The sequence below is a fragment of the Phytohabitans flavus genome, from assembly GCF_011764545.1.
Lineage (GTDB): Bacteria > Actinomycetota > Actinomycetes > Mycobacteriales > Micromonosporaceae > Phytohabitans > Phytohabitans flavus.
Genome location: NZ_AP022870.1, coordinates 170,289 through 227,557 on the forward strand (window position 1 = coordinate 170,289; position 57,269 = coordinate 227,557).

The 57,269-nt window shown below is 71.2% G+C and carries 50 protein-coding genes and 5 pseudogenes (2 of these 55 cut by a window edge); 34 read left to right on the plus strand and 21 right to left on the minus strand.

Annotation, left to right across the window (positions count from 1 at the left end; all coding sequences use genetic code 11):
* From Pflav_RS00765 to Pflav_RS00785, 6 genes and pseudogenes are all read left to right on the plus strand, one after another.
* On the plus strand, positions 1–353 hold the 3' end of the coding sequence (locus tag Pflav_RS00765) for an MCE family protein (RefSeq protein ID WP_173032900.1). It extends 622 nt beyond the left edge of the window; only the last 353 of its 975 coding nucleotides appear in the window; its start codon lies off the left edge, out of view; the stop codon is at positions 351–353.
* Positions 353–1,162 (plus strand): annotated as a pseudogene (locus Pflav_RS44540) (MCE family protein); the annotation flags it as partial. The gene Pflav_RS00765 and the pseudogene Pflav_RS44540, both read left to right, overlap by 1 nt.
* Positions 1,163–1,523: 361 nt before the next feature.
* Positions 1,524–2,921 carry an MCE family protein gene (locus Pflav_RS43030; RefSeq protein WP_197937795.1) on the plus strand — a complete coding sequence of 466 codons (1,398 nt, stop codon included), beginning with the start codon at positions 1,524–1,526 and terminating at the stop codon, positions 2,919–2,921.
* Positions 2,922–2,923: 2 nt separating this feature from the next.
* Positions 2,924–4,129: an MCE family protein gene (locus Pflav_RS00775; protein WP_197937797.1), complete on the plus strand. Its 1,206-nt coding sequence runs from the start codon at positions 2,924–2,926 to the stop codon at positions 4,127–4,129.
* Between the two features lie 25 nt (positions 4,130–4,154).
* Entirely contained in the window at positions 4,155–4,802 is a 648-nt protein-coding gene (locus Pflav_RS00780; RefSeq protein ID WP_173032906.1) for a hypothetical protein, read from the plus strand.
* A gap of 10 nt (positions 4,803–4,812) precedes the next feature.
* On the plus strand, positions 4,813–5,286 hold the full coding sequence (locus Pflav_RS00785; protein WP_173032908.1) for a hypothetical protein: 474 nt from the start codon (positions 4,813–4,815) through the stop codon (positions 5,284–5,286).
* On the opposite strand, the gene Pflav_RS00790 is transcribed toward Pflav_RS00785, so the two are convergent.
* The 4 genes from Pflav_RS00790 to Pflav_RS00805 all read right to left on the minus strand — a co-directional run bounded on the left by Pflav_RS00790 (position 5,283) and on the right by Pflav_RS00805 (position 12,701).
* Positions 5,283–10,340, minus strand: coding sequence for a caspase, EACC1-associated type (locus tag Pflav_RS00790; RefSeq protein ID WP_173032910.1), 5,058 nt, complete (start codon positions 10,338–10,340; stop codon positions 5,283–5,285). The genes Pflav_RS00785 and Pflav_RS00790 overlap by 4 nt on opposite strands.
* A complete protein-coding gene (locus Pflav_RS00795) occupies positions 10,340–10,729 on the minus strand; it encodes an effector-associated constant component EACC1 (RefSeq protein WP_173032912.1) in 390 nt (129 codons plus the stop codon). The genes Pflav_RS00790 and Pflav_RS00795 overlap by 1 nt, the downstream gene beginning before the upstream one ends.
* 92 nt (positions 10,730–10,821) lie before the next feature.
* Positions 10,822–12,066: an erythromycin esterase family protein gene (locus Pflav_RS00800; RefSeq protein ID WP_173032914.1), complete on the minus strand. Its 1,245-nt coding sequence runs from the start codon at positions 12,064–12,066 to the stop codon at positions 10,822–10,824.
* On the minus strand, positions 12,066–12,701 hold the full coding sequence (locus Pflav_RS00805) for a TetR/AcrR family transcriptional regulator (protein ID WP_232070887.1): 636 nt from the start codon (positions 12,699–12,701) through the stop codon (positions 12,066–12,068). The genes Pflav_RS00800 and Pflav_RS00805 overlap by 1 nt, the downstream gene beginning before the upstream one ends.
* 56 nt (positions 12,702–12,757) lie before the next feature.
* Between Pflav_RS00805 and Pflav_RS00810 the strand changes: the two genes are divergently transcribed.
* From Pflav_RS00810 to Pflav_RS00820, 3 genes are read left to right on the plus strand one after another with little or no spacing between them, the layout of a single operon-like run.
* Positions 12,758–14,170: an MFS transporter gene (locus Pflav_RS00810; protein ID WP_173032916.1), complete on the plus strand. Its 1,413-nt coding sequence runs from the start codon at positions 12,758–12,760 to the stop codon at positions 14,168–14,170.
* Positions 14,171–14,178: 8 nt separating this feature from the next.
* On the plus strand, positions 14,179–14,757 hold the full coding sequence (locus Pflav_RS00815) for a permease-like cell division protein FtsX (protein ID WP_173032918.1): 579 nt from the start codon (positions 14,179–14,181) through the stop codon (positions 14,755–14,757).
* Complete coding sequence (locus tag Pflav_RS00820; protein WP_173032920.1) at positions 14,754–15,281, plus strand: SigE family RNA polymerase sigma factor; 528 nt, start codon at positions 14,754–14,756, stop codon at positions 15,279–15,281. The genes Pflav_RS00815 and Pflav_RS00820 overlap by 4 nt, the downstream gene beginning before the upstream one ends.
* Before the next feature lie 8 nt (positions 15,282–15,289).
* Here Pflav_RS00820 and Pflav_RS00825 read toward each other — a convergent pair whose 3' ends face one another.
* From Pflav_RS00825 to Pflav_RS00850, 6 genes are all read right to left on the minus strand, one after another.
* On the minus strand, positions 15,290–15,940 hold the full coding sequence (locus tag Pflav_RS00825; protein WP_232070888.1) for an NADPH-dependent F420 reductase: 651 nt from the start codon (positions 15,938–15,940) through the stop codon (positions 15,290–15,292).
* An 82-nt stretch (positions 15,941–16,022) separates the two neighbouring features.
* Entirely contained in the window at positions 16,023–18,098 is a 2,076-nt protein-coding gene (locus tag Pflav_RS00830; RefSeq protein ID WP_173032922.1) for a cellulose binding domain-containing protein, read from the minus strand.
* Positions 18,099–18,243: 145 nt separating this feature from the next.
* On the minus strand, positions 18,244–19,413 hold the full coding sequence (locus Pflav_RS00835) for a zinc-dependent alcohol dehydrogenase (RefSeq protein ID WP_173032924.1): 1,170 nt from the start codon (positions 19,411–19,413) through the stop codon (positions 18,244–18,246).
* A complete protein-coding gene (locus Pflav_RS00840; protein WP_232070889.1) occupies positions 19,410–19,883 on the minus strand; it encodes a hypothetical protein in 474 nt (157 codons plus the stop codon). Before Pflav_RS00840 ends, Pflav_RS00835 begins: the two co-directional genes overlap by 4 nt.
* Positions 19,880–20,428 carry a hypothetical protein gene (locus Pflav_RS00845; RefSeq protein ID WP_173032926.1) on the minus strand — a complete coding sequence of 183 codons (549 nt, stop codon included), beginning with the start codon at positions 20,426–20,428 and terminating at the stop codon, positions 19,880–19,882. The genes Pflav_RS00840 and Pflav_RS00845 overlap by 4 nt, the downstream gene beginning before the upstream one ends.
* Positions 20,425–20,991, minus strand: a complete 567-nt coding sequence (locus tag Pflav_RS00850) for a hypothetical protein (RefSeq protein WP_173032928.1) — start codon at positions 20,989–20,991, stop codon at positions 20,425–20,427. The genes Pflav_RS00845 and Pflav_RS00850 overlap by 4 nt, the downstream gene beginning before the upstream one ends.
* Positions 20,992–21,136: 145 nt before the next feature.
* Here Pflav_RS00850 and dnaK point away from each other — a divergent pair.
* The 3 genes and pseudogenes from dnaK (at position 21,137) to Pflav_RS00865 (ending at position 24,683) form a co-directional block, all read left to right on the plus strand.
* A pseudogene (dnaK, locus tag Pflav_RS00855) lies at positions 21,137–23,037 on the plus strand (molecular chaperone DnaK).
* Between the two features lie 8 nt (positions 23,038–23,045).
* Positions 23,046–23,555, plus strand: coding sequence for a nucleotide exchange factor GrpE (locus tag Pflav_RS00860; RefSeq protein ID WP_197937801.1), 510 nt, complete (start codon positions 23,046–23,048; stop codon positions 23,553–23,555).
* A 6-nt stretch (positions 23,556–23,561) separates the two neighbouring features.
* Positions 23,562–24,683: a hypothetical protein gene (locus Pflav_RS00865; protein WP_173032930.1), complete on the plus strand. Its 1,122-nt coding sequence runs from the start codon at positions 23,562–23,564 to the stop codon at positions 24,681–24,683.
* Here the strand turns inward: Pflav_RS00865 and Pflav_RS00870 are convergent.
* Positions 24,669–25,325, minus strand: a complete 657-nt coding sequence (locus tag Pflav_RS00870) for a TetR/AcrR family transcriptional regulator (RefSeq protein ID WP_173032932.1) — start codon at positions 25,323–25,325, stop codon at positions 24,669–24,671. The genes Pflav_RS00865 and Pflav_RS00870 overlap by 15 nt on opposite strands.
* 133 nt (positions 25,326–25,458) lie before the next feature.
* On the opposite strand from Pflav_RS00870, the gene Pflav_RS43035 reads away from it, so the two are divergent.
* Complete coding sequence (locus Pflav_RS43035) at positions 25,459–26,127, plus strand: glycosyltransferase family protein (protein WP_197937803.1); 669 nt, start codon at positions 25,459–25,461, stop codon at positions 26,125–26,127.
* Positions 26,031–26,639 carry a glycosyltransferase gene (locus Pflav_RS43040; RefSeq protein WP_197937805.1) on the plus strand — a complete coding sequence of 203 codons (609 nt, stop codon included), beginning with the start codon at positions 26,031–26,033 and terminating at the stop codon, positions 26,637–26,639. Before Pflav_RS43035 ends, Pflav_RS43040 begins: the two co-directional genes overlap by 97 nt.
* On the opposite strand, the gene Pflav_RS00880 is transcribed toward Pflav_RS43040, so the two are convergent.
* On the minus strand, positions 26,617–27,069 hold the full coding sequence (locus tag Pflav_RS00880) for an ATP-binding protein (RefSeq protein ID WP_173032936.1): 453 nt from the start codon (positions 27,067–27,069) through the stop codon (positions 26,617–26,619). The genes Pflav_RS43040 and Pflav_RS00880 overlap by 23 nt on opposite strands.
* On the opposite strand from Pflav_RS00880, the pseudogene Pflav_RS48300 reads away from it, so the two are divergent.
* Together Pflav_RS48300 and Pflav_RS00890 are read left to right on the plus strand one after the other, a co-directional pair.
* A pseudogene (locus Pflav_RS48300) lies at positions 27,068–27,562 on the plus strand (copper resistance protein CopC); the annotation flags it as partial. The gene Pflav_RS00880 and the pseudogene Pflav_RS48300 sit on opposite strands and share 2 nt — an antisense overlap.
* A gap of 71 nt (positions 27,563–27,633) precedes the next feature.
* On the plus strand, positions 27,634–27,882 hold the full coding sequence (locus Pflav_RS00890; protein WP_173032938.1) for a hypothetical protein: 249 nt from the start codon (positions 27,634–27,636) through the stop codon (positions 27,880–27,882).
* A 55-nt stretch (positions 27,883–27,937) separates the two neighbouring features.
* Here Pflav_RS00890 and Pflav_RS00895 read toward each other — a convergent pair whose 3' ends face one another.
* Complete coding sequence (locus Pflav_RS00895; protein WP_197937806.1) at positions 27,938–28,351, minus strand: nuclear transport factor 2 family protein; 414 nt, start codon at positions 28,349–28,351, stop codon at positions 27,938–27,940.
* A gap of 122 nt (positions 28,352–28,473) precedes the next feature.
* Here Pflav_RS00895 and Pflav_RS00900 point away from each other — a divergent pair, with 122 nt between their 5' ends.
* Entirely contained in the window at positions 28,474–29,409 is a 936-nt protein-coding gene (locus Pflav_RS00900) for an acetamidase/formamidase family protein (RefSeq protein ID WP_173032942.1), read from the plus strand.
* Here the strand turns inward: Pflav_RS00900 and Pflav_RS00905 are convergent.
* The 4 genes from Pflav_RS00905 to Pflav_RS00915 form a co-directional block, all read right to left on the minus strand.
* Complete coding sequence (locus Pflav_RS00905; RefSeq protein ID WP_173032944.1) at positions 29,406–30,824, minus strand: dihydrolipoyl dehydrogenase family protein; 1,419 nt, start codon at positions 30,822–30,824, stop codon at positions 29,406–29,408. The two genes, Pflav_RS00900 and Pflav_RS00905, sit on opposite strands and share 4 nt — an antisense overlap.
* A gap of 125 nt (positions 30,825–30,949) precedes the next feature.
* Positions 30,950–31,762, minus strand: a complete 813-nt coding sequence (locus tag Pflav_RS44550) for a pectate lyase family protein (RefSeq protein WP_232070891.1) — start codon at positions 31,760–31,762, stop codon at positions 30,950–30,952.
* The gene (locus tag Pflav_RS44555) at positions 31,759–32,526 is read right to left on the minus strand and encodes a 3-keto-alpha-glucoside-1,2-lyase-like domain-containing protein (protein ID WP_232070892.1); all 768 of its coding nucleotides are present in this window, start codon (positions 32,524–32,526) and stop codon (positions 31,759–31,761) included. Before Pflav_RS44555 ends, Pflav_RS44550 begins: the two co-directional genes overlap by 4 nt.
* An 89-nt stretch (positions 32,527–32,615) precedes the next feature.
* Positions 32,616–33,269: a formylglycine-generating enzyme family protein gene (locus Pflav_RS00915; protein ID WP_173032949.1), complete on the minus strand. Its 654-nt coding sequence runs from the start codon at positions 33,267–33,269 to the stop codon at positions 32,616–32,618.
* A gap of 14 nt (positions 33,270–33,283) precedes the next feature.
* On the opposite strand from Pflav_RS00915, the gene Pflav_RS00920 reads away from it, so the two are divergent.
* A complete protein-coding gene (locus Pflav_RS00920; protein ID WP_173032950.1) occupies positions 33,284–33,703 on the plus strand; it encodes a VOC family protein in 420 nt (139 codons plus the stop codon).
* On the opposite strand, the gene Pflav_RS00925 is transcribed toward Pflav_RS00920, so the two are convergent.
* Positions 33,687–34,895, minus strand: a complete 1,209-nt coding sequence (locus tag Pflav_RS00925; RefSeq protein ID WP_173032951.1) for an MFS transporter — start codon at positions 34,893–34,895, stop codon at positions 33,687–33,689. The two genes, Pflav_RS00920 and Pflav_RS00925, sit on opposite strands and share 17 nt — an antisense overlap.
* A gap of 140 nt (positions 34,896–35,035) precedes the next feature.
* On the opposite strand from Pflav_RS00925, the gene Pflav_RS00930 reads away from it, so the two are divergent.
* The 11 genes and pseudogenes from Pflav_RS00930 to Pflav_RS00975 form a co-directional block, all read left to right on the plus strand.
* A complete protein-coding gene (locus Pflav_RS00930; protein WP_173032952.1) occupies positions 35,036–43,621 on the plus strand; it encodes a NosD domain-containing protein in 8,586 nt (2,861 codons plus the stop codon).
* A gap of 210 nt (positions 43,622–43,831) precedes the next feature.
* Positions 43,832–45,298 (plus strand): sensor histidine kinase, encoded by a 1,467-nt coding sequence (locus Pflav_RS00935; protein ID WP_173032954.1) that lies wholly within the window; start codon positions 43,832–43,834, stop codon positions 45,296–45,298.
* A complete protein-coding gene (locus Pflav_RS00940) occupies positions 45,276–45,935 on the plus strand; it encodes a response regulator transcription factor (RefSeq protein WP_173032956.1) in 660 nt (219 codons plus the stop codon). The genes Pflav_RS00935 and Pflav_RS00940 overlap by 23 nt, the downstream gene beginning before the upstream one ends.
* Positions 45,936–45,990: 55 nt before the next feature.
* Positions 45,991–46,410: a hypothetical protein gene (locus Pflav_RS44560; protein ID WP_173032958.1), complete on the plus strand. Its 420-nt coding sequence runs from the start codon at positions 45,991–45,993 to the stop codon at positions 46,408–46,410.
* 592 nt (positions 46,411–47,002) lie between these two features.
* Positions 47,003–47,617, plus strand: a pseudogene (locus Pflav_RS48305) (sensor histidine kinase); the annotation flags it as partial.
* Between the two features lie 107 nt (positions 47,618–47,724).
* On the plus strand, positions 47,725–47,817 hold the full coding sequence (locus Pflav_RS48310; protein WP_415624367.1) for a hypothetical protein: 93 nt from the start codon (positions 47,725–47,727) through the stop codon (positions 47,815–47,817).
* Positions 47,814–48,476, plus strand: coding sequence for a response regulator transcription factor (locus Pflav_RS44575; protein ID WP_173032960.1), 663 nt, complete (start codon positions 47,814–47,816; stop codon positions 48,474–48,476). Before Pflav_RS48310 ends, Pflav_RS44575 begins: the two co-directional genes overlap by 4 nt.
* A gap of 38 nt (positions 48,477–48,514) precedes the next feature.
* Positions 48,515–49,771, plus strand: a complete 1,257-nt coding sequence (locus Pflav_RS44580; protein ID WP_173032962.1) for a phosphotransferase family protein — start codon at positions 48,515–48,517, stop codon at positions 49,769–49,771.
* A 3-nt stretch (positions 49,772–49,774) separates the two neighbouring features.
* A complete protein-coding gene (locus Pflav_RS00965) occupies positions 49,775–50,263 on the plus strand; it encodes a hypothetical protein (protein WP_173032964.1) in 489 nt (162 codons plus the stop codon).
* Between the two features lie 77 nt (positions 50,264–50,340).
* On the plus strand, positions 50,341–50,682 hold the full coding sequence (locus Pflav_RS00970; protein ID WP_173032966.1) for an ArsR/SmtB family transcription factor: 342 nt from the start codon (positions 50,341–50,343) through the stop codon (positions 50,680–50,682).
* 89 nt (positions 50,683–50,771) lie between these two features.
* Positions 50,772–51,113, plus strand: a pseudogene (locus Pflav_RS00975) (SRPBCC domain-containing protein); the annotation flags it as partial.
* A 294-nt stretch (positions 51,114–51,407) separates the two neighbouring features.
* Here the strand turns inward: Pflav_RS00975 and Pflav_RS00980 are convergent.
* Positions 51,408–51,797 carry a VOC family protein gene (locus Pflav_RS00980; RefSeq protein WP_173032968.1) on the minus strand — a complete coding sequence of 130 codons (390 nt, stop codon included), beginning with the start codon at positions 51,795–51,797 and terminating at the stop codon, positions 51,408–51,410.
* Positions 51,779–52,063, minus strand: a complete 285-nt coding sequence (locus tag Pflav_RS00985) for an ArsR/SmtB family transcription factor (RefSeq protein WP_173032970.1) — start codon at positions 52,061–52,063, stop codon at positions 51,779–51,781. The genes Pflav_RS00980 and Pflav_RS00985 overlap by 19 nt, the downstream gene beginning before the upstream one ends.
* A 121-nt stretch (positions 52,064–52,184) precedes the next feature.
* On the opposite strand from Pflav_RS00985, the gene Pflav_RS00990 reads away from it, so the two are divergent.
* From Pflav_RS00990 to Pflav_RS01000, 3 genes are read left to right on the plus strand one after another with little or no spacing between them, the layout of a single operon-like run.
* The gene (locus Pflav_RS00990) at positions 52,185–52,520 is read left to right on the plus strand and encodes a PadR family transcriptional regulator (protein WP_173032972.1); all 336 of its coding nucleotides are present in this window, start codon (positions 52,185–52,187) and stop codon (positions 52,518–52,520) included.
* Positions 52,517–53,470 carry a permease prefix domain 1-containing protein gene (locus Pflav_RS00995; RefSeq protein ID WP_173032974.1) on the plus strand — a complete coding sequence of 318 codons (954 nt, stop codon included), beginning with the start codon at positions 52,517–52,519 and terminating at the stop codon, positions 53,468–53,470. Before Pflav_RS00990 ends, Pflav_RS00995 begins: the two co-directional genes overlap by 4 nt.
* Before the next feature lie 33 nt (positions 53,471–53,503).
* Positions 53,504–54,478 carry an NAD(P)-dependent alcohol dehydrogenase gene (locus tag Pflav_RS01000; protein WP_173032976.1) on the plus strand — a complete coding sequence of 325 codons (975 nt, stop codon included), beginning with the start codon at positions 53,504–53,506 and terminating at the stop codon, positions 54,476–54,478.
* Here Pflav_RS01000 and Pflav_RS01005 read toward each other — a convergent pair.
* Positions 54,459–56,126: a phospholipid carrier-dependent glycosyltransferase gene (locus tag Pflav_RS01005; protein WP_232070894.1), complete on the minus strand. Its 1,668-nt coding sequence runs from the start codon at positions 56,124–56,126 to the stop codon at positions 54,459–54,461. The genes Pflav_RS01000 and Pflav_RS01005 overlap by 20 nt on opposite strands.
* A gap of 108 nt (positions 56,127–56,234) precedes the next feature.
* Between Pflav_RS01005 and Pflav_RS01010 the strand changes: the two genes are divergently transcribed.
* Together Pflav_RS01010 and Pflav_RS01015 are read left to right on the plus strand one after the other, a co-directional pair.
* Positions 56,235–56,735 carry a SigE family RNA polymerase sigma factor gene (locus Pflav_RS01010; RefSeq protein ID WP_232070895.1) on the plus strand — a complete coding sequence of 167 codons (501 nt, stop codon included), beginning with the start codon at positions 56,235–56,237 and terminating at the stop codon, positions 56,733–56,735.
* Positions 56,725–57,269 carry the 5' portion of a hypothetical protein gene (locus Pflav_RS01015; RefSeq protein ID WP_173032978.1) on the plus strand. It continues 136 nt past the right edge of the window, so 545 of the gene's 681 nt are visible here — the first part of the coding sequence; it begins with the start codon at positions 56,725–56,727; its stop codon lies off the right edge, out of view. The genes Pflav_RS01010 and Pflav_RS01015 overlap by 11 nt, the downstream gene beginning before the upstream one ends.

Genomic DNA, 57,269 nt, shown 5'->3' on the forward strand with positions numbered 1-57,269 from the left:
TCGCCGAGCGGGACGAGGAGTTCCGCAAGCTCGTCGCCGACGGGGACGCGCTGCTGCGCGAGGTCAGCCGCCGCCGGGACGCCATCCACGAGCTGCTGGTGGGTACCAACCAGCTCGCCAAGGAGCTGTCCGGCCTGGTCGCCGACAACCGCGAGCAGCTCAAGCCGGCGCTCGACCAGCTGCGCGGCGTGGCGGGGATCCTCCAGCGCAACCGGGACAACCTGACGAAGACCATCGAAGGGATGGCGCCGTTCGTCGAGGCGTTCGCCAACGTGGTGGGCAACGGCCGCTGGTTCGACTCGTACGTCCGCGGGCTGCTCCAGCCGTATCAACCGACAGTTGGGGGCGGCTGATGCGGTGGCGAACAGGCATCGCGCTCGCGGTGTCCACAGTGGCCGTGGTCGCGGCCTGCGCGGTCGTACGGGGCGAGCCGGAGCGGCGGGTGGTGGCGCACTTCGCCCGCGTGGTCGGCGTGTACCCCGGCTCGGACGTACGCGTGCTCGGTGTCCGCATCGGACGCGTGGTCGCCGTGGAGCCGCAGGGGCGCACCGTGCGGGTGGAGATGCGCTACGACCGGGACTGGCTGGTGCCGGCGTCGGCCCAGGCGGTCATCGTCCCGCCCAGCGTGGTCAGTGACCGGTACGTCCAGCTCACCCCCGCGTACAACGGTGGCCCGGCCCTCGCCGACGGCGCCGAGCTGCCGGTCGAACGCACCGCCGCGCCGATGGAGATCGACGACATCTACCGGGCGCTGGACGACTTCAACCGGGCCCTCGGGCCGCAGGGGGCGAACGCGGACGGCGCCCTCACCGACCTGCTCGCCACCGGCCGGGCCAACCTGGAGGGCAACGGCGCCGCGCTGGGCGGGACGCTCGACGGGCTTTCCCGCGCGCTCGACACGCTCTCCGACGGCCGGCAGGACCTTTTCGGCACGGTCGGCAACCTCCAGGAGTTCACCACCGCGCTGGCCCGCAGCGACCAGCAGGTGCGCTCGTTCAACGTACAGCTCGCAGGCGTGGCCCAGCAGCTCGCCGGCGAGCGCGACGAGCTGGCCGCCGCCCTGCGCAACCTGGCCACCGCACTCGCCGAGGTGACCACGTTCGTCAAGCAGAACCGCGCCGCCCTGGCGTCCAACGTGGACGCTCTCGCCGACGTCACCGGCATCCTGGTGCGGCAGCAGCAGTCGCTGATCGACATCCTCGACGTGGCGCCGCTCGCACTGTCCAACCTGAACCTCGCGTACAACCCGCGTTCCGGCACATTGGACACTCGGGACAACGTGCTGGGCCCGTACGACTCGGCGAGCTTCGTCTGCTCGCTGATGGTCGACCTGCTGCCGGCCGCGAAGGTGTCGCGGAAGTGCTTCTTGCTCGCGCAGACCCTCCAGTCGAAAAAGCTGCCCATGACCGACCAGCTCCGCAAGCTCCTGAAGCTCCCGCCCGTTCCCAAAGCACCGTTGCCTCCCGCGCCGGTGGACGAGCCCCAGCCATCCACAATGGACCGCACGCTCGGGGGATCCTGCGATGAGAAGGCTGACCCCCGCGGCGCTCGCGCTGGTCCTGCTGGCCGGCGGATGCGGCCTGCCCAGCCTCGCCGACGTGCCGCTGCCCGGCGGCGCGCCGTCCGGCCCGAGCTACCGCGTCACCGCCGAGTTCGCCGATGTGCTCGACCTTGTCAAGCAGGCCGCCGTGAAGGTCGACGACGTCACCGTCGGCAGCGTCGAGGACGTCTCGCTCGACGGCTGGACCGCGAAGGTGCGGCTGCGCATCGACCGCGACGTGCGGCTCCCCGCGAACGCCACGGCCGCCGTGCGACAGACGAGCCTGCTGGGGGAGAAGTTCGTCGCGGTGTCCGCGCCGGTCACCGAGGCGGCGCGCGGCACGCTCGCGGACGGCGCCACGATCCCGCTGGTACGTACCAAGCGTGGCGCCGAGGTGGAGGAGGTGCTCGCCGCGCTCGGCCTGCTACTCAACGGCGGCGGCCTGGCCCAGCTCAAGACGATCAACGAGGAGCTGGGCACCGCGCTCGACGGGCGTGAGGCCGAGGCGAAGGACGCGCTGCGGCAGCTCGACGCGTTCGTCGGCGGGCTGGACGGGCAGAAAGCCGACCTGGTGCGCGCCATCGAGGCGCTGGACCGGCTCACCGGCCGCCTCAACCAGCAGAAGGCGGTCATCGGCGACGCGCTCGACGCGCTGGGGCCGGGCATCACCGTGCTCGCCGAGCAGCGCGAGCAGCTCACCGCCGCCCTGAACGCACTTGGCGAGCTGGGCAAGGTCGGCGCGCGGGTGGTCAAGGCGAGCAAGGACGACACCGTCGCCAGCCTCCGCGCGCTCCAGCCGATCCTCGACCAGCTCGCCGAGGCCGGCGACGCGCTGCCGAAGTCGCTGGACTTCATGCTCTCGTACCCGTTCCCGCCGAACGTGACCGGCGCGATCGTCGGCGACTTCGTCAACCTTTCGATCACCGCCGACCTGGACGCCGCGACGATCCTGTCCAATTTGGTCGCCGCCGCGCCGGCGACCGGGACCGCGACCGCGGCTGCCCCGCGCGGCCCGTCCGCACCGCGGACGCCCGCACCCCGCAAGGGCGAAACTCCCCGACCCGGCGCCAAGCCGTCCCTGCCCGGCCAGTTGCCGCCGCTCTGCCTGCCGCTTTCTGGGATCCTGCCGCCGGAGTGGGTGCCGCCCAAGGAATGCGAGCTGCCCGAGGGCTGCAAGCTGCTCAAGCCCGGCTCGCAGGTACCGCTCGGCGCCCTCGTCGTCCCGGCGGACGGGCTGCTGCCGCAGGGCACCGTCTTCCCGGTCGGCACCCGGCTCGCCGCGGGCACGATCCTCACCGTGCAGTGCCTGCTCAACCCCGTCACCGGCGCGGTCGAGGGCATCATCGGCGGCGTCGGCGACCTGCTCGGCGGGGGAGGGTAGCCGTGATCGGGACGGGTACGAAGCTGCGGGTGCTCGCGTTCCTCGTCGTGAGCGTGCTCGGCATCGCCTATGTCGCGGTGCGGTACGTCGGCCTCGGTGACCGCTTGCTCGGCCGGGGATACCTCGTGCACGCCGACTTCGCCGAGGCCGGCGGCATCTTCCCGAACGCCCCGGTCACCTACCGAGGCTCGCCCGCCGGCCGGGTCGCGGCGGTACGGCTGCACGGCGACGGCGTACGCGTGGACCTGCGGCTCGACGGCGACGTGCGGGTGCCGGACGCGCTCCGGGCCGTGGTGACGCAGCGCTCGGCGGTCGGTGAGCAGTACCTCGACCTGCGCCCGGAACGGGACACCGGCCCATACCTGACTGATGGCTCAGTCATCCCGCGGGACCGCACCGGCACCCCGATCGCCGCCGAGACGCTGCTGGCCAACCTCGACGCGCTGGTCCGCTCGGTCGATCCGGACGACCTGGCCGTGGTCATCGACGAGCTGGGCACCGCGTTCGAGGAAAACGAGACCGCGCTCCGGACGATCCTCGACGCCAGCGACGCGCTGCTGACCGACGCGGCCGCGAGCCTGCCAGAGACCGTCGCGCTGATCCGGGACGGCCGCACGGTCCTCACCACGCAGGCGGAGTCGGCCGGCGCGATCAGCGAGTGGGCCGACGGCCTCGCCAAGCTCTCGGCCACGCTGCGCGCCTCGGACGCCGACCTGCGAAAGCTGCTCGCCGTCACCCCGCCGGCCGCCGCCGAGCTAGTCACGCTGCTGCGCGACCTCGAACCGACGATCGGCACGCTGCTCGGCAACCTCGTCTCGGTGAACGGTGTCGCCGCCCGCCGCCTGCCCGGCATCGAGCAGATCCTCGTCGTGTACCCGCTCGTCGTGGCGGGTGGCTTCACCGTCACGCCCGGAGACGGCACCGCCCACTTAGGACTGGTGGTCAACATCGACGACCCGCCGTCCTGCAAGTACGGCACGTCGACCAAGTGCGCCGCCGCCGACCGGGCGCGTGGCTCAGGCGTACGCAGTACGGCGAACGCGCCCCGCCCCGGTGGCCCCGAGCCCGCGGCCGGGTATGACCCCGCCACCGGGCTTGTCACCGCGCCGGACGGCAGCCCGCTCCGGTTCGGTACGACCGGCGGTCAGGGGCAGCTCGCCGGCGATCAGTCCTGGAAGCAGCTGCTCCTTGCTGGCCTGGCTCCGTAGCCATTTCTCGTCAGGGAGGCATCCCATGCCGACGCGCGAAGAGCGCACGCTGAAGCTGGTGAAGGGTTCCGGCGGCACCGTGACCCGCCGCCGGGCGGTCGTGCGCCGGGTACCCCGCGTGGAGGAGGACCCGGTAGAGCTGCTCGGCCGCTTGGACGAGGAGCCGGTCCTCGACAGCCCACCCCAGCGCCCAAGTCGTCCACAGTGGATCGTGTTTGTCGCCTGTGCGGTCGTGGCACTTGCCCTCGCCGCCGCCGTGCTGGGCGGCTACCGGTGGTACGGCGACCGCGCGCTCGACAAGGCGCACGAGGCGGCCCTCGCCGCCGCCCGCCAGACGGCCGTCAACTTCGTCTCGGTCAGCGCGTCGAGTGTGGACCGCGACCTCCAGCGCATCGTGGCCGGTGCGACCGGCGAGTTCAAGGACGAGTTCGTCCGCGGCCAGGCGCAGGTGCGGGCCGCGATCGTCGAGAACAAGGTGGAGTCGACCGGCACCGTGCTCCGCGCCGGCCTTGTCTCCGGCGACCGCCGCTCGGCGGTGGTACTCGTCGCGGTCGACGCCACCGTGAAGAACGCCAAGGCGCCCGAGGGCCGGCCGTCGCACTACCGGATCCAGGTGGACGTGACCCGCGACGGCGACGCCTGGCGCGTCGCCCGGCTCCAGTTCGTGGGATAGGAGGATCCACATGAGACTCAAGCTGCTTCCCGCGCTCGCCGTGGCGGCGGCGCTGGCCGCGGGCGTGGGCGGCGCCGCCTGGTGGAGCCACCACCGGGCCGACCAGCGCGAGAGCGCCGTGCGGCAGTCGCTCGCCGCCGCGACCCCGGCCGCCAAGGCCATCTTCTCGTACGACTACCGCACGTTCGACACGAGCGTCGCGAACGGCCGGCTCTTCGTCACCGGCGGCTTCGCGGACGAGTACGCGCAGACCACCTCGGCGCTGAAGGAGACCGCGGTCAAGGAGCAAGCCGTCGTGGTGGCCGAGGTCTCCGCGACCGGCGTGGTCACAGCCGCCGGCGACGAGGTCGAGCTGCTGCTCTACCTCAACCAGTACCGCCGCAACGTAAACACGGCGGGCGAGAAGGTGGACCAGAACCGGGTCGTACTCACGATGGTCCCGGTCGATGGGGAGTGGAAGGTCGCCAAGGCCGCCGCGATCTAAAGGCGGTTCGTTGGCGTGCTTGCGGAGGTTCCGGGCTTCGCACCGAAAAGCCAGCCGCTCGTCTGGTAACCGAGTTCGGTGAGTCGCTCGGCGACGGCATGAGGACTTCTTTGCAGTCGAGCGGCTGCCGCGAAGATGCGTCCGGTAGGCACCGGCTCGGATGGGTCCAGCCACGGCCCCTCGGCTTCGCGGTCGCCGCGGAGCACCTTGGCGTCGTCTTCGGAAAGGGGTTGGGCGAAAAGTGTGTCGAGGTCGGTGTCCACGGTGTAGCCGAGATCGGTAAGTCGTTCGGCGATGGCTTTGGGGCTTTGCCGCAGTAGAGCGGCCGCGATGTACAGGCGTACGACGGGCACCGGCCTGAACGGCGGCAGCCATGGTGCCACGCCGTCGAGGTCCTGGCTGAGTATCGTGACATGGTCCTCGACTGGGGGTCGGCTGGAGAGCGTGTCGACGTCGCTGTCCATGGTGAGGCCGAGTTCGATGAGTCGCTCGGCGATAGCGCGAGGGCTTCGGCTCAGTCGAGCGGCTACGACATTGACGTGTCCGGTAGGCACCGGTTCGGATCGCCGTAGCCACGGCGAGGCGTCGTCCTCACCGAGATCGAACAGGGCGACGTCGTCTTTCGATATGGGCTGGGCGACAAGTGTGTCGATGTCGAAGTCGAAGTCGATCGTGAAACCGAGCTCGGCGAGTCGCTCGGCGACAGCGCGAGGGCTTCGTCGCAGCGAAGCCGCTGCGAGATAGAGGTGATGGATGGGCACCTGTCCAGATAGCCGTAACCATCGCTCTTCCTCGTCCGAGTCGATGCGGAGCACCTTGGCGTCGTCCTCGGAGGGTTGGGTGGGAAGCACATCGATGTCGATGTCAATCGTGTGGCCGAGTTCGGTGAGTCGGTCGGCTATGAAGCGAGGGCTTCGCTGCTGTCGGGCGGCGGCGGCGTACAGGTGCCCCGTGGGTACCGGCTCGGCCGGGTTCAGCCATGGCGCGATGCCGTCGCCGTCGAGGCTGAGCAGGCTGGCGTCAGTCTGGGACGGGCGTTTGGCGCGAAGGGTGTTGATGTCAACGTCGATGGTGTAGCCGAGTTCGGTGAGTCGGTCAGCTATGGCGCGAGGGCTTCGCGCCAATTCGGCAGCTGCGGCGAAGAAGTTCGCGTAGGGCACGGGCGCCGCAGGGTCCAGCCACGGCGCATTGCCATTGACATGGAGGCTGAAGAGGATTGCGTCGTCCTTGGGCAGGGGTTGCTTGGGGAGTGTGTCGACGTCGGTGGCGATGGTGTACCCAAGTTCGATGAGCCGGTCGGCTATTGCGCGGGGACTTTGACGCATTTGAATGGCTGCGGCGTGCAGGTGTCCCGTGGGCACCAGGTCGGAGAGGCGCAGCCAGGGTGCTTCACCGCCGAGGTCACGGCTGAGCATGATGGCGTCGTCGGGCGAGAGGGGTTGCGTGATGAGCGGGTCGATATCAGTGGCAATGGTGTAGCCGAGCTCAGTGAGCCGGTCGGCGATGACGCTGGGACTTTGGCGCAGTCGAAAGGCCGCTGCATACACGGCGGACAAGGGGACTGTCTTGCCTAGCCGGAGCCACGATCCCGCCTTCCGAGGGTTGAAGCTGAGTACACTCGTGTCCTCTTCGGACGGTACGTGGGTGGGAAGTATGTCCGGGTCGTTCTCGACGGTGTAGCCAAGCTCGGTGAGTCGGTCTGCGATAGCGCGAGGGCTTCGCCGCAGGCGAACGGCCGCAGCGAACAGGTGTCCGGCGGGCACCGGCTCGGCCGGATCCAGCCAGCGTCGCCCGGCCCTTGGAGGAGTACCAGATCGGAAGGATGGGTGCGGCTTGGTGGAGAGTATGGAGGCGTCGCTCGGGCGGGCTGGGACGATAGCTCTACTTGGGACGCCGGGTGTGACATCGGGCCCGAATGCACCCGTCGCGGCCCAAGCTGTCGCGCGCCACTTACTTAGTCCATAGTGGGCGCTCACGCTGTCCTGGCTGTCAGCGCTCCCGGGTGCCAATCTGTTGTCGGGGTCTGCGGCCCACCTCGCCGGAGGAAGCCAGGAGGCATCCTCGTCTGGCGGGAAGCAGCCTGTGATAAGCAGAGTTTCGCCAGAGTGATCCTGGTTTGGCCATTGTCGCCAACCTGCTTTGACCCCTAGGTCGAAGATAAGGTCGGCGAGCTCTGGATTCCTTCGCGCAATGGCGCTGATCCACTCGTGGGTGAAGACCGGGCTGTCTACGCTGGCAGCGGCAACGGCGGCCTGGCGGAGAAGAGCATCGACGTCTTGGGCCCGGTAGTTGATGATCTTCTTGCGGTCAATCGAAAGATCCGGTGCGACCTCTCCGTCGAGGTTTACCACCGCACCGTACGGGCCGTGCTGCAGCCACAGGCCGTCGACCAGGACTGCCCCGTCGTCAGTGCACCACCAGACAGGACTATCCGCCGATGCCCAAATGACCAGGTCATCCTGTGGGGTATCGGTGAACGGATCGTCGCAACCCACAGGAGCCGCGTCGGACAGGGCGCCAGCCGGCCAATGGTGCTCATCGACGCCGTGCCTGGCGGTGGTGTCGAACTGGGCCACCCACAGCAGCCGTCGTAGCAGGTCGACACTGTACGGGTGCTGGGTGTCCGGTCGCAGGTAGAGTCGGATCCGGGTGCCGGGATCCCGCCCCGGGCCCTCGTTGATGACCCGGAAGAGGGTGCCCGGACCGGCGATCCGAACTGTCAGCTGGTCTCCTGGCCGGCCGTCACGGCCAAATCGGCAGGTCCGCACCTCGATCTCGTCGGCGAGCATGAAGTAGCTCAGCACGCCGATTCCGAACCGGCTGTTCGGATACAGCCGGATCGGCGGCTGCTGCCGTGCCCATTCGGCCTGCTCCTCAAGGAAGTCCGGCAGGTCCGCGAACCGCACTCCGGCCTTTGAGAAGACCCGGGTGAGATCGCGCTTACTCATCCCAACGCCGTTGTCGGTGCAGTCGAGGTAGGCCCGTCCGCTCTTGTCGACGCCCTGCGTGAACTGGATCATGCCGGTCCAGGTCTGCGGCCTGCCGGTGCGGCGGGCTAGGTATTCTTCGCGGGCCAGCCGGAATCGGCAAGCGTCGAGTGCGTTCTGATACATCTCCCGGATGGCCAGGGCCGGGTCGCCGTAGAGCTTCTCGCCCATGAGGAGTTCCTGCACTCGATCCTCTGCGAGCTCGAACCTTGCTCCGGCGTCGTCGTACTGAGGTTTGCCATTCACGATGGCTGGCCGAACGAGGTCCGCGCTGGCCCGGTGCGGCAGCTTCTTGAGCGGCTCCAACGCGGCGTGGGCATTCGCCGCGAGGTGGATCTCTGTCAGTAGCCTGTCCAGTGCGATGACGTGCTCACGCAGTGCCAGATCGATCGCGGGGTGGTCACAGGCTGCCTCCAGTGTCCGCACTCCGGCCTGGCCCGACCATTCCGCGCCGGCCACCGCCGACTTGAGACTCGGGAGCTTCACCGGGTCACCAGTGGCCAGATGCTCCACCACCACTTGCGGTAGCCGAGCCGGGTCGATGGCCATCGCGTGCGCGACAGCGAGCAGATAGGCCACCCGCTGTTCGTGGATGGGCTGCTCGCGGGTGCTGCCGCCGTCGACCATTCGTACTGGAAGCAGAGCGTCGGGCCGGTCGGTCCGCAGCGCGAACCCTATGTCGCCGCGCAACCCGTGGAGGAGTTCGCCGACGAGGCCGCGACGGAACACCTTGGCCAGCCACCTGTCATCACCAGTTGGTTCGAGCAGCGTGGCCAGTAGGTCGGCTGGATTGGCGACCGTACGCCGGTATATCCATCGGTGCAGCAGCCACCAGCCAATGTCACGGGCCGCGCCGGCTCTGTCCCGCGCCGCCTCGACCCGGCGCACAAGCCGACCGTAGCCGGAGGCGAACCTCCAGAAGTCTGCCGCTTTGTTGTCCCCCTCGTAAGTTGGCATCCACTCCTGCGGAGCGATCGTCGCGGCCTCCGCCCCCAGCAGCGCCCAGTACGTGTCATACAAGAATGGAAGTGTCGCGATGAGGGCAGCGTCACCGGCGGAGAACCGGTGCGCGTCGGCAGCGGTTGTGCCGTGATCAGCGGGGATCAGTCCGACCAGCCACTGGGCTCGCTCCGACATCCGAGCCGCGAGCCCGCGATCGGTCCAGGGGTCGGACTCCATAGCTGGATCGGCCGCTGCACGCAAGCGAGCGAGGTGTTCCACCAGATCGACACAGCCGCGCCGAACCATCTCGCTCTGCTCGCTGGCGGGCACGTGGGTCCACACCTTGTGATCGGCAACGAGTTCTCGCCACAGAGTCGAGATCGACGAGCCGGCGTTTCGATTTCGCGCGATGACGATCCGGCTGCCCTGGCCGCGGCTCGCGCACTGTGGAATCGGTCGATTGTCCGCCTGGAGCCGGTGCTCGACCTGCCCAAAGATCGTTGCCGTGTCGAGCAGGCGAGGGCCGTCCGCCACGCCATTCCGGAGAGTGTTCACGAGCGCGCCGGTGAAGGCGGTGTACATCTCACCGTCCGGCGCCTGGGCCAGTGCTGTCCCCGCCGTCGCGGTCATCAGGTACGCACCCTCGACCGTTGCCTGGTCCGCTATATCCACCTCGCCCGTCAGGAACTCGGACATGGCCATGCCGGCGAAGCAACAGTCGAGGATCACGACCTTGGCGGGGCAACGCCGTCCGGTGACGGTGACCTCACGCCTGACATCCTCATACGACACGGTGTCCAGGAGGCGCTCCCGATTCGCGTCGGGCAGCGCGAGACGCAGGTCTCGGCCCCGTTCAATGAGGCCATGTCCAGCAAAGTAGACGACCAATGCGGCGGTCGCGGAACGAGCCGCGTCGTGTAGCGGTTCGAGAAGTTTTTTCGAATTCTGCGGGTTGGCTACAATGACGCAATTCTCAGGTGGAAGGCCCCAGATTGTCGGATCGATGAGTAGCTCGCGCAGGCTTTCGAGCCCTTTGGTGACGCTTTTAAGCTCGGTCAGACTGCGATAGTCCGAAACGCCGATCAGGACAGCGCGTGATTCCTCCGGATCGGGGAGCTTGAGCATCACGACTCCTGTTGCGACGTCGGGCTGACCGCTTCCTGTGCGTTTGTGGACAAAAACGCGACAATCAGCTCCGACGTGACCTCGGCCGAACCGCCGATCGTCAGCACCTGCCCGTCCGGCCGGGTCACCGTGACAACTCCGGGGTCGGAGCGGCTCTGCCGCCACGCTGCCAGTGCCAGGGCAAGGTTCGCTGCGGCACCAACGTGGGTCAGGATCACATTGATGAGCTCCAGCGTGGACATACTGGACGGATCGCGCGAATCGGCCGGGGAAACCGCGGCGACGCGTGCGAGACCGCGATCCATACACAGCCACTCGTACAAGGACTCAATCTCGTGAACCTCCGCCGAGATCAACAAGCGCGCATTTGTGTCCACGGCGTCGAACAATAGAACACGTTCTCAACCTCGGCATTCTCAGGTCCCCGACCCGCTATATGAACGTTCCACAGTGCCGAGCCTGGTCGTGAGCGCGGGAAAGATCAGCGGCCGGAGATGGCCAGCCCTTCCTCCACAGTGGCGTCTGGGACGGCCAGTACGGCGTCGAACGCGTCGGCGACCGGGGTGTGCATGTAGCCGCTCTGGCTGCGGATACGGTCCAGCCGTTCGACCGCCGCCACGGGTGCGCGTCTCAGGTCGACGAGGCCGAACCGTACGCCGGCCTCCAGCATGGCCGCTTCTACGCTGCCGGGCTCCGGCGGTGGGATCGGCGTGTCGACGACCGTGAAGCCGGCCGCCGTGGAACTGTCCAGCCGCATCTCGGCCGTGTGGTCGGCGGTGCTGGTCAGCGCGATCGGCAGGTACGCCGTGCCGAGTGCCCGGTCCAGGTGCAGGCCCATCGGCAGGGTGGTCAGCACGCCGCCGTACGAGACGGGGGTGCGCTGGATGTGGTTGTTGTGCGCGGCGAGCACGAGCCGGGTGTCCGGGTCGGCGTGCTCCAGGTGCCAGCCGACCGAGTCCGCCATGTACCGGTCCCGGACGGACATGTCGGCGGGCAGGCCGGTGCCGGTGAAGAGCCCGTTCATGGCGCGCAGCATGTAGTCCCCGCATGCGGCCGCCTCCAGCCGGCGGAGCGCGACGTCGTAGTCGTACAGGGTGCCGCGCTCGACGTACAGCGGCCCCAGCCCGCGGAAGCGCAGCAGGAGTCGGGCCAGCGTCGCGGTGAGGGCGTCCTGCTCGGCGGTTTCGAGCTGGGCCCAGGCGGGCGCGGCGGAGGCGGCCGAGGCGGTGGCGAAGCGTTCCGCGGTGGCGATGGCGGCATCGATCGACGGCAGTGCGTCGGCGTCGACGCCGCGCAGGTACTCGGCGAGCGGTATCAGCGCGGGCAGCAGCGAGCCGCCGGCCTCGGGGAAGTCGATTCCGGCGAAGTGAACCGGCCGGCCCGAGCCCGTGGTGAGACCGCGCAGGAAGCGCATCAGGTCGCCGGATCCCCAGGCGCTCGCCGCCTCACTGACCTCGGTGAGGTCGACGTCGGCACCGTCGCGTACCCACCTGTCGAGGGCGAACCCCTCGCTGAACCCGTACTCGAAGGCGAAGGCGGAGAAGCCGCAACGCTCGACGAGGAAGCGCAGGATTCGCTGGCGGGCTTGGGTGAACTCGCGGATGAAGTGCGCGCTCTCGCCCAGAGCGACGACACGGGCGTCACCGACGATCTCCCGCAGCGGCTCGAGGTCGTCGAGTGGGGCGTCGGGATCGGGCGTCCGCAGGTGAACGACGTTGTCGCGCATCAGCGCGTGATGCCCCGGATGATGATGTCCAAACCTGCCTCGAAGCCACCGCCAGGCTCGGCCTCCGCGTGTACGCGATGCATCGTCGGCACCAGCGCCGGGTCCATCGCGGCGAGATGGTCGCTCATCGGGGCGGCGGCCGCGGCTGCCGAGGCACCCAGCGCGTACCCGTGGACGAAGTCGACAAGCGTCCCCGCCGCGTGGATCACCGGATGCGGGGGCAGGCCGGCGGCGGCGAGCGCGGCGTAGAGCGGTTCGCTGATCTGGATCGCGGCCTCGGACGCGGCCGCGGCGTCCGTGACGATCTGGAGCACCAGGTGGGGGTGGGCGAGGGCCAGATCACGGTACGCCCGCGCCCAGCCGCGGACCCGCTCCTGCCACGGGCCGGACCCGTCGGGCAGGGGTGCCATCTCCGCGAAGACCGCCTGGACCAGGCCGGAGACGAGGGCCGCCTTGTTCGGCACGTGGTGGTAGATCGACATCGGGTCGACCTGGAGGCGGGCGGCCAGCTTTCGCATGCTCAGCGCCTCGATGCCCTGCTCGTCGACGAGCGCGAGGGCGGCGGCCAGGATCGCCTCCCGGGTCAGCGTGCCCGGACGGGGTCGGCCGGGGCGGCGGGCGGATGCGGTTGTCACGGGTCGAGTCTACGGCGTAGGGTTTAAATCCTACGGTGTAGGGAAACGGAGGACCCATGGGACCGCGGGCCCGGTGGACGGTGATCGCGCTCTGCGCGGCGCAGTTCATGCTCATCCTGGATGTGGTGATCATCAATGTGGCCGTGCCGTCGATCCGGCGCGACCTCGGGCTGCTCGACAGTCGGGTCCAGCTGACCGCCGCGGCGTACACGGTGACGTTCGGCAGCCTCCTCATCGTCTGCGGTCGCGCCGGTGACCTCCTCGGCCGCCGCCGGATGCTGCTGGGCGGCCTCGCCGTGTTCGTCGTGGCGTCGCTCGTCGCCGGCGCCGCCCAGAGCGACTGGCAGCTTTTCGCCGCCCGCGGCCTTCAGGGCGTCGGCGCGGCCATGGTCTCGGCGAACGCGCTCGCCGCCATCACCGCCAGCCTCGCCGAGGGGCCGGAGCGCAACTGGGCGCTGGGACTGTGGGCCGGCGTCGGCTCGGCGGGTGCGATCGCCGGCCAGCTCGTCGGCGGAGCGGTCACTCAGTTTCTCGGCTGGCGCTGGATCTTCTTCATCAACGTCCCCATTGGACTGGCTGTCGTGGCGGCGCTTACGTTGCTCGTACACGATGCGCCTGGAAAAGAGCGACCCCGCATGGACCTTGCCGGCGGGTTGCTGCTCGCGGGCGGGCTGGCCGCCGCGATCCTGGCTTTGACCTGGCTTGGCGAGGACGGCGCCGGTGTTCGGTCGCTCGCCGCCGCCACCGCGGCGGCCGCGCTGCTCGCGGCGTTCGCCATCGTGGAACGGCGGCAGCCCGCACCGCTCCTGCGGTTCGCGCTGCTTCGCCTGCCGGGGGTACGGGCGGCGAACGCCACGCTGTTGCTCAACGCCGGTGCGCTCGGTGCGACCCTGTTCTTCCTGACGCTCTATTTGCAGGTGGTGCTCGGCTATCCGCCGCTGGCCGTGGGTGCCGCGTTCGCCCCGATCACGCTGCTGATCCTGCTGCTGTCTCCGCGCGCGGCGAAGCTCACCGGGCGGTTCGGCGTGCGTTCGCTGCTCACGACCGGCCTGGCGCTGCTGGCCGCCGGCGCGCTCCTGCTCGCGCGGCTGCCCAGCGGCGGCGGCTACTGGACCGACGTGCTGCCCGGCATGCTCCTGCTCGCGTTCGGCAGCGGCCTCGCCTACGCGCCGACGTACATCGCGGCGTCCAGCGGCGTACCGGCGCAGGAGCAGGGCGCCGCGTCCGGCCTGGTCAACTCGTCGCAGGAGGTCGGCGCGGCGGTCGGCCTCGCGGCGCTCGCGCTGGTGGCCAGCGGGATCGGCGGATCCGCGCTGGTCGAGGGGTACCGTGCTGGCCTGGTCGGCGCCGCCGCGATGTTCGCCGTCGCGGCCGCGATCGCCGTCACCATTCCTCGGGCGCTCGGCCGCGCACCTGTCACCGAACCACCGGCCCAACCAGTCGTAGAGGGGGAAGCCGTCAGACGATAGGAGCCACTGTGGACCAGAACCTGCGAGTGCTCTTCGACCGGGCACTCAGCGGCGAGCCCCTCCCGCCGCCAGGTGACCTCGCCCAGGAGGCCATGGCCGGCGGGCGCCGCCTGCGCCGCCGACGCCACCTCGCGCTTGGCGGTGCGGCGGCCGTGGTCACCGCGCTCGCCGCCGTCGTCGCCGTGAACGCCGTCCCCGCCGGGCAGAGCACCTCCACCGTGATGGCGCTCTCGTCCGGTGCGAGATGTGCCCAGATCGAGGCGGCCGGGACCGACATCGTGCTCTTCCTCGATCTGGACGTCACCGATGAGCAGCGCGCGGACCTCGACCAGGCGCTGCGGACCGACCCCCGAGTGCGGCAGGTGTGGTACCAGAGCAAGGATGCCGCTTACGCCCGGTTCAAGGAGATGTACCGGGACGCACCCGACCTTGTCGCGGCCGTCCAGCTGGATCAGATACCGGAGGAGTTCCGGGTCAGGCTGGCTCAGCCGGAGGGGCGGCTGGCGCTGCAAGAGGAGCTCCAGGCGAGGCCTGGGGTGTCTACCGTCGTGGGTGCCAGGTGCGCGCTTCCGGGAGAGACCGAGTGAGGGGCGTTCGGTGGCGCGGGAGCGGGCGCCGGCAGCGGGACGAGGAGTTCACCGCGTTCGTCGCGGCCACGGCGCCCCGGCTGCGCCGCACCGCCTACCTCATGTGCGGCGACTGGCACCTCGCCCAGGACCTGACGCAGACCGCGCTGGCCCGCATCTACGCCTCGTGGGCTCGCGTCCAGCGCTCCGACAACCTGGACGCGTACACCCGGCGTGTGCTCATGAATGCCATCTTCGACCAGCGCAAGCGGCGCAGCAGCGGTGAGGTCGTGCTCGCCGAGCTGCCCGAGCCCGTGGCGAATCACCCGGAGGCGGCGGCCGAGCTGCACGTCACGCTGATGGGCGTGCTGGCCACCCTCCCGGTACGCGACCAGGCGATCGTCGTGCTCCGCTACTGGGAGGATCACAGCGTGGAGACGGTCGCCGACATCCTCGGGGTTTCCGCTTCGGTGGTGAAGACACAGAGCGCCCGCGCGCTGACCCGGCTGCGCGCGGCGCTGGGCGAGGAGTTCGCCCGGACCTGAGCCCTGGACTACCGGCGCGCTTCGGAGAGGCCGTCGCGTACGCCGGCGGCGTCGCGGTCGGTCGTGTACACCGGCGATCCGGGCTGTTGCCGCCAGCTGTCGTCCAGGCCGCCCGCGTCGATCGGGTCGAAGCCCAGCTCCTCGACCAGCGACATCACGGTCCGCTTGGCGGACGGGTCGTCGGAGGCGACGGGGAGCGCGATGCGGGTCGGGTCGCCGGCTGGGAGCCCGCCGGCCAGCAGGTGCCCGGCCTGGATCGTGTTGAACGCCTTCACCACGGCCGCGCCGGGCAAGTGCTCCGACGTCCAGCGGCTGGAGGCCTCCCCGCCGTCGATCGGGCCGATCTGGCCGTCGCGCCGCGGGTAGTAGTTGCTGGCGTCGACGACCACCTTGCCGCGGAGGGCGTCGGCGGGCAGGTCCGGTACCGCGCGCACCGGGGTCGCGATCACGACAACGTCGCCGGACTCGGCTGCCTGCCGGGCGGTGCCGGGGGTGGCGCCGGTCTCCGCGACGAGCGGGGTGAGCGTCTCGGGGCCACGCGAGTTGCCGACCGTGACCTCGTGGCCGAGGGCCTGCAAGCGGCGGGTGAGTGTGCCGCCGACGTTGCCCGAGCCGATGATTCCGATCTTCATACCGGAGAACTGCCCCGCCACGGCCATGTCTACCCTCCGGCCGCTGTGACCGATCAGACACGGCTGAGGGCGGCCGGCCGCACTGCGATGCGGCCGGCCGGGGCCTCGGCTAGGGGGTGAGCGTCGTACAGAGCGTGCCGTTGAGGGTGAAGGCCGTGGGTGTCACGTTCGGGCCGCTGTAGCCGCCGACGAAGCCGACGTTGACCGTGCCGCCGCCCGCGGCGAGGGGGCCGCTGCCGTCCAGGCTTGTCACCTTGACGGTGCGGCCGGTCTCGGTCCAGGTGGCGTTCCAGCCGCCGTTCATCTGCTGCCAGGTGGTCGGCCACTCGTACGTGAGCGTCCAGCTGGGGTGCGCGCGGTCCCCGGTGTTCGTGATGTCCACCGACGCCACGTAGCCGCTGGACCAGTCGGTGGTGTACGTCCACTTGACCGTGCACGTGCTCTGCGCCGGCGTGCCCGTGGTCAGGGTCAACGGCGGGGAGGCCCAGGAGACGTTGCCGGCGGTGTCGCGGGCCAGCACGTTCACCGTGTACCGGCTGCCGGGCCGCAGGTTGCCGACGGTGAACGAGGTACCCGGCGTCTCGCCGAGCTGCTCGCTGACCGCGCCGAACTGGCGGTACACCTCGTACTTGGCGATCGGGTGCGCGCCGGCGCGGGCGGCCGGCCAGCTGATCGTCGCGGTGCGGTCGGTGACGCCGCTCGCCGTGGGCTGGCCGGGTGCGCTGGGCGGGCCGGTCACTACCCGCGAGTCGCGAGCCCGCACGACCGTCAGCGAGTACGGCGGGAGGGTCTGGCTTGTCGCCGTCCCCGCCAGCGCGGTGGCGATGCCGGCCGCGCCGTTCGTGTACGTGTGGACGGTCACCGCGCCGGTGGCCGGTGCGAAGCCCGCGTAGTCGATGGTGACGTCGCGCGCGTTGTCCGGGTCGCGGTTGAGCAGCAGTACGTTGACGTCCCCATTGGACCGCCGGACCGCGTGGGCGGTGACGAGCGGGTCGCCTGTGGCGGCGCGGACGAACTGGTCACCCGGGCGGGCGAAGGAGTTCATCAGGGACAGCGCGTGGTACGGCGCGAACGGGGTGTTGAGTGCCGGCTCGCAGGTCGTACCGTCCGATGTGCACGTACCGCTGGAGAGGATGCCGAAGTCACCGTAGTCGGTCTGTCCCGCCACAGTGGACACGTTGCCGATCCCGTTGTGTACGTTCCACCACTGCACCGTGAAGACGCCGTTCGCCAGCAGCGTGGCGTACGTGTCGGCGAGGAAGATGGCGCCCGGCTGGGTGTTCGGGCCGACGCCGACGTTCGTCTCGGTGAGGCTGATGCCGATGCGGCCGGAGTTGGCGCCGGCGTACTTCGCGATCTGCTGCCGCACGATGTAGAGCGCGTCGGTGAGGTGCGCGGTCTTGCCCATCGCCTCGGCCGCGCTGCCACCGCCCGGGTACCAGTGCACATCCACGAAGTCGATCTTCGGGCCGGCGATGGAGAGCACGACCTGGTTCCAGCTGCCGGCGTCGCCCTCGGCCACGATCGCGTCCGGCCAGCCGGCGGGGATCGTGAGCACCGCGCCCACCTTGATGGTCGGGTCGACCGCCTTCATCGCGTCGGCGTACGCGACGACCTCCGTGGCGTACTGCCGCGGGCTCTTGTCCGGGTGGTTGTCCGCCTCCCAGGCCGAGCCGTAGTGGCCGTTGCCGTAGTTCTCGTTGCCGACGGTCCAGTACTTGACGCCGTACTTCTTGACGACGTTCGCCTGGCGGACCCAGCCGGCGGCCTCGGCGGCGGTGCCGGTCCCGTAGTTCGCGATGATCATCGGCTGCGCGCCGGTGCGGCGGACGCCCGCCATGAACCTGTCGAAGTCGGTGTTCGGCGCGACGTAGCCGCCGGGCGCGGTGTGGTCGGCCCAGTGGTAGATGTCCGCGTAGGAGCCGCCCGGGTAGCGGCGCATCGTCACGCCCGCCGACTTGAGCAGGTCGGCCACCGCGTTGGTGCCGAGCTCCTGATCCCAGATGGCGTCGTTGATGCCGAGGCCGGTGGCCGGCATCGCGGCGAGGCCGGCCCGCGCGTTGACGGAGACGGTGGTGGGGGTGGCGGCCGCGTTGGCGGCGGGCTGGCTGATGCCGGCGAGCACGCCGGCGGCGAGGAGGAGGGCCGCGGCGGACGCCGCGCGGCGGATGCTGTGGTATCTCATCGGTCAGACGCTCCGGGGACATGACGCATCGGCAGGGACGACGCGTCGCTCCTGAAAAAGAGGGTCGAAGGTTGCCCAGCCTCGCGACCATGTCCGGCTCTGAAACCGATAGCAGTATCAATCGAGCATCGTCACTTGGCAAGCGTCAGGGCGTGAACACCGCGCGGACGCACTCGTCCTGCTTCTCCTTGAACAGCTGGTAGCCCAGCGGCCCCTCGGCCAGCGGGAGTACGTGCGTGGCGAGGTGCTCGGTGACCACCTCGTCGCGTTCCATCCGGTCCAGCAGCATCGGGATGTAGCGCGGGCCGTGCGTCTGCGCGCCGCGCAGCGTGAGGCCCTTGTTCATGAGCGCGCCGAGCGGAAACGTGTCGACCATGCCGGTGAAGGCGCCGAGCACGAAGACGGTACCGCCCTTGCGGCAGGCGTGGATCGCCTCACGGACCGCCGGCGGCCGGTCCTGCCGCAGCCGGAGCTGCTGCTTGACCTGGTCGTACAGGTACTCGGGCCCGATGCCGTGCGCCTCCATGCCGGCCGCCTCGACGCAGACGTCCGGCCCGCGACCGCCGGTCCGCTCGCGGAGTTCGCCTGCCACGCTCGTCCGGGTGTAGTTGATGGTCTCGGCGCCAATGTGGCGCTCGGTCATCTGGAGCCGGTAGTCGAAGCGGTCGATCACGATCACACGCTCGGCACCGAGCAGCATGGACGCCCGCGCCGCCAGCTGCCCGACCGCGCCGGCGCCCCACACCGCCACGACGTCACCCTGCCGCACGCCGCCGAGGTGGGCGCCCATCCAGCCGGTCGGTGCCGAGTCGGAGGCGAAGACGGCCCGCTCGTCGCTCACCCCGTCCGGCACCTTGAACGCGCCCACGTCGGCGAACGGCACCCGCACGTACTCGGCGTGACTGCCCCTGAAGCCGCCCATCGCGTCCGAGTACCCGTAGCAGCCGGCCGCCGCCTGGCCCCACACGGTCTCGGTGACGGCCGGGTTGGTGTTGCTGTTGTCGCAGCACGAGTGGAGGTCGTTCGCGCAGTACCAGCACCGTCCACAGGCGACGAACGAGGACACGACCACCCGGTCGCCGATGCTGTGTTTACGCACGTCCGGGCCGACCTCGACGACCTCGCCCAGAAACTCGTGGCCGAGCACGTCGCCGGCCCGCATGAACGGGATGTACCCGCCGAGCAGGTGCAGGTCCGAGCCGCACGTGACGGTCCGCCGCACCCGGACGATCGCGTCCTGACGGTTTTCGAGCCGCGGGTCCGGCACGTCCCGCACCGCGAGCGCGTCGACGCCCTCCCAGACCAGCGCCCTCATAGCAGCCCTTCCTCGCGGCCGTGGCGGGACGCGTACTCCAGCGGCCGGTTGACGACGGTGCGGCGGGTGGACGTCTGGGTGTCCGGCTTGAGCACCTCGCCGGTCTCGATGATGCTCTTGGCCTCGCGCAGCGCCCGGCGCACCGCGCGCCGGGGGTCCTGGTCGGTGAGCCTGGCGGTCACCGATGACAGGCCGGACGGCTCGCCCTCGCGGAGCCGGACCGCGATCTCGGTGCCCTTGTCGCCCGCCGCCCGGCGCAGCTCGATCTGTACCGCCTCCCCGAGCTCGGCCAGCGGCGGCGGAAGTGGGGCGGCGCGCATCTCGTCCAGTGCCTTGTGGACGGTCAGTACGTGCCACCGAGGGTCCGACGCGAGCTGGCGCTCGCGGCTGCGCGCGGCGAGCACGCTGCTTGCGGCCGCGACGCCAGCCGCGCCAACGGCGCCGAAGAAAGCGCCTTTGACCAGATTCACCGGTCCACGCCGCCCAACGCCTGGCGTAGCCGATCGCGCAGATGCTCGTCGATCGTCGCCTCGTCCGGGTCGGCGCCCCGGCCGGGCGTGAACATCAGCGCGTCCAGGTACGGGTCGCGGTTCTGGCTGTTTCTCGTCTCGATCGCGTGGTGGGAGCGGCGCCGGGCCGACTGCGGGTCCAGGCCGTTGACCACCACGTCATGGGCGAGGTTTAGCGAGAGCACGTTGCCCTCCTCGTCCTCGCAGTGCGACGACAGCTCGCCGCGGGTGCGGTCGTACACGACGCTGCCGCTGAAGTGGGCCAGGTCGCCGATCCGGTCCATCGGCACGGGGTGGTCCACGACGTGCTTGATGACGTCGACGTGGGTGTGGGGGAAGCGGTGCGGGACCATCGCCCGCGAGACGATGATCCGCTTCCACGGCGCGCGGTCGTGCCAGATCAGCGTGCTGGGGCTCGCCTCGTCCGGCGGCCCGTACTTCTCGGTGGTGGCATGGGCCGCGGCCGTCGCCGAGCTGGGCCACCCCTCGGTGAACAACCCGGTCATTTCCGCCTCCCCATGCGGCGGGTGTCCACCGTCGGTACGTGGTGCGGCGCGACCGGCTCGTCCTCGTCGGCGGTACCCGCGCCGGCGTCCACCGGCGCGAAGGCCAGACCGCTGGTGTACGGCTGGGGGCGGCCCATCAGGTGGCCGGCCGCCATCTCGGTGTACTCGCGGCGCGCCTCGTCCACGTTGATGCGACCCTTGACCAGGTCGTGGGCCAGGTTGACAGCGAGGAAGTTGATCGCCTCGACGTCGCAGGTGACGGCCATCTCGCCCCGGGTCCGCTCGACCCGGATGCTGCCGTTGAAGGCGGCGAGGTCGGCGGCGCTCTCCCTCGGCACCTCCAGGTCGATCCAGTTCTCCATCCGGTCCACGTGTGGCATGGGGAAGCGGTGCTCCGAGGCGTCCCGGTTGACCACCACGCGTTTCCAGGGCAGGGCGTGGTTCCATACCAGGCGGCTGGGCATCGTCTCGTCCGGTGGCCCGTATCGCTCCGCGGTGAGCCGCGCGGCCTCGGCAGCCTCCACCGGCCAGTCGCCAACCATGCGCTCCAAGCTGTCTGTCACGGTTGATCCTCCGGGGTATGCGTCTTCCCGGATCTGGTACCCGCCTGGCGCCGGCCCATTCGCGCTCAGCGGGGCCGATTCCGAGCGCCCCAATCACCCGCTTTGGGCGATTCGGCCTCACCCCACCCCAGCCAAGGCTCATCGCATGGCCAAGGCAGTGGGGATCGACCTCGGTACCACGAACTCCGTGATCGCCACGCTGGAAGGCGGCCAGCCGCAGGTGGTACCGAACGCCGAGGGTTCGCGTACGACCCCGTCCGCCGTCGCGTTCACCGAGCCGGGCGAGCGGCTCGTCGGGCAGCTGGCCCGCCGGCAGGGGATCCTCAACCCGAAGGGGACCATCTACTCGGCGAAGCGCTTCGTCGGCCGCAAGCACGAAGAGGTCGGCGAGGAGGCGAGGGGGTCACGTTCGACGTGGTACCCGGCCCGGAGGGCACCGCGCGGTTCGGGGTGCGGCACAAGCCGTACTCGCCCGAGGAGATCAGCGCGATGATCCTGCGCAAGCTCGGCGAGGACGCGAGCAGGTTCCTCGGTGAGCGCGTCAAGCAGGCCGTGATCACGGTGCCGGCGTACTTCAACGACGCCCAGCGCCAAGCGACCAAGGACGCGGGCCGGATCGCCGGCCTGGAGGTGCTGCGGATCGTCAACGAGCCGACCGCCGCCGCGCTGGCGTACGGGTTGGACAAGCGGCAGCACGAGACGGTGCTCGTGTTCGACCTCGGCGGTGGCACGTTCGACGTGAGCATCCTGGACGTCGGCGACGGCGTCGTGGAGGTACGGGCCACCGCCGGTGACACCCACCTGGGCGGCGACGACTTCGACCACCGGCTCGTCGACCACCTGGCCGGGGACTTCCAGCGGGAAGAGGGCATCGACCTGCGCGAAGACCCGCAGGCGCTGCAACGGCTCTTCGAGGCGGCCGAGAAGGCGAAGGTGGAGCTCTCCGCGGTGACCCAGACGCAGGTGAGCCTGCCGTTCATCACCGCGGACACAAGCGGGCCGAAGCACCTGAACGCGTCCGTGACCCGGTCGACGTTCGAGCAGATCACCGCCGATCTGATCGAGCGGTGCCTCGGGCCGGTACGGCAGGCCATGTCGGACGCGAAGGTCACCGACAACGACCTCGACGAGGTGATCCTGGTCGGCGGCTCCACCCGGATGCCCGCCGTGCAGGGCCTGGTCCGGCGGCTGACCGGCGGCAAGGACCCGAACATGACGGTGAACCCGGACGAGGTCGTCGCGATGGGCGCGGCGATCCAGGCCGGCGTGCTCACCGGCGAGGGCCCGGACGTCCTGCTGCTCGACGTGATCCCGCTGTCGCTGGGTCTGGAGACGCTCGGCGAGGTGATGACGAAGATCGTCGAACGGAACACCACGATTCCGGTACGGCGCACCGAGGTCTTCTCGACCGCCGAGCACGAGCAGTCCGCCGTGGACATCGTGGTGCTTCAGGGCGAGCGGGAACGCGCGCCGGACAACCGCGTGCTCGGCCGCTTCCGGCTGGAGGGCATCCGCTCGGCGCCACGGGGTGAGCCGCAGGTCGAGGTCACGTTCGACGTGGACGCCAACGGCATCCTGAACGTCTCGGCCCGGGACCGGGACACCGGCGCGCAGCAAGCGATCACCATCACCGGCACCGGCAACCTGGAGCGGGTCGAAGTGGAGCGGATGATCGGCGAGGCCGAGCGGCACCGCGAGGAGGACGTACGGCTGCGCGAGTCGGTCGACGCCCGCAACACGATGGAGTCCGTCACGCACGTCGTGGAGCGCCGCCTCGACGAGCTGGGCGACGCGGTGCCGGAGCACGAGCGGGCCCGCGCGCAGCTGCTCACCGCCGACGCCCGGGAGCTGCTGAAGGTCGGTGCGGCGATGAACCGGCTGCGCACCCTGACCGACGAGCTCCAGCAGGTGGCGCAGATCCTGATGGCGCGCAGGCCGCAGATGGGTACCGACCCGGAGGGCGACGGCCACAAGGGAGGCAAGCGCTGGCAGCGCCGGGCCGAGGGTGCGGACGACCCGGTCGACGTCGACTTCGGGAAGATTTGAGCCGAGCCGTGACCGAGCAGCCGGACGAGTACGGGGTCGACAGCGAGTCCACAATGGACTCCGAGCGGACGGTGGCCGAGCTGGAGGACCGCTGGCGGCGGGCGCTGGCCGACCTGGACAACCTGCGCAAGCGGTACGCCCGCGAGCTGGACCGGGAGCGGGCCGACGAGCGGGGACGGGTGGCCCTCGCCTGGCTGCCCGTCCTCGACAACCTCGAGCTGGCCCTGGACCACGTACAGCGGGACCTCAGCCACGACGCCGGCACGCTCGCGCAGGGGCTGCTGGCCGTACGGGACCAGGCGATCGTCGTGCTGTCCGGGCTCGGGTACGAGCGGTACGACGAGACCGGGGTCCCGTTCGACCCGGTGCGGCACGAGGCGGTCGTCGCGCGTACCGAGGACAAGCTGCCGCCCGGGACCGTGCTCGAAGTGCTCCGGGCCGGGTACGGCGACGGCAAACGCCAGCTGCGGCCGGCCGCCGTGGTGGTCTCCGCCGCGCCGGCCGACCAGGCCGAGTAGCGCGCGGTGGGGGAGGCGGATCCCACTACCGTCGTCGTCGGCCTCGTCGCCTCGCCCGGGCCGGCGGCGGAGCTGGCCGCGACGCTGGCGATGGGCGGAGGGCTGGCCGACCAGATGCGCGACCGGCTGCCCGGTGCCAAGTGGACGGTCCGGGTCGTGACCGACCGGCTCGTCGACGGACCCGGGCCGCTGCACCAGCTCGTGTCGGGGACCCGGCGCCGCCTGCTGGACAGCGGCTGGCAGCTGGGCATCTGCCTCACCGACCTGCCACTCCAGACCTCCCGGCGCCCGGTCGTCGCGCACGCCAGCAGGGCGCACGGCGTCGCCATACTCTCGCTGCCTGCGCTCGGCGCGGTCGGGATCGAGCGGCGGGCCGGCGAGGCGATCGTGCGGCTCGTCGGGGTGCTGGTCGGCGAGGGGGACGCGCCCGTCGAGATCAAGCCCGCCCAGGGAAGCGGCGGACGGCGCCGCGACGCGCTGCTGCGCCGCCTCCGCGAGCTGGGCACCGTGATCGGCGACGAGCGCGGGGCGGGCCTTGTCGCCGGCGTCGTGACCGGCAACCTGCGGCTGCTGCTCGGCATGCTGCGCGCCAACCGCCCGTGGCGGCTGGCCGTCGGGCTGTCCCGGGCGCTCGTCGCCGCGCTCGCGGCCGGCGTGTTCGCGCTCGTCACCAACGACATCTGGCTGCTCGCCGACAACCTCGGCTGGGTACGGCAGCTGCTGGTCGCCGCCATCTCGGTCGCGGCGGTGGTGCTCGCCCTGCTGCTCGGCGCCCACCTGTGGGAACGCTCGCCGCCACCGTCAGAGGACCCCGAGGTTGCCCGCAACACCCGGGAGCAGGTGGTCCTGCTCAACATCGTCACCGTGACGACGCTTGTCATCGGGGTGCTCGCGCTCTACGGCGCGCTTTTCCTCATCTCGTTGCTCGGCGTGCAGCTGCTTGTACCGCCGGACCTGCAAGGCGACGCGTTGAACCATCGGGTCGACTTTTCCGACCAGGCGGAGCTGGCCTGGCTGGCCAGCGCACTGGCCACACTGGGCGGTGCGCTCGGTGCCGGGCTGGAGAGCGACGAGACCGTGCGCGAGGCCGCGTATGCCTACCAGCCGGACCGCTCACTGACGGACTGACGGTGCCGCGAGCGCGACGAGAGCGGTAGCGACCCAGTCCCGGTACGCCGCCACGGGCCAGCCACGCTGTTGTACCAGCAGGCCGTAGAGCAGCGGCGAGTTGAGCGCCCAGATGGTGTCCCGCAGGTATCCGACCCGGGACAGGTCCGCGTCGCCCCGTTTGGCGGCCACGGCGGTGGCGATGTAACCGGCACCGGTGAGCCGCTGCCGGTCCAGGTCGGCGACGAGGTCGGCGATCTCCGGGTCGGCGTCGGCTGCGGCGTGCGCGACCGCGTAGATGGGGTACGCGCGCTGCCCCTGCTCGGCGACGGCCTCCGCGTACCGCCGGAGCGCCTCGGCGGCGGTCGGTGCCTCGCGCACCCACCGCGCCAGCTCGTCGTCGCCGGCGGCGGCCTCGGTGTCGCCGGCGAGCGCGGCGTCGACTGCCTCTTTCAGCAGGTTGACCTTCGACTTGAAGGCCGCGAACACAGTCGGCGTCGGGACGCCTGCCTCGTCCGCGACCTGCGCGATCGAGGTCGCGGCGTATCCGTGCTCACGAAAGAGGCTGCTGGCCACGGCCAGGATCCGCTCCCTCGTGGCCCGGTCCTGGGCCCGCCGGCCGAAGGAGTCGTAGCGGCGGCGGCTCGCCGGCAGGACGGTCATTCAGCTACCTACCCTTATCGATATATCCCAGTTTAAGTGAATGCGGATGTGGAAAGGGCCGTCCGATCGGGCCAGTCCCCGCGGCGTCCGTACCGGCCAGACTGGGGTGGGCGGCCAGAGTCGGGGACATGGCATGAGGATTCTGTTCAGTGGCTGCCCTGGGTATGGGCACATCCACCCGATGCTTCCGCTCGCCCGGGCGGCCGCGCGCGCCGGCCACGACGTGGCGGTGGCGACCGGACCCGACCTCGCCCCGCACCTGGTCGAGCGGGGCTACGAGACGTGGGCGGTGGGGCCGACCTTCGCCGAGTCGTGGGACGAGCGCAATGCGGCACTGCCCGACCTCGCCACCGTGCCGCCGGAGCGGCACATCTCGCTGGACACCGTGGCGCTCTTCGGTGCCTCGGCCGCCAAGCGGGCGGTCGACCTGGTGCCGAGGGCCCAGGCGTGGCGCCCCGACCTCGTGGTCCACGAGACCGTCGAGTTCGCCGGGGCGCTCGCCGCCCGTCGGTCCGGAGCCACGCACGTCACGCACGGGCTGGGGGTGGCGCCGCCCGCGCCGATGCGGCAGGTGCTCCGGTCGGCGATGGGAGACGTGTACGCGTGGTGGCAGGCACCGGGCTTGGCCGACGAGGTCCTCGCGGCGCCCTACCTGGACATCTCGCCGCGTGCACTCCACCCCGAGGGGAGCCGGCGTTCGCCAACGTGGTGCCCCTGCGCGCGTACCCAGGTGAGGTCCTACCCATCGACCGGCTGCCGGCCGCCCTCGCGGCCCGGCCCAGCGCGGACCTCGCGTATCTGACCCTGGGCACGATTTTCCACAGCGCGCCCGGCGTCTTCGAGGCGTGCCTGGCCGGGCTTCGCGCCCTCCCGCTCGACGTGGTGGTGACCGTCGGGCGCGACGGCGACCCGGACCGGTTCGGGCCACAGCCACCCTCGGTGGTGGTCGAGCGGTACGTGCCGCAGGCGCTGCTGCTGCCCCGCTGCCGCCTTGTCGTCTCGCACGGCGGGGCCGGCACGATGCTCGGCGCGTACGCGTACGGGCTGCCGCAGCTCGTCGTCCCGCAGGCCGCCGACCAGTTCCTCAACGCGGCGGCGTCGGAGGCGGCCGGCGCGGCGATCGCACTCCAGCCGGGGACGGTCACACCCGAGGCGGTACGGGCCGCGGCCCGGCGGCTGCTCGACGAGCCAGGCTTCGCGGCGGCGGCGCGGGCGGTGCGGGCGCAGATCGAGGCGGCGCCGGGCGTCGAGGACGTGCTCGCCGCGCTCACCCGCAGCCCGGCCGATCCCGCTAACTCGGGGCATCCAGCGTGATCGCGGCGGTGACGGTCGTACCCTTCGGGCCGGTCTCGATGACCAGGTCCTCGCAGAGCCGCCGGGCGATCCACAGTCCGCGCCCGCCGAGCGCGGTCGGCGCGGGCCGGCGGGTACCGGCGGCCAGGTCCACCATGCCCGGGCCGTGATCGCTGATCTGGCAGCGCAGCAGCCCGCCCTCCCGCCACAGCCGCAGCCGCCCCGAGCCCCCGCCGTGTCGGATCGCGTTGGTGGCCAGCTCCCCGCCCACGATCAGCAGCCGTTCCACCTGCTCGGGGGCGGCACCGAGGTGGTCGGCGTGCGCGGCCAGCGCGGCGCGCATCGCGTACAGCCCATCCGCGTCGAACCGGTGATCCACGGCGACCGCCCCGGGAGCCAGTGTCGGCGCCGGCCCCACCCGGTCCCGGGCGGGCGGGTCAGCGCTGCTCATGGCCGGGTACTACCCGAACCCGCGACGTGTCACGCCCGTCGACGAGGTCCAGCATCGTAGCCGCCACCCGTCACCCACGTCCCACTGCCAAAAGAGGAGCCCCAGTCACGGCGATACTAATCTCCGGGGTGCTCACCACCCTGGCGCCGCGTCTTCGCGCAGCCTGACCGGCTCGGCCACCCCGTCCCAGGAGAGGCGTTACGGTGGCGCCGTGAGCCGTTACCGAACGCTGTCCGCCGCCATCGCCGTTCTCGTCGTGGCGCTGGCCGTCGTGCTGCCGGCCGCGCCCGCCTCGGCGCACACCGTGCTGAAGAGCACGGCCCCGGTGGACAAGAGCACGACGACCAAGCCGGTCACCGAGGTGACGCTGACCTTCAGCGGGCTGATCAGGAAGCCGGAGACGGCCGTCTCCGTGACCGGTCCGGACAAGATCTCGCACAGCGCGGGTGAGGCCCAGGTCGTGGACCGGACGATCACCCAGAAGGTGACAGGGCTGCCGGTGGGGATGATCACGGTGCGCTGGCAGACCGCCGCCTCGGATGGGCATCCGATGGGGGCACCTTCATGTTCAACAACAAGGCGGAGCCGATCACGCCGCCCACGCCGACCGCGGAGCCGAGCCCGACCTCGACCGCCCAGCCGAGCATCGAGCCGGTCACCAGCGGCGCCGCGCCGCCGCAGAGCCCGGTGGCCCAGGCCAGCGACGACGGCTCCTCCTCGTCCCCGGTGGTGTGGGTGGTCGCCGTCGCCGTGGCACTGGCACTCGTCGCGCTGGTCGGCCTGCTGTGGCGCCGCCGCCGGTCCGGCATGTAGGGGACGACCGCCGGCAAGGCCGCCGATGCGGGCTCGGCGGCCTCGCGGTGGTAGGTCAGCTGAGCGCGTTGGCGACGGTGAGGCTGTCCTCGTAGAGGTGGAACCGGGTGATCTGGGAGTTTTCGACCGTCAGGCGCAGCGCGAACGAGAAGCTGTACGCCCGCCCGGACGCCCGTACGGTCTGGGAGATTTCGCCCAGCAGGACCGCCTCCGCACCCTCGACGATCAACGAGTCGATCGACGCGGACCGTTTCTCCGGTACGTGGAAGTCGGCAAGGGTACGAAAGTGGTCGCTGACGTCCGCCCGGCTCCGGCGGGGACGGATCCACGGCACCGCCGGATGCCCCTCGTCCGGCCAGTCCAGCCGCCAGTCGACAGGCTCACCGAACAGTGCGGCGATCCGATCCGGGTCGCCATCCCCTAGCCGCTGAAGGAACTCCTCCACGGTGGCCCGGGTGGTCGCCGTCACATCGAGCTCGTCTTCAACTGGTTGGTGTTGATGCATGCCCGGCACACTATCCGCGGAATCCTGACATCTACTGTCACCTGACGTCCAGGACGGTCAGTAGCGCGGTCGTATAGTGCGGGGTCATGGCGACCACGCACGTCATCGAGACCGGCGGCCCGACCCTCCACGGCTACTTCTCCCGCGACTACCCGCCCGTCCTCACCGTGGACCCGGGCGACTCGGTGCGCTTCTCCACATTGGACGCGTTCTGGTTCGCCGGGCCGGACACCGGGCTGAGCCTCGACGACCGGCCGCGCAGCGAGCACCACCGCAAGGGGTACGGGCACGCGCTCGTCGGACCCATCGCCGTGCGCGGCGCCGAGCCGGGCATGGTGCTCGAGGTACGCGTCGACGCGATGGTGCCGGGTCCATGGGGCACGACGGTGGCGGGCGGCTGGCCGAGCGTGTTCAACGAGCGGTACGGCGAGGTCGAGACGCAGACCAGCCAGGGCTGGGAGCTCGACGCCGCGACGATGCTCGGGCGCAACCAGTACGGCCACACGGTGGCGCTGCACCCGTTCCTCGGCGTGATGGGCATGCCGCCGGCCGAGCCGGGCGAGCACTCCACCACGCCGCCCCGGGCGCACGGCGGCAACCTCGACTGCAAGGAGCTTGTCGCGGGCAGCACGCTCTACCTGCCGATCCCGGTGGCGGGCGGGCTCTTCTCGGCCGGCGACGGGCACGCCGCGCAGGGCGACGGCGAGGTCAGCGGTACCGCCATCGAGTGCCCGATGGAGCGGGTCGAGCTGACCTTCGGGCTGCGGGACGACTGGGCGCTGACCGCGCCGGTCGTGCGGACGCCGGCCGGCGAATGGCTCACGCTCGGCCTGGGCGACACGCTCGACGACGCGTCGTACGCGGCGCTGGAAGGGATGTTCGCCCTGCTCCAGCGGCTCCACGGCGTCTCCCGCCGGGACGCGATCGCGCTGGCCAGCGTGGTGGTCGACCTGCGGGTCACGCAGATCGTCAACCAGGTGGTCGGCGCGCACGCCGTGCTGCGGGACGGCGCGATCGGCTAGGGCCGGCCGTAGGTCTCCAGCAGGCGGAGCCAGACCTCGTTGATCGTCGGGTACGCCGGCACCGCGTGCCACAGCCGGTCGAGCGGCACCTGCGCGACCACCGCCACGGTCGCCGCCTGGAGCAGCTCGCTCACGTCCGGCCCGACGAAGGTGACCCCGAGCACGACCTTGCGGTCCTCGTCGACGACCATCCGCGCGGTCCCCTTGTACCCGTCCGCGTAGACGCTCGCCCCGGCCACGTACCCGATCTCGTAGTCGACGGCGCGGACCCGGTAGCCGGCGTCGGTGGCCGCCTTGAGCGTGAGGCCGACCGACGCGACCTCCGGGTCGGTGAACGTCACCTGCGGCACCGCCTCGTGGTCCGCGGTCGCCACGTGCGTGCCCCACGGGCCGTCCGAGACCGGCTTGCCCGCGGCCCGTGCGGCGATCACGTCGCCCGCCGCCCGCGCCTGGTACTTGCCCTGATGGGTGAGGAGCGCGCGGTGGTTGACGTCGCCGGTCGCGTACAGCCAGTCGAAGCCCTTGACCCGCATCGTGTCGTCGGTCTCCAGCCAGTCGCCGGGCGTCAGGCCGACCACCTCCAGGCCTATGTCCCGGGTACGGGGTGTGCGGCCGGTCGCGACGAGCACCTCCTGGGCGGTCACCGCACCACCGTCGCCGGTCTCCACCGTGACGCGGTCGTCGTCGCGGTGCACCCGGGTGGTCTCCGTATCCAGCAGCACCTTGACGCCCTGCTCGCGCAGCGCCTCCGCGACCATCTCCCCGGCGAACGGCTCCAGCCCGGCCAGCAGCCCGCCGCGCGAGATCAGCGTGACCGTGGTGCCGAAGCTCGCGTACGCGGTGGCCATCTCGGTGGCGACCACACCACCGCCGATGACGACGAGGCTCTCCGGCGCGACCTTCGCGCTCGTCGCGTCGCGGCTGGTCCACGGGTCCGCGTCGCGCAGGCCCTCGATGTCCGGGACGAAGGCGTCGGAGCCGGTGGAAATGGTCACCGCGTGCCGCGCCCGCAGCACGATCTCGCCGCCGTCGGGCGTGGCGACCGTGACCTCCTTCGGCGCGGTGAGCTTGCCGTGCCCGCGCACGACCGCGATGCCCGCGCCCTCGGCCCATCGGACCTGGCTGTCGTCGTTCCAGTCGTGGGTGAACGAGTCCCGGCGGGCCAGCACCGCGGCCACGTCGAGCGTGCCGGTGACCGCCTCCTTCGCGCCGTCCACCTGCCGCGCGGCGCGCAGCGCCTGACCGGGGCGGATCAGCGCCTTGGACGGCATGCACGCCCAGTACGAACACTCGCCGCCGACCAGCTCGTGCTCCACGAGCACCGCGGTCAGTCCGCCCTGGACCGCACGGTCGGCGACGTTTTCACCAACCGCGCCGGCGCCCAGCACGATGAGGTCGTATTCGGTCGCGTCCATCGGGGGCATCTCCGCTCGTCGTGGACCTTCAGTATGCCTTTCTGCCGACGGCGTCCCCGGGAGCGGGCGCAACCGCGCCCGGCCCGCGCCTGTGGGGAGCGCGGGCCGGGGCGGTCGTACGGGCGTCAGGCGCCGGGGATGCGCCCCACGCCCGCACCTGAGGTGACCAGGGACGGTACCGAGGCGGCGCTGTCCGGCGTGTACGAGTAGTAGGCGCGCGGATCCTGCACGTTGCCGCCGCTCTCGCAGGTGCCGGAGCGGACGAAGACGTTGCCCCGCTCGGCCAGGCGGCCGGGTGCCGAGTCGGCGTACCCGCTCACCGAGTGGCAGGGGAAGGCGACGTCCTCGAAGTAGTTGGCCTCGACGAGCACGCCCGCGTTCTCCGTGGACGCCACGCCGTAGAGGCCGATGCCGCGGTAGTAGTTGTTGTACACATGGACCGGCTCGCCGAAGCGCACCCGCGGGTGGCGCTGGTTGGAGCCGTCGAAGTAGTTGTGGTGGTACGTGACCTTCAGGTATCCGATGTCGTCCGGGAACGAGTCGGAGTGCCCGAGCAGCATGCTCTTGTCGGTGGCGTGGAACCGGTTCCAGGACACCGTCACGTTCGTCGACTGGCGCTTGACGTCGACCGAGCCGTCGAAGCCGGGGTAGAAGTCGTTGTGGTCGATCCACACGCGACGTGATCCATTGTGGACGCTGACCGAGTCGTCCGAGGCGTCCCGGAAGGTGATGTTGCGGATGATGACGTTGTCGCCGGGGCGCGTGGTCGTACCGAGCTGGAGGCCGCCGCCGACGATCTCGGCGGTCGAGCCGACGCCGATGATGCTCTTGTTGGCGACCACCGTGATCATGTCGTCGACCGTGATCCGCCCCGCGACCCGGATGACGTACGGCGTGTTCGCGCCCGCGTACTGGGCCAGCTCCGCCGCGCTCGTCACGGTGACGGTGGGGCCGCCGGCGCCCCGGTGGTGCCGGTCGCGTGCCCGTCCGCCTGCCCGGGCACCGGCTGCGGCGCCGGTGGGGTGGTCACCACCGGCGTCGGCGACTGCGTCGTCGGGCTCGGGCCGGCCGAGTCGGTCACCAGCACGTCGTCGAAGGAGGCGCTGGCGTAGTACGAGGCCAGGCCGATCGAGCCGGACGCGTACGCGCTGTCGGTGGCGGTCGCCACGAGCTGCCCGTTCAGGAAGCCGCGGAGCGTGCTGCCGGAGGCTTCGAGGCGCAGCCGGTACCACGTGTTGAGCGAGACCGTCGCGGCGGCCGACGCCAGCGTCGTGTGGCCGCCGGAGCCGCGGCGGCCAAGCCGTACGTCCCCGGCGTTGGTCAGCGCGAGGTAGTAGTAGGCGCTGGTGCTCTGCGCGCGGGCGATGACGCCGGCATGGCGGGCGGAGCCGTTGAACGCGGTCGGCTTGACCAGCGCCTGGACCGAGTAGTCGGTCCACGAGCTGGACCCGGCCAGCGCGCGGGCGTCGCTGCCGGTGCCCGACTGGCGGTAGACCGCCGAGCCGTCGGTGACGACGGACCAGCTCCCGCCGGAGCGGGTCCAGCCGCTGGCGCCGCCGGTGAAGTCGGTGCTGAAGAGGGTGGCTGCTTGTGCCGATTGGACGCCGACGAATACGAGCGCGGTGGCCACCGCGCCGGCGAGGGCCGCGGCGAGCAGCGCCCTCCGTCCTTTGTGGAGCATGGGCGTTGTCTCCTGTCTCACGGCCGTAACCGGACAGAAATAACGCTAGGAAAGCCCTTTCCTAAGGTCAATAGAATCGATGTGCAGGAATGTTGCAGTACGCCCGTCCGTCAGCGGGGCGACGACCGGGCGACCCGGAACCCCACGTCCTCGATCCGCAGCGTGGGGTGGCTGCGCCGCCGTACCGACGTACGGCAGCTCCAGTGCTCGTCGAACCACCCGCCGCCCTTGAGCACCCGGTACGTCCCGTACACCTCCGGGTCGTAGACGTCCCAGCACCACTCCCACACGTCGCCGAGCATGTCGTGCAGGCCCCACGCGTTCGGCCGCTTGCCGCCCACCTCGCGTACGCGCCCGTCGGAGTTGTCGCGGTACCAGGCGATCTCGTCGAGCTCGCCGTAGCGCGGGCCGGTCGTGCCGGCGTGGCACGCGTGCTCCCACTCCGCCTCGGTCGGCAGCCGGTACCCCTCGGCCTCGCCGTCCCACTCCACCTCGTCGTCCCCCAGCAGCCGGTACGCCGGCGCGAGCCCGTCCCGTGTGGACAGTGCATTGCAGAACCGTGCGGCGTCCCACCAGGACACGCTCTCCACCGGGAGCCGGTCGCCGGGTCCGGCGGCGCTCGGGTGCGCGCCGGTCACCTCCGCGTACTCCGCCTGGGTCACCGGAAGGGAGGCCAGCAGGAACGGTGCCACATCGACGGTCCAGCTGCGCTCGGTGCGCCGGTCGGCGAGCGTCACGTGGCCGGGCGGGATCGTGATCATCATTTACTCTATCCAGCGTGGCCCAGGACTACCGGTTTCATCACTTGGCGATCGTCGCGAAGAGCTACGACGAGACGGTGAACTGGTACTGCCGGCACTTCGGCTTCAGCGTGGCGCAGGAGTGGAGCGCGCCGGACATGCTGCCCGGCGCCCGCATGTGCTACCTGCGGAAGGGCACGTTCTACATGGAGATCATCGGCGACGGCGAGAAGACCGGGCACCATGCGGTCGCCCCGGATCCGAAGCAGGAGTACCAGATCACCGGATACCGCCATTTCGCCCTGGAGGTGGACGACGTGGACGCCGCGGTGGCGGCGCTGGCCGCCGACGGCGTGCCGGCGTTCTTCCCACCCACCAACCACGACGCCGTCGGCGTGCGGGCCGCCCTCGTGCGCGACCCGGACGGCAACGCGGTCGAGCTCATCCAGTGGCTGTGAGCGCAGGCGCCGGCACTGACGCGGGCGTGGGGCGGATCATCGGGCCGGCGGCGCGGGCGACAAGCGCCAGCAGCGGGATCAGCGCGGCGAGTGTCCACGTGAGACCGACAAGCTCGGTCACCCAGCCGATGATCGCCGGCGCGATCAGGATTCCGGTGTACGTCATCGTGCTGAACCGGGCGACGGTCGTGGCCGCACCGGAGCCGGTCGCGCCCAGATGGCCGACCACGCCGAAGAGCACCGGCAGCGGGGTGGCCAGCCCGATCCCGACCACCGCGAAGCCGGCCACCGCCAGCGCCGGCCACGGGCTGAGCACGATCACCGCCAGGCCGGCCGCCGCGACGAGCGTGCCGGTGGCCACCAGGCCGGCTGCCGAGCCGCGGGCCTGGAGCCGGTCGCCGACCAGCCGGCCGGCGGTCTGGCAGGCGGTGAACGCCACGTAGCCGAGCGTGGCGGCGCCGAGTGACGCGCCAAGGTTGTCGTGCAGGTACACGCCACTCCAGTTGGCGACCGCCGCCTCGACCGTGAGCACCGTGGCGCCCATCGCGCCGAACCCGACGATCCGCCGCGACCAGCCGCTCCGCCACGACGCGCGGGCGGCGGGGGTGGCCTCGGTGGCGCGCCGGTCCGCGTACCCGGGAAGGAGCAGGCGGCCGCAGACCAGCGCGGCCGGCAGCAGCGCCGCGGCGAGTACCGCGTAGTGCAGTGACCGCGACATGCCCGCCTGGGCCGCCGCCGAGCCGACGAGCGAGCCCGCGACGGCGCCGATGCTCCACGCCGCGTGGCAGCCGTTCATGATCGGGCGGCCGAGCGCGCGTTCGACCGCGACGGCGTGCGCGTTCATGCTCACGTCGAGCAGGCCGTGCGCCGCCCCGAAGCCGAGCAGCAGGGCGAGCAGCGCGACCAGGCTCGGCGCGAGCCCGACGCCGACGAGCCCGAGCGGCAGCACGAGGATCGCCACGCGCACCACCCAGCCGCTGCCCACCCTGGCCGCGAGCGCTCCCGCGCCCTGCATGGCCGGCACGGCCGATACGCCGAACACGGCGCTGACCAGGCCGAGCTGGGCGGGGGAAAGGTCGAGGTCGAGCTTGAGCTGCGGCGTACGCACCACCATGCTCGCGATGATCAGCCCGTTGCCGCCGAAGACCGCCGTGATCGCCCAGCGGGCAAGCCTTGCGTTCGAGGAAGCCATACCAAGACGACGAACGGGCAGCCCCTCGATCGGACAGCGGCGCCGGCCAGGTGGAACAAACTGACAGCAGCCCGACACATAAAGATGTCTTCACCAACGGCTGAGGCCGGGCTTACGCACCCTCCCCAGACTCCGGAGTCATGGTCCAGGGTAGGAGCAGAAGGTCGACGCGAAAACGCGTCGTCATCGCGGTGGTACTCGTCGCCTCACTCGCCGCCACCTTGCTCGGTGTGCAGCCGGTGTGGGCGATGACGTACACAGTCAACAGTACGGCGGATGCTGTCGATGCCGCCGTCGGCAACGGGGTCTGCGCCACCAGTACGGGCGTCTGCACATTGCGGGCGGCCGTGCAGGAGGCGAACTCGACCCTCGCTGCCGACACAATCCAGGTGCCTGCTGGCACGTACCAGATCGGTATCGCCCCCTCCGGCGACAACGGTGACTCGAGCGGCGACTTCGACGTCGTCAGCCCGCTCACCGTCGTCGGCGCCGGCGCCGCCACCACGATCGTCGACGGCGGGCAGCCGCTGGGCGGCTCACCGCCCGAAGTGCGCGGCCTGGACCGGCTCCTCGACATCCACGAGACCGCGGGCAACGTCACCGTCTCCGGCATCACGCTGCGGGAGGGGTACGACATAGAGGTCGGCGGCGCTGTCCACAACCTCTCGCCCGGCCTGGTGCGGCTCCAGAACGTCACCGTTCTGGACAGCTACGCCGGTGTGTCCGGCGGCGGCATCTTCGCCGACACCGAGGGCCGCATGGAGATCGGCGGCTCGACCATCCGGGGCAACACGACCGGCGGTGAAGGCGGCGGCATCTACAACCAGCACGAGGGCGAGATCACCCTCACCGACACGTCGCTGACCGGCAACACGGCGGCGGGCGACGGCGGCGGGCTGTCCAACACCTCCAAGGCCCGGCTCACCATGACCCGGGGCACCGTCTCCGGCAACACGGCCGGCGGCTCGGGCGGCGGCGTCTCCACCGACGCCTCGCGCCCGGCCACGTTCACCGGTGTGGTCTTCTCCGGCAACGCGGCGGGCGACGAGGTCTCCGGCGACGGCGGCGGTGGCGGCCTGAACGCCGGCGGCGACGGCACGCTCAACATCACCGGCGCCTCGTTCATCGAGAACACCGCGATCGGCGAGGGCGGCGGCCTGGCCATCCACAATGGCGGCGCCGCGCAGGTCACCGACACGGTCGTGCGCGACAACCACAGCGACGCCGGCGGTGGCGGCATCGAGAACAGCGGCATGGGCGTCACGCTCACCCGGCTGACCGTCACCGGCAACACCGCCGGCCTGGACGGCGGCGGCATCGAGAGCCAGGGCAGCGGCGCGTTCACCATCAAGGACACCACGGTCAGCCAGAACACGGCCGAGCACGGCGGCGGCTTCGCCAACGTGGCGGACGGCACGCTCCAGATCACCGGCTCGACGTTCTGGGACAACCGCGCCAAGGTGTACGGCGGTGGCATCTACAACGCCTCCGACGCCACCGCGCTGATCGAAAACAGCACCTCCTCCGGCAACGTCGCACAGGTGGCCGGCGGTGGCCTCTACAGTGACGCGGACGCCGGCCTGCGGGTGGTCAACGTGACCATCACCCACAACGTCTCGCCGCACGGCGCGGGCGTCGGCAACGAGCCGGGCGGCTCGGTGAACTTCCCGGTCGAGCCGAGCACCTCGGTGATCTTCCGGAACACCGTGGTCGCCGGCAACCTGCACGGCGCCGAGTGCAGCTTCGCGGTCGGCTCCGAGGGCGGCAACCTGGACAGCGCCGACTCCTGCTACTTCCGGGGCAGCCGCGACCGTACCGGCGCCGGCGACCCCGGCCTGGACGCGATCGCCGACAACGGCGGCCCGACGATGACGCACGCCATCCAGGAGGGCAGCTTCGCCCTCGACGGCGGCGTCGCGCCGTGCGTGCCGGTCGACCAGCGCGGCGTCACCCGCCCCAAGAACACCGCGTGCGACATCGGGTCGCTGGAGCACGAGGGGCCGTTCCCGGCGGCGGACACCGTCGCGCCGGAGACGTCGGTGCTGGAGGGGCCGTCGTTCGCGGCTGAGCGGGCCACGTTCCGCTTCGCCGGTACGGACAACGTCACCCCGGCCGGCGAGCTGCTCTTCGAGTGCCGGGTCCTGAGCAACGACCCGACCGACCCGCCGGACCCGCCGGACCCCACCGAGCCGCCGGACCCCGAGTTCATGTTCGTCGGCTGCCCCAACCCGTACGAGCTGCTCGACATCGAGATGGGCGAGAACACGCTCGAGGTGCGGGCGATCGACCGGGCCGGCAACGTCGACCCGACGCCCGCGGTGCACGTCTTCACCGGCGGGGAGGACACCACGCCGCCGGAGACCACGTTCGCCAGCACCCCGCCCAACCCGAGCGCGGGCCGTACGGCCACGTTCTCCTTCCTCGGCACCGACGACCTGACACCGACCTTCCTGCTGGAGTACGAGTGCCGGATCGACAGCACCGACGAGGAGGCGTGGCTCGAGTGCGCCAGCCCGTGGAGCTTCTCCAACCTGACCACCGGGTCGCACACGGTACAGGTGCGCGCGATCGACGAGGGCGACAACGTCGACCCGACGCCGGCCACGTACACCTGGACGGTCGGCTCGCCGGCCGACTGTGACGCCTCGAACGTCATCCTCACCGCGGGCGCCGACGCGTGGATCGACGAGTCGATCACGCAGCAGAACTTCGGCATCGCCGAGGAGCTGACGGTGCGGTCCCAGGCACCCGGCGAGGACGCCCGCGCACTTGTCCACTTCGGACTGCCCGCGGACACGCCGGTCGCCTGTGAGCTGACCCGGGCCACGCTCCGCCTGTACGGCGAGGGCGAGGCGGGCCGCACGCTGGAGGCGGTACCGATCAGCGCCGGTTGGGCCGAGACCAACGTGACCTGGGCCAACCAGCCAGCCACCAGCGGTACGGCGGCGACCACCACGTCCGGCTCCGGCTTCCGTGAGTGGAATGTCACCGCGCAGGTGGCGGCGATGCTGGCCGGCTCGCCCAACCACGGCTTCATGATCCGGGACGCCGTGGAGGAGGGTGAGGGTGCCGAGCAGTCGCTCAGCTCCCGTCACACGATCGCCGAGCCGCCGCAGGTGCCGCAGCTCGTGCTCCGCTTCGACGGCCCGGGTGCCGAGCCGCCCTCGCCGCCGCCCGCGCCGGTGGCCCGTACGGTCACCTGTGGCCAGGTGATCACCCAGAGCACCCGGCTGCTGAACGACCTGACCGACTGCCCGCTCGACGGCCTCGTCGTCGGCGCGCCGAACATCGAGATCGACCTCGACGGCCACACGATCGACGGGCCGGGTTACTTCCCGGGCCAGCCGGGCTCCCCGTACGAGGTGCCTGAGCTGGGTCTGCCGGCCGGTGTGCGCAACGTCGGGTTCGAAAACGTCGTCGTCACCGGCGGCACGATCAAGGGCTACGGCTACGGCGTGCAGCTGATGGCCGGCACCCGGTTCAACCTGGTCGAAGGGCTGACCGTCCGGGAGAACGCGACGGCGGGTATCGAACTCGCCGACGCCGACGACGGGCGCAACGCCAACCAGGTGCGCGGCAACACGATCGCGGACAACGAGCTCGGCCTCGCGCTGATCGCCGGCTCGGAGAACAGCGTGGTGCGGGAGAACGACTTCGCCGGCAACCTCGGCGTGGCCATTCACATGCTCGACGCCAGCGGTCACCTGATCGAGGACAACACCGTCACCGGCGTGACAAGTGACCCGGCGCTGAGCAGCGACGGCGGCTTCCTCTTCGAGGACGCGCGGGAGAACACGATCGCCGGCAACACGCTCGCCGACACCGGTGACGCGGGGATCGTGATCAGTGCCGGCTCGCACCGCAACGTGGTGCGGGACAACGTCATGTCGCGGACCGGCGACGCCGGCATCAACATCGACGACTCCGACGGCACGGTGGTGACCGGCAACACCTCGCACCTCGCGTCCGACGTCGGGATCGGGCTCAGCGGCGCGAGCGGCACCATCGTCCGCGACAACGACGTCCGGTTCAACCCGGGCGGCGTGGAACTGGAGGGGGCCAGCGACAACATCGTCGAGGACAACGACGCCAGCTCCAGCAGCGGCGTCGGCATCTCGGTGTCGGCTGAGTCGCTGCGCAACCGCATCGCGGGGAACACCATCGTCGGCGCCACCGGAGACGGGATCGCGGTGGGCGGTGCGGCGGTCGACCCCGAGGGCAACCCGCTCGGCGGCAACGTCATCGAGGGCAACACGGCGTCGGCCAACACCGGCGACGGCATCTCGGTGGCCGAAGCCGGGCACACGGTCACCGGCAACACCGCGCACCACAACTCCGCGTGGGGTATCGACGCGGCCGAGGGCACGATCGACGGTGGCGGCAACACCGCCAGCGGCAACGGTGAGCTCGAGCAGTGCCGTGGCGTGGTCTGCGCCGCCGGTACGCCCGGCACGCCGCCCGGACCGGACATCACGCCGCCGACCGCGGTGATCACCGGTACGCCGCCGAACCCGAGCAGCAGCCTCGCCAGCGTTCAGTTCCGGTTCACCGGTTCCGACAACGTGGCCCCGCCGACCGCACTGCGCTTCGAGTGCCGGCTGGACCCGCCGCCGGACCCGGAGCCCGAGCCGCCGGAGCCGGGTGAGCCGCCGCAGGCGCCGGAGGGTCCGGGCTGGGAGGAGTGCGTCAGCCCGGTCACGTACCACTTCCTCTTCGTCGGCGTGCACCGCTTCGAGGTGCGGGCGATCGACCCGTCGGACAACAAGAGCCTCACCGCGGCGTCGCACACCTGGACCGTGGCGGCGACCCCGCCCGGGCCGGACAACACGCCGCCGAGCACGACGATCTTCCAGCACCCGGACCAGGCCAGCACCACGCCGCTCGCCACCTTCGGCTTCCGCGGCAGCGACAACGCCACCCCGGGACCCAACCTGCGGTACGAGTGCCGCCTGGACCAGGCCGCGTTCGGGCCCTGCCTGAGCCCGAAGTCGTACTCCGGCCTGAGCCTCGGCGTGCACACGTTCGAGGCGCGGTCGGTGGACCTGGCCGGTAACGTCGACCCGACCCCGGCCTCGTACACCTGGACGGTCCTGCCGTCGCCGGCGGACACCACCCCGCCGGACACGACGATCGACTCGGCGCCGGACGCGTCCACGGTCAGCACCGAGGCGACGTTCCAGTTCTCCGCCAGCGAGCCGGGCTCCACGTTCGAGTGCTCGCTCGACGGCGCCGCGTTCAGCGCTTGCACCTCGCCGACGGAATACGTCGGACTCTGGGTCACCGACCACGAGTTCCGGGTGCGGGCGATCGACGCGGCGGGCAACGTCGACCCGACGCCGGCCGCCCACTCGTGGACGATCCGCCCGGCGCCGGTACCGATGCAGGTCAACTGCGGCCAGACGCTCACCCAGAGCACGCTGGTCAGCAACGACCTGACCAACTGCTCCGGTGACGGCCTCGTCATCGGCGCGGCCGGGATCACCGTCGACCTCAACGGGTTCGCGGTGGACGGCATCGGCCAGGGCGTCGGTATCCGCAACAACGGCCACGACAACGTGACCATCACCAACGGCACCGTCCGCGAGTTCGACTACGGCGTGCAGCTCAACGCCGGCACGGTCGGCAACATCGTCTCCGACCTCACCGTCGAGCTGCACCAGGAGGTGGGCATCCAGCTCACCGACGCGGACAACGGCCTGCGGGGCAACCTGCTGCGCGGCAACACGCTCACCGGCAACGCGGCGGGCATCGCGCTGCTCGGCGGCACGCAGGGCACCTCGGTGCTGGACAACGTCATCACGGCCAGCGCGCTCGACGGCATCCAGGTGCTCGCCTCCAGCGGCAACAGGGTGGAGAACAACCGGGTCAGCGGCTCCAGCGGCTCCGGCCTCGTTCTCGAGGGCGCTACCAACAACACGATCGTGGGCAACACGATCATGGACAACTCCGACCCCGCGGTGACGCTCCAGGCCGGCTCGAACGGCAACCGCCTGTCGGGCAACGAGCTGACCGAGAGCGAGTCCGGTGTGATCATCACCGACTCGTCCGGCAACGATCTGGTGGCGAACGTGGCCACCGGCTCCAGCGACGGCGGCTTCGTCCTGGAGGGTGCCAACGACAACGTGCTGCGCGGCAACGACGTGCGGTTCAACGGCACCGGCATCGACCTGTACCAGTCGTCGCGCAACCGGGTGGAGTCCAACGACGCCTCCGGCTCGTCGTCGAGCGGTATCTCGATCGGGCCCGAGTCGCTGAACAACACGATCGTGCTCAACACCTCCAGCGGCAACCAGTCGGAGGGCATCTCGGTCGAGGCCGAGGTGCTGCCGGAGAGCACCGAGCCGGGCAACGTCATCGACCGCAACACGACCAGCAGCAACAACAGCGCCGGTATCGCGGTCGAAAAGGCCGGCCACCGGATCTCGGCCAACTCCGCCGACAACAACGACGGCTGGGGCATCTACGCCGAGGTCGGCAACGTGGACGGTGGCGGCAACCGGGCCACCGGCAACACCGAGCCGATGCAGTGCTACAACGTCTCCTGTGACGGATCCGCGCCGGTACCGCCGGAGGTCAACCCGCCGGACACGCTGATCGTGGACGAGCCGCCGAACCCGAGCAACAGCACCTCGGCGAGCTTCACGTTCACCGGTATCGACGACAACACCCCGCTGTTCGACCTGGCCTTCGAATGCCGCCTGGACAGCACCAGCCCGACCGCCTGGACGGACTGCGAGAACCCGCAGACGTACGGCAACCTGGGCGTGGGTACGCACACGTTCGAGGTGCGTGCGGTGGACCTGGCCGACAAGCCTGACCCGACCCCGGCCACGTACACCTGGACGGTGGCGCTGTCGCCGCCGGGCATCCCGCCGGTCACCACGATCAGCGCCGGTCCGCCGGCGCAGACCGCGGCCCGGAGCGCCCTGTTCACCTTCTTCGCCAACGAACCGGACGCCACCTTCGAGTGCTCCTTCAACGGTGCGGCGTACGCCGACTGTGTCTCCCCGGTCTTCCTGGAAGACCTGCTGCCGGGAGCGCACGAGTTCGCGGTACGGGCCCGGGACGCCGAGGGCAACCTCGAACCGACCCCGGCCACCCGTACCTGGACGGTCACCGGACCGCCGGTCGTGACGCTCGTCGTCGCGCCGGACACGGAGACCACCGACCAGACCGCCACGTTCGCCTTCACCGCGAACGAGCCGGTCGCCCGGTTCGAGTGCTCGCTCGACCTCGCCCCGTTCACGACGTGCACGTCACCGGCGTCGTACAACGGGCTGGCCATCGGTGATCACTCGATGCGGGTGCGCGCCGTGGACCTGGACGGGATGACGTCCACAGAGGACGAGATGGCCGACCACGAGTGGTCGATCGTTCCCGGGCCGGACCTGACTCCGCCGGAGACGAGCGTCCTCAGTGGGCCCGCCAACCCGGCGCCGGACGGTATCGCGAACTTCACGTTCACCGGTACGGACAACGTGACCGCGTCCGCCGGCCTGCTCTTCGAGTGCCGCCTCGACAGCCAGAACGAGGCCGACTTCGTGGAGTGCACAAGCCCGTTCGGGTACCCCAACGTGGACCTGCCGGGCGAGCTGGAGCCGGGACCGCACGTGTTCGAGGTGCGGGCCCTGGACCAGGAGGACAACGTGGACCCCACGCCCGCGGTGTACTCCTGGACGGTGGCCGGTACGCCGGTCGCGCCGCAGACCACCATCGCCACCGCACCACCGGTGGAGACGGTGGGCACCACCGCGGCGTTCACCTTCTCGGCCAGCGCTCCGGGTGTGACCTTCGAGTGCGCGCTTGACGGTGCGGCGTACGCGGCCTGCGTATCGCCGGTCCAGTACACCGGCCTGGCGGTCGGCGACCACGAGTTCGCGGTCCGGGCCCGTACGGCCGGGGGCACCGTGGACCCGACGCCGGCGCACTTCGAATGGACGGTGCTGCCGCCGCCGGACACCACGGCACCGGAGACGACCATCGGCTCCGCGCCACCGGCGACGACCACCAGCCCGACGGCGACGTTCGGCTTCTCCGCCAGCGAGGCGGGGTCGACGTTCGAGTGCTCGCTCGACGCCGCCGCGTTCGGTCCGTGCACCAGCCCGCAGGCGTACAGCGGCCTCCAGCCCGGAGCGCACCAGTTCCGGGTACGGGCCACCGACGCCGCCGGGAACGTGGACGGCACGCCGGCCACGCACAACTGGACGGTCCAGGCGCCGCCGAGCTGCGCGGCTCCGGGCACGGTGACGCTCGGGGCGAACGCGGACAGCTGGGTCCTCCAGTCGTCGGCGTCGAGCAACTACGGGCAGGACTCGGTGCTGAAGGTCGACACCAAATCCGGCAACAACGCCCGGGCACTCGTGCGGTTCAACCTGCCGGCGATCCCGTCCGGATGCCAGGTGACCGACGCGAAGCTGCGGCTGTACGCCTCGTCGTACAAGACCGGGCGGACGCTCCAGGCGATCCCGCTCGCGGCCACTTGGTCGGAGGCGAACGTGCGGTGGAACAACCAGCCGGCCACCACCGGCACGGCGGCCACCACCACGTCCGGCTCCGGGTACCGGGAATGGGCGGTCACCGCGCAGATCGGTGGCGCCTACGCCAACGGCAACTTCGGGTTCCTGATCCGGGACAGCGTGGAGAACGGCAGCGGTCTCGAGCAGGGATTCCACAGTAGAGAGAAGGGGACCGACAACCCACCGCGGTTGGTCATCACGTTCGGCTAACCGCACCCCCCATAAAAGGCGCCGCCCCTTCCACCTCCCAGGAAGGGGCGGCGCCGCCGTACGCGGTGGCGACACGTGCACATTGGGAAAGATGAGAAAACTCTAAGAAGAGGCCACCGGATCGGTCGAAAAAGCACGGATCAGTGGCCGCCCTGCCCGCCCGATCGAAGACTGTCGGTCATGGTGCCGGGCACCGTACGGTGAGTAACCGTGAGGAGCCGCTCCGGATGGCTACCGGCGACACGGAGCATCCATACCCGCATCCTGCTGTCGTACGTCGGGCTGATCGTGCTCGCCAGCGGGCTGTCCACGATCGCCATCCGCGAGGTGCTGCTGATCCGGCTGGAGCACCGCGTGCAGGCGTCGGTGCAGCAGGAGTTCCTGGAGATGGACCTGCTCGTCAGCCAGGGCAGCGACCCGCGTACGGGCGCCGCCTTCACCTCCGTGGAGCGCGCCTTCGACGTGTACTTCCAGCGCAACGTCCCCAACAACGAGGAGGCGATGCTCGCCTTCTCCGACGGCAAGATCTACCGCAGTAGCATGACCCGCTTCCCGCTGGAGCGGCTGCCGCAGCCCGTGATGGAGCGGCTCGGCACCTCGGCGCGGACCAGGGCCGGTGGCGAGCTGGAGAGGTTCGACACCGCGCAGGGGGAGGCGTTCTACCGGATCATGCCGGTGACGATCGGCAACGACCGGGGCGCGTTTGTGGTGACGTTCCTGCCGATCGAGGAGCGGGCGGAGATCGCCGACCTGCTCCTGTACAGCGTGGCCGCGATCCTCGGCGTGCTGCTGCTCGCCTCCGCGTGTGCCTGGCTGATGACAAGCCGGGTGCTCGGCCCGGTGCGCCAGCTCACCGACACCGCCCGGCTGATCTCCCAGTCCGACCTGACCCGCCGCATCCCCGTCACCGGGCGGGACGAGGCGGCCGTGATGGCCCGCACCTTCAACGCGATGCTCGACCGGCTGGAGGCGGTGTTCCGCCGCGAGCGGGAGTTCATCGTGGACGCCAGCCACGAGCTGCGCGGCCCGCTGACCATCTCGCTGGGCAACCTGGGACTGCTGGAGCACGCGGTGACCGACGAGGAGGATCGGCGCCGCACGATCGCGATCGTCTCGGACGAGCTGGAGCGGATGGGCCGCATCGTCGGCGACCTGCACCTGCTCGCCGACGTGGCGCACCCGCAGTTCCTCCAGCCGGAGTGGATCGACCTGGAGATATTCGTGGTCGAGCTGGTCGCGAAGCTCAGCGCGCTCGCGCCGCGGCCGTGGCAGCTCGACGAGGCGCCGCAGGGCAGGATCCTGGCCGACCGGCACCGGCTGACCGAGGCCGTGATCAACCTGGCGGACAACGCGGTACACAACACCGAGCCCACCGACACCGTCGCGCTGGGCGCCTCGCTCGACGGCGGAGACCTGCGCCTGTGGGTGCGGGACACCGGGCGGGGCATCCCGCTCGAGGAGCAGTCCCGGGTCTTCGACAGGTTCCGGCGCGGCGCGGGGGCGCAGTCCCGGTACCGGGGGACCGGGTTGGGGCTGTCCATCGTCCGGGCCATCGCGCAGGCGCACGGCGGCCGGGTCGAGCTGGTCAGCCGCCCCGGCGCGGGTGCGACGTTCACGCTGGTGATTCCCGATCTGCTCCGGAAGGGGTGGCCTGTTGGCCAGAATCTTGATCGCTGAGGACGACGCCAAGATCGCATCGTTCCTCCAGAAAGGACTCCAGGCGAACGGCTGGGCCACCGTGCACGTCGAGGACGGCGCCGAGGCCGAGCAGCTGGCCCTGGGCGGCGGCTTCGACCTGCTGATCCTGGACATCGGGCTGCCTAGTCGGGGCGGCTTCGAGGTGCTCCAGGGGCTGCGCGCGCGGGGGCACCGGCTGCCGGTACTCGTGCTCACCGGCCGGGCCCAGGTGCACGACGTGGTCGCCTGCCTGGACGCCGGCGCGGACGACTACATGACCAAGCCGTTCCGCTTCGAGGAGCTGCTGGCCCGGATCCGCGCCCGGCTGCGCGGGGTGGGCACGGAGGAGGAGCGGGTGCTCATCGCCGGCCCGGTGCGGCTCGACCTGTGGTCGCGCGAGGTGTCGGTACGGGGACGCGCGGTCGCGCTGACCGGACGGGAGTTCGCCCTCCTGGAGACGCTGATCCGGCACGCCGACCGGGTGCTGAGCCGGGAGCAGCTGCTCTCCCAGGCGTGGGGGTACGACTTCGACCCGAGCACGAACCTCGTCAACGTGTACGTGAGCGCGCTGCGCAAGAAGCTCGGCGAGAACGTGATCGAGACGCTGCGCGGCTTCGGCTACCGGTTGCGTACATGAGAGCCCTCTCATCCTTGCCTCATCGAGTGATTACGCTCGTCGGACAGGCTCGGGCATGAGCGCGCAGAAAGTGGCCACGGGGATCGGGCTGGCGGCACTCGCCACGCTCCTGTCCGGCGTCGGCCTGCCGGCGCTGTTGCCACCCGCACCGGTACCGCCGATCGAGATCACCGTGCCGGCCGCCCACCAGCTCGAACAAGGGCAGAATGAGACGGCACCGCCGAGCGCGGGCACCGTACGCAGGCCCGCCACCGGAGACGACGATGACGATGCCGACGACCGGCCCGCCCGGCCACCCGCAGCCGGAGGTGGCGCTGGACCCGACGATGACGATGCCCTTGACGACCGGGGAGTCGAGCGCGACGACGACGCCGCCGAGCGCGACGGTGCCGTGGAACGCGACGACGCTCCCGAACCCGACGATGCTCCCGAAGCCGACGACGACGCCGAGCCCGACGAACCGGACGACGACTGAGCGCAGCCGCTGGCGACCGTCGCTGGGCCTGCGGCTGCGGCTGCTGGGGTGGGCGCTCGTGCTGCTCTGCATCGCCAGCCTCGCGTCCGTCGTGGTGATCCGGCAGGTCCTGCTCAACCAGCTGGAAAACCGGATCACGGCGGACATGCGGCAGGAGGTGACCGAGTTCCGCCGCCTTGTCGACGGGCGGAACCCGACCAACGGGCAGCCGTTCGGCACCGACCTGCGGGCGATCGCGGACACGTACCTGCTGCGCAACGAGCCGCAGCCGGGCGAGGCGGTGCTGGTCTTCGTCGACGGGACGTTCTACCGCTCCACCGAAAACCCGCCGTACGACCTCGTCGCCGACGCCGGGCTCGTAGACCGCTGGACCGGCCTGCGGGAGAGCACGTACGGGGAGGTCGACGGCGGGGCGGCCGGCGACGGGCGGTGGCTGGCCGTGCCTGTGGTGATCGACGGTTCGGTACGCGGGCACGTGGTGGTCGCCGAGTTCGGCGCCGAGCGGCGCGCCGACCTCAACCGCGCGGTGCAGATCATGGCGCTCGCCTGCCTGCTCGTACTCGTGGTGGTGGCCGCCGGCGGCTACCTCGCGATGGGCCGGGCGCTGCGGCCGCTGCGCCAGGTCACCGAGACCGCCCGGGTCATCGAGGAGACCGACCTGTCCCGGCGGATCGAGGTGACCGCCACCGACGAGGTCGCCGACCTGGCCCGGACGTTCAACGCGATGCTCGGCCGGCTGGACAGCGCGTTCGCCGCGCAGAAGGCGTTCGTCGCCGACGCCGGGCACGAGCTGCGTACCCCGATCACGATCGTCCGCGGCCACCTGGAGCTGATGGGCGACGACCCGGCCGAGCGGGCCGAGACCGTCGCGCTGGTCACCGACGAGCTCGACCGGATGAACCGGATGGTCGACGACCTGCTCATGCTGGCCCGGGCCGAGCAGCCGGACTTCCTCCAGCTCGACCGGGTGGACATGGCGCTGATGATGCACGAGGTGTACGCCAAGGCGGTGGCCCTCGGCGACCGCGACTGGCGGCTCGGCGAGGTGGCCGAGGTGACGATCTTCGCCGACCGGCAGCGGCTCACCCAGGCGCTCATGCAGCTGGCCCAGAACGCTGTCCAGTTCACCGGCGCGGACGACCGGATCGAGCTGTCCGCGAGCGCCGAGCACGGGCGGGTGCTGCTCGCCGTACGGGACACCGGGCCGGGGATCGAGCCCGAGGACCGGGAGCGGATCTTCGCCCGCTTCGCCCGTGGGCGGGACGGCCGGGCCCGTACCGAGGGACCGGTCTCGGCCTGGCGATCGTCGCGGCCATCGCCCAGGCCCACCGGGGCGCGGTCGCGGTGGACAGCGTGCCGGGCGCGGGTGCGACGTTCACGCTCGTACTGCCGGCGCCAGCACGATGAACCGCATCCTCATCGCCGAGGACGAGCCGCGGATCGCCTCGTTCCTGACCAAGGGGCTGCGCGCCGCGGGGTACGTCACCACGGTCGTCGAGACCGGTGTGGACGCGGCCGCCTACGCGCGCAGCGCCGACTTCGACGCGCTCATCCTCGACCTCGGGCTGCCCGGCCAGGACGGACTCTCGGTGCTAGCCCAGATCCGGGCCCGGGGCGAGCGCCTCCCGGTGATCGTGCTGACCGCGCGGGACGCCGTGCCGGACCGGGTCACCGGGCTGGACCAGGGCGCCGACGACTACATGACCAAGCCGTTCAGCTTCGAGGAGCTGCTCGCCCGGCTCCGGGCCCGGCTGCGCGACCGCGGCCGGGACACCCCGACCACGCTGCGCGCCGGGGCGGTGGTGATGGACCTGGTACGCCGTACCGTCACCGCCGACGGGCAGCCGGTCGAGCTGACCGCCCGCGAGTTTCTGCTCGCCGAGACGCTGATGCGCCACCCCGGCCAGGTGCTCAGCCGCGAGCAGTTGCTCGACCGGGTGTGGGGGCTCGCGCACGACCCCAGCTCCAACGTCGTGGACGTCTACATTGGATACCTGCGCCGCAAGCTCGGCCAGGAGCTCATCCACACCGTGCGGGGCGTGGGATACCGGCTGCGCGAGCCCTAAGAGGACTCTCACCCACGGCTCACCGTCCACTTACGACGGTGCTGGAGGGTGTGCTCATGTCGCACCTGCTCACCGGCCCGGACGCCGGCGACCTGCTCGGTGTTGCCGTACGCCCCGGCCGCCTGCTCGCCTGGCGGGCCCGCCAGGTGGACCAGCAGCCCGGCCGGGGTTGCACCGCCGCGTACGACGTGCGCGTGCGCTGGCCGGACGGGCGGGACACGGACGAGCGGTTGGCCGCCTGCACCGGGCGCATCCCGGCCGGCGCGGCGGTGCTCGACGACGGGCAGGAGCGGGTCGGCGTGTGGCGGTACCCGCACGACCCGGACCTGCCCGCGCTCGCCACGGCCGCGGACGAGACCGCCGTCGCGGCGCTGCTCGACGGGTTCGACCTCGGCGGCGGGCCGGTGCGGCTGGCGCTGCGCGCGTACCGGCCACGCCGCCGGGCGATCATCGAGGCGGTGGGGGAGCGGGGTCGGCTCTTCCTCAAGGTGGTGCGCCCCGACCGCGTACGGCGGCTGCACGAGCGGCATCGGATGCTTGTCGGTGCCGGCGTGCCCGCCGCGCCAAGCCTCGGCCACACGCCCGACGGGCTGCTGGTGCTCCAGGCGCTTCCCGGCCGCACCCTGCGGGAGGCACTGCGGTACGGGTTTCCGGTGCTGCCACCGGCGTCCGCCGTACTCGCGCTGCTGGATCAGCTGCCCGCGGAGCTGGCCCGTGGCCGGCGGCGGCGCAGCTGGGCGGAGAAGGCGCCGCACTACGCGGCCGTGGTGGGCGCGGCACTGCCTTCGTCGGCCGAGCAGGCGGCGGCGATCGCCTCGGCGATCCGCGCGGAGGGCGGGCGCGGCGAGATAGTACCGGTGCACGGCGACCTCTACGAGGCCCAGCTGCTCGTCGCCGGCGAACGGGTCACCGGGCTGCTCGACATCGACACCGCCGGGCCGGGGGAGCGCCTCGACGACCTCGCCTGCGTGCTCGGCCACCTGTACGTGCTCGCCGACCTCTACCCGCCACGGGCCACAGCCATCAACCGGCTCGGTGCCCGGTACCTCGGCGCGTTCGAGCGGGTGGTGGACCCGGCGGACCTGCGCTACCGGGTCGCCGCGGTGGTGCTGTCGCTGGCGACCGGCCCGCATCGCGTACAGGAGCCGGACTGGCCGACCGCCACCCGCCGCCGCCTCGCCCTCGCCGAGCGCTGGCTGGCCAGCGCACGGTCCATGAAGGACTCCTCATCGTGGCACCATCCCCGTCTCACCGCGCGGGCAGAGGCTGGAAGCAACACCCAGAAGGAGGAGTGACAGATGCGCGTATCACGACCCTGGCGGATCGCAGTCGCCGGAGCCGGCGTCGCCGCCGTCCTGGCCGGCGTCGCGGGCGCGGCCGCCGCCAGCGGCGGCATCCAGCTCAACGACCGGATCCAGCCGATCGAGCTGGACAGCCAGCAGCTGGACGGGGGTACGGCCGGCGCGGCCGACGCGGAGGACTCGGCGGAGTCGCTCGACAGCGCGGGCGAGTCACCGTTCGACTCGGCCGGCTCGGCGTCCGACAGCCCGGGAGATCCGAAGTGGACGGACCCGTCGCCGGAGTCCGCCGACAGCGGCGCCGAGTCCGCCAACGACTCGCCGGCCGCCGTGCGCAAGCCGGCGAAGGCCAAGCCCGCCGCCGACTCCGCCGACTCGCCGGTGGCCCGCCGTGGCGGTGGCGACGACTCCGGAGACTCGCCCGCACCCCGGCGGTACCACGGCGACGACTCCGCCGACTCGGGCGGCTCGGCCGACTCCGGCGACTGACGGGTACGGCGCCGGGCTTCTGAAGCTTCGGCTCATATACAGCTTTGCCTTATATAAGGTCCGGCTATATTGAACCCGTGCACGCGTTCGACGTTCTGGGTGACCCGGTGCGGCGCCGCATCCTGGAGCTGCTCGCCGACGGCGAGCAGACCTCCGGGGCGGTCACCGAGGTCATCCAGGCCGAGTTCGGGATCTCCCAGCCCGCTGTCTCGCAGCACCTGCGCGTGTTGCGGGACAGCGGGTTCGCGTCGGTCCGGCCCGAGGGCACCCGCCGGCTGTACGCGGTCGAGCCCGGGCCGCTGCGCGAGGTGGACGAGTGGCTGGAGCGGTTCCGCGGGTTCTGGAGCCAGCGGCTCGACGCGCTGGCGACCGAGCTGGCGCGGGGCAAGCGGGCCCGCCGCTCCGCCGGAGAAACTTAGAGGGTGCTTATATAAGTCGTGGGTTTGATATGGTGACTCCGCTCCGGCCCCGCCGGGGCATCCATCCGCCAGGAAAGGATCCAGGAGTCATGACCGACACCGCAGGTTGGCTGAAGACCGTGCACCGCGAGGTGAGCGCCGAGGACACCGACGCGGGTCGCTCCCGCACCGTGCTGCTGCGCCGGTCCTTCGCCGCGCCCGTCGAGGACGTCTGGGACGCGATCACCGACCCGACCCGGCTCGAGCGGTGGTTCTACCCGATCAGTGGGGACCTTCGCGTCGGCGGCAAGTACCAGCTGGAGGGCAACGCCGGCGGCGAGATCCGGCGCTGCGAGCAGCCGAGCCTGCTGGTCGTGACCTGGGAGTTCGGCGGCGGGTCGACGGACCTCGAGGTGCGGCTGTCGGCCGAGGGGGACGACGCCACCGAGGTGCGGCTGACGCACTCCGCCGTGCTGCCCTTCGACGACGAGACCTGGGCCGCGGGCTGGGCCAGTTCGCGCCCGGCTGGGACCACGCCCTCAGCCGCCTGGACAGCTACCTGCGCGGCGAGCTGGCGGAGGACGACTCGCCCAGCGACCTGTCCCCGGAGGCCCAGCGGCTGTGGGAGCTGGCCGGCAAGGAGTGGGACGAGGTGGTCAAGGCCTGGCGCGGCTGACGCCGATCCAGATCCGAGGGTGGGCAGCGCCGACCGCGCCGCGCACCCTCGGACCGCACAGCGGCGGCGACTATGCCTCCTGCGCCGCGATCTGGAGGAGGTTGCCGCACGTGTCGTCGAAGACCGCGGTCGTCATGGGGCCCATCGTCAGCGGCTCCTGGGTGAAGGTCACGCCGAGGGCCCGCAGCCGCTCGAACTCGGCCCGCACGTCCTTCACACCGAAGACGGTGAACGGGATCCCGTCCGCCACCAGGGCCTGCTTGAAGCTTGCCGCCGCCGGGTGCTCGTCGGGCTCGAGGACCAGCTCCACGCCGCCCGGCTCCTCGGGAGAGACCACGGTCAGCCACCGGTGCTCTCCCGCCGGGAAGTCGGTCTTCTTCACGAAGCCAAGCACGCCGGTGTAGAACGCCAGCGCCTTCTCCTGGTCGTCGACAAAGATGCTCATGTGTCCGATGCGCACGGCCCGATGCCCCATCTCTCGTAGATCTGCTGGAGAGGGGACGTGTCAAGGTCGATGAAGATGTATCTGCCCTCCCGCCGGATCACTACCAGCCCAGCGTCCTCCAGCACCGCGAGATGCTGCGAGATGGCCTGACGCGACGAGGTGAACCCCTTGCCCAGCAGGCGGGTGCACAGCTCGAACAGCGTCTGGCCAGCGCGATCCCGCAGCTCGTCGAGGATGGCACGCCGGGTGGGGTCCGCGAGTGCCTTGTACACGTCGCCCACTGCCGGAACGATATGCAAGCTGCTACTTGCATGTCAAGGCAGCTGGCCCAGCACACTGCTGTAACGGGGAACAACCATGTGCGTCTTGCAATGCTGTGCGACGCACAGTATCGTGTGATGCATGCTCGACGATGAATTGCTTTCGACGCACCAGCAGGAGCTGCGGCGCGGCACCGTCGTGCTCGCCTGTCTGCTGATCCTGCGCAAGCCCAACTACGGCTACGCGCTGCTCGACCTGCTCGAGCGGAGCGGTTTCGCCGTCGACGCCAACACGCTGTATCCACTGCTGCGCCGGCTGGAGAAGCAGGGCCTGCTCACCAGCGACTGGAACACCGACGAGTCCCGGCCGCGGAAGTTCTACCGCACCAGTGACCTGGGCGGGGAGCTTGCCGACACGCTGAGCCGCGACTGGGACGAGCTGCACGCCGCGTTCCGCACCCTGAAGGGCGAGTCATGACTGCCACTGCGACCACCTCCCTCACCGACCGCTACATCGAGGCCATCCTCCGCCGCGTGCCGAGCAGGCAGCGGCCCGACATCGAGCGCGAGTTGCGTACCTCCATCGCCGACGCGGTGGACGACCGGCTCGAAGCTGGCGCCGATCCGGCGGAGGCCGAGGTGGCGGTCCTCACCGACCTGGGCGACCCGGCCCGGCTGGCCGCCGGCTACGCGGACCGCCCGCTGCACCTCATCGGCCCGGCCCTCTTCCTCGACTACACCCGCCTGCTGAGCGCGCTGCTCATCACCGTCGTGCCCGCCGTGGCCGCGGTGGTCGGTCTCCTCCGCGCGGTCGACGGCGACGGCGCCTCGTCCGTGGCCGGTGACGCGGTCGGCGCGGCGCTCACCGCCGCCCTCCACGTGACCTTCTGGACCACGCTTCTCTTCGCGGTCATCGAGCGGGTCCCGTCGGCGAAGCTGCCGGCCCGGCGGTGGACCCCGACGGCGTTGCCCGAGCCGACGGCCCGCCGCACGCGCTACGCCGAGCTGATCGCCGAGACCGTGGCGACGGTGCTCTTCACCGCACTGATCCTGCTGTCTCCGATGCTCCGTTTCGAGACGGACGCCAGCGGCGACCCGATCGGGGCGCTCGACCCCTGGCTGTGGGACACCAGGGTGATCTACATCTTCGTCGGGCTCCTCATCACCAGCCTGAGCATGGCCTTCACCAGGTACTACGCGCGCGCCTCCGCGCCCTTGGCGATCGGGCGGGCGGCCGCCGACGTCGCCACCGGGCTCACGCTCATCTGGATCGCCACGAACGACCACATCCTCAACCCCGCGTTCGTCGAGGCGGCCGGCTGGTCGTCCGGGGTGCGCACGTGGATCAACGGGGTCGTCGTCGCCGTGTGCATCGCCTCGCTGATCAGTGCCGTGTTCACCGGCCTTCGCGACTACCGCAAGCGCTGACTACCGCAAACGCTGGATGGAGACGAGGTAGCGATGAAGGCGATTGTCTACGACCGGTACGGGCCGCCCGAGGTCCTGCGGTACACCGATGTGGAGAAGCCCACCGCAGGCGCCGGCCAGGTGCTCGTCCGGGTGCGCACCGCCTCCCTCAACTTCGGCGACCGCGCGGTGATGCGCGGCGAGCCCGGCGCGATCCGGCTGGCGATGGGGCTGCGCCGGCCGCGGGCGAGGGTCCTCGGCCGGGCGATCGCCGGCACAGTCGAGGCGGTCGGGGCGGGCGTGACCAGCTTCCAGCCGGGCGATGACGTGTTCGGCGAGGTCAGCCAGAAGGGCTTCGCGGAGTACACGGTGGCGAAGGAGAAGCACCTCGCCACCAAGCCGGTCGAGGTGTCGTTCGAGCAGGCGGCCACGCTGCCGGTCGCGGCCAACACCGCGCTACAGGGCATCCGGCTCGGCGAGGTCGGTGCGGACACGCGACTGCTGGTCAACGGGGCGTCCGGCGGGGTGGGCACGTTCGCGGTGCAGCTCGCCAAGGGGCTCGGGGCGCACGTCACCGGTACGTGCGGCGGGCGCAACGCCGACCTGGTGCGCTCGCTCGGCGCGGACACCGTCGTCGACTACACGACCGGGGACGTGACGCTCGGCGAGGCACGGTTCGATGTGGTGTTCGACCTGGTGGGGGACAAGCCGCTCGCCGCGATGCGCCGGGTGCTCGCACCCAAGGGCACGTACATCGCGTCGTTCGGCGGTGGTGGCAAGCTGCTCGGCCCGATGCCACGCCTGGTGGGCATGATGGCGAAGGCGCCGTTCGTGTCGCACAGGCTGCGCCCGCTGGTCGCCACGCCGAAGGCCGACGAGCTGGCCGAGCTGGGCGAGATGGTCGCGGCCGGCAAGCTCGACCCGGTCATCGAGCAGACGTGCCCGCTGAGCGAGACCGCCGACGCCATCCGCCACATCGAGCGGCACCACGCGAGCGGCAAGTTCGTGCTCAGCGTCGGTAGATGGTGATCGAGTGCCCCACTGAGTCGATCGGCTCGCTCGCGCGGATCAGTTCCGCGAGCGGGCCGATGGCCTTTGCGACCGCGCTGTCCGAGACGACGAGCAGTCCGTGCACCTCGCCCGCCGGCACGGTCAGCGGGTCGGACGACTCGATGCCGTACCACGACGGCACGCCGCTTCCCTTGTAGACAAGCCACACCCGCTCGCCGGCATAGCGTGAACGCAGCCGGTCGGCCAGCCGCCCCAGGTCCTGCCCCCAGTCCACATTGGAGTCGTGCAGGCGCTCGTGGGTGCGGGCCGGCCCGCCGAAGGCCTCGTTCGAGTAGGGCAGGTAGTACGGGAACGTGCGCAGCGAGCTCACCGCCACGAAGAGCACCAGCACCACCGCGGCGGCCCGCACCCACCGCCACCGCACCACGGTCACCGCGGCGGCCGCGACGGCGAGGAAGAGCGGCACCACCAGCACGTACCGGATGCCGAAGTTGCGGGTTCCGGTCATCGCCACGCCGAGCAGCACGGCGACCGGCGCCAGCACGTACGGCGCGGCCGGCCGCAGCCGGGGCATCGCGAGGAGCGCGACCGTGCCGGCCAGCCACAGCGCGATCGCGCCGAGCGGCGACTTCACCAGCAGCGCGGCCGGCAGGTAGTACCAGCGGCCGCCGTCGTACAGCTGGCCGAAGAGGAAGCCGCCCCACAGCCCGTCCTCGAAGCCGAACTGCATCCGCAGCCCGTCCCCGTACGGCGCTGGGAACGGCACCAGCCGCGCCACAAGCCCGCGCCACCCGCCGACGGCCGGCACGTCCGGCGGCGTCACCCACTCCAGCCGGGGGTCGACGGCCAGGTAGGACCCCCACACCACGGCCACCGCGAGGACCGCCGCGCCGGTCGCGGCGGCCACCCCCCAGGCCGCGCCACGCCAGGTCCGCCCGCTCGCGGACCACACCGACAGCAAGATCAGCAAAAGCAGCAATGGTACGGCCGGGAGGGCACTCATTTTCGTAGCGAGAGCCGCCCCGAGTGCCAGCCCTGCGAGGGGCATGTAGAGCCTGGGGCGCTGCCGCGCCCGCCACGCCAGCCACGCCGAGGTGAGCAGGAAACCCGCCACGGGCAGGTCGAGGGTGGCGAGGGAGCCGTGCGTGATGACGTCGGGCGAGAAGGCGTAGAGGCCGAGCGCGACAAGCCCGCCGAACCTCCCGGTCACGTCCCGGGCGAACGCCAGCACCACCAGCCCGAAGAGCAGCGTCAGCAGAATCACCGGCAGGCGGGCGAAGAGCATCAGGCGCCACGGGTCGTAGCCGGACTCGTACAGCAGGCGCCGGCCGAGCACGCTCTGCTCGTCCTCGAAGCCCGGGTCGACCTCGGCACCGGAGAACGCCAGCCCGGCGCCGATCAGCAGCTTGCCGAGCGGCGGGTGCTCCGGGTTGTACCGGAGGCTGTGCTCCTGTAGCTGCCAGACGGCCGTGCCGACGTAGACCGGCTCGTCGATCGTCGGGGTCTGCTGGACGGCCGTCGTCAGCATCGCGACCGCCATCTGGCCGAGGATGATGGCCACCACCAGCGGGTACAGCCACCGCCGGTGGCGCGCCAGCACCGCCGCCCGACCCCCTGCGGGACCGGTCGCCGGCGCGGGCGGTGTCGCCACCTTCGTCACCGTCACAGTTCACACTCCCCTGAACAGAGACACGGGCGGGTCAGCGGCATTTGTTCAACGGGACCCCGATCGAAGGGGACGGAACCGATCGGGGGTCCGGCGCGACCAGGTAGCGTGACGCGGTCTGCGATAAAGGAGCCCAAGACGGGCGGGAGCGCCTTGGACGACTTCGGCGCGGCGTATCGGGCGCACTACGACGGCATGATCCGGCTGGCGTACGTGATCACCGACAGCATGGCGGCGGCCGAGGACATCGTGCAGGAGGCGTTCGTCGAGCTGTACCGGCGCTGGGCCACGGTCCGTGACCCGGAGAACTGGCTGCACACGGTGGTGGTCAACCGGTCCCGGTCATGGTGGCGGCGCCTCGTGGTGGCCCGCCGGCACGTGGCGCGCGGCTCACCCGCCGAGTCGGCACCGTCCGCCGAGGACGGCACGGCGGTGCGCCAGGCGCTGCTGGCGCTGAGCAGCCGCCAGCGCGCGGCGGTCTTCCTCCGCTTCTACCTCGACCTGCCCGAGCTGGCCATCGCCGAGGCGCTCGGCTGCCGCCCCGGCACGGTCAAGTCGCTGCTGCACCGCGCGCTCGCCACGCTGAGGGAGCATCTCGATGAGAACTGAGCCACAGGGCGACCGGGACGAGCGGGTGCGGGCCGCCGTCCGGGCACACATCGCCGCACAGGACGTACCCCCGCCGGACCTGGCCCGCATCGTGGGCCGCGCGGAAGCCGCGGCCCGGCCTCGACGGCGGCCCGGATGGGTCGTCCACGCCGTGGCGGCCGCGGTCGCCGTCGTGGTCTGCGGCACGGTGACCGCGGTCGCCGTGACCCGGAGCGAGACCCACTACGGGCTCGCGCCGGTGTACTCACCCGACCGGATCCCGGACTTCACGCAGCTCCCGGGGCCGGAGGTGGTGTGGCCGGACGCGGTACGCCGGCTGCCGATCAAGCTTCCCGACGGGTCGTTCTACCGCATCACGGACACGATGGACGGCGACGACCTGCTGGTCATCTCGCAGGGTCGCGAGGCGGGTCCACTGTTCTTCAACCCGGACACCGCGGCGGTACGCCGAGCGGCCACCCCGTCCATCTCCGACGGCCTGGCCGCGCCAAAGGTCACGACGGCCCTGGTCGCCGGCGATCGGGTGGTCTGGTT

Bases quoted from the DNA above. Each gene is read 5' to 3' on its own strand.
- Pflav_RS00780 (WP_173032906.1), top strand. From the start codon at position 4,155: ATGCCGACGCGCGAAGAGCGCACGCTGAAGCTGGTGAAGGGTTCCGGC.
- Pflav_RS00870 (WP_173032932.1), bottom strand. From the start codon at position 25,325: ATGACCGTCCTGCCGGCGAGCCGCCGCCGCTACGACTCCTTCGGCCGG.
- Pflav_RS00790 (WP_173032910.1), bottom strand. From the start codon at position 10,340: ATGCTCAAGCTCCCCGATCCGGAGGAATCACGCGCTGTCCTGATCGGC.
- Pflav_RS00800 (WP_173032914.1), bottom strand. From the start codon at position 12,066: ATGCGCGACAACGTCGTTCACCTGCGGACGCCCGATCCCGACGCCCCA.
- Pflav_RS43030 (WP_197937795.1), top strand. From the start codon at position 1,524: ATGAGAAGGCTGACCCCCGCGGCGCTCGCGCTGGTCCTGCTGGCCGGC.
- Pflav_RS44575 (WP_173032960.1), top strand. From the start codon at position 47,814: ATGAACCGCATCCTCATCGCCGAGGACGAGCCGCGGATCGCCTCGTTC.
- Pflav_RS00890 (WP_173032938.1), top strand. From the start codon at position 27,634: ATGTTCAACAACAAGGCGGAGCCGATCACGCCGCCCACGCCGACCGCG.
- Pflav_RS00930 (WP_173032952.1), top strand. From the start codon at position 35,036: ATGGTCCAGGGTAGGAGCAGAAGGTCGACGCGAAAACGCGTCGTCATC.
- Pflav_RS00830 (WP_173032922.1), bottom strand. From the start codon at position 18,098: ATGAGATACCACAGCATCCGCCGCGCGGCGTCCGCCGCGGCCCTCCTC.
- Pflav_RS01000 (WP_173032976.1), top strand. From the start codon at position 53,504: ATGAAGGCGATTGTCTACGACCGGTACGGGCCGCCCGAGGTCCTGCGG.
- Pflav_RS00810 (WP_173032916.1), top strand. From the start codon at position 12,758: ATGGGACCGCGGGCCCGGTGGACGGTGATCGCGCTCTGCGCGGCGCAG.
- Pflav_RS43035 (WP_197937803.1), top strand. From the start codon at position 25,459: ATGAGGATTCTGTTCAGTGGCTGCCCTGGGTATGGGCACATCCACCCG.
- Pflav_RS44560 (WP_173032958.1), top strand. From the start codon at position 45,991: ATGAGCGCGCAGAAAGTGGCCACGGGGATCGGGCTGGCGGCACTCGCC.
- Pflav_RS00995 (WP_173032974.1), top strand. From the start codon at position 52,517: ATGACTGCCACTGCGACCACCTCCCTCACCGACCGCTACATCGAGGCC.
- Pflav_RS00905 (WP_173032944.1), bottom strand. From the start codon at position 30,824: ATGGACGCGACCGAATACGACCTCATCGTGCTGGGCGCCGGCGCGGTT.
- Pflav_RS00965 (WP_173032964.1), top strand. From the start codon at position 49,775: ATGCGCGTATCACGACCCTGGCGGATCGCAGTCGCCGGAGCCGGCGTC.
- Pflav_RS00915 (WP_173032949.1), bottom strand. From the start codon at position 33,269: ATGATGATCACGATCCCGCCCGGCCACGTGACGCTCGCCGACCGGCGC.
- Pflav_RS00925 (WP_173032951.1), bottom strand. From the start codon at position 34,895: ATGGCTTCCTCGAACGCAAGGCTTGCCCGCTGGGCGATCACGGCGGTC.
- Pflav_RS00835 (WP_173032924.1), bottom strand. From the start codon at position 19,413: ATGAGGGCGCTGGTCTGGGAGGGCGTCGACGCGCTCGCGGTGCGGGAC.
- Pflav_RS00990 (WP_173032972.1), top strand. From the start codon at position 52,185: ATGCTCGACGATGAATTGCTTTCGACGCACCAGCAGGAGCTGCGGCGC.
- Pflav_RS00785 (WP_173032908.1), top strand. From the start codon at position 4,813: ATGAGACTCAAGCTGCTTCCCGCGCTCGCCGTGGCGGCGGCGCTGGCC.
- Pflav_RS00825 (WP_232070888.1), bottom strand. From the start codon at position 15,940: ATGGCCGTGGCGGGGCAGTTCTCCGGTATGAAGATCGGAATCATCGGC.
- Pflav_RS00845 (WP_173032926.1), bottom strand. From the start codon at position 20,428: ATGACCGGGTTGTTCACCGAGGGGTGGCCCAGCTCGGCGACGGCCGCG.
- Pflav_RS00900 (WP_173032942.1), top strand. From the start codon at position 28,474: ATGGCGACCACGCACGTCATCGAGACCGGCGGCCCGACCCTCCACGGC.
- Pflav_RS00880 (WP_173032936.1), bottom strand. From the start codon at position 27,069: ATGAGCAGCGCTGACCCGCCCGCCCGGGACCGGGTGGGGCCGGCGCCG.